Here is a 56200-nt window from a genome sequence, read left to right as displayed (position 1 = left end):
GCCGGATCCCGGCCCGCCGGCGCAGCCCCGCCGCGAGCAGCCCCAGCGGGGCCGCCGCACCGAACCACACCGTGTCGCAGTCGTACGCCCGGGCCAGCTTCGCGGCGCGGCGGGCGACCAGCGGCGTGGGCAGCAGCACCTTGGTGCGTTCCCGAACCACCTCGAAGGGTTGGTCGGCGTCGAACTTGGCGGCGCCCCGCCAGCTCGACGCGTATACCACCACCGAGCCCGGGGGCTGGCGCACGGCGAGGTTGTGCACGAAGGACTGGATGCCGCCGGGACGGGGCGGGAAGTCGTTGGTGATCAGCAAGGTCCGGCTCATCTGCCGATCTCCCTGGCGTAGGCGCGGGCGGCGGCCATCCGCTCCACGGTGGACGGGTGGGACGCCGACCACAGGTACTCCCAGCGGGGCGGGTCGGGGTCGGCCAGGTTGACCCCGGCCAGGCGACGCTGCATCGCCTCGAAGGTGACCGGGTCGTCGGTGAGTGCCAGCGCGTGCGCGTCGGCCCGGGCCTCCACCCGCCGCGACACCAGCGCCTGCACCGGGGTGGCCACCAGCCCGGCCACCGTGATCAGCGCGATCAGCAGCGGGAACGCCCGGGGCTGCGCGATCGAGTCGACCCCGGCCAGCCGCAGCAGCGGCGGCCAGGAGCCGAGCAGGTAGAGGGCCACCACCGCGGCGGCGGCGCCGAGCGCCCCGACCAGGGTGGCGGTCCAGACGTCCCGGTCCTTCGCGTGCCCCAACTCGTGGGCGACGACGCTGGTCACCTCCTCGGGGGTGGCCTCGCGCAGCAGGGTGTCGTAGACCACCACCCGCCGGGTGGGCCCCAGCCCCGAGACGTACGCGTTGACCGCCCGGGTCCGCCGGGACGCGTCGGCGACCAGCACGTCGCGGACCGGCACCCCGTCGCGGGCGGCCATGCTCATCAGCTCGGTCCGCAGCGGGCCGGGCTCCATCGGGGTGAACCGGTTGAACACCGGCTCCACCAGCACCGGCAGCACGAACGACAGCAGCACCACCAGCCCGGCGGCGCCGGCCGCGCCGAACGCCCACCACCAGCGGGGGGCGAGTTGGACGACGGCGTAGAAGCCGAGCAGGACCAGCGCGCCGATGACCGCGCTGACGGCGTACGACTTCACCAGGTCCACCGTCCAGCCACCCCAGCCGTGGGTGCTCAGCCCGTACCGGGTCAGCACGGTCTGCCGCCAGGCGGCGAAGGGCAGGGTGAGCAGGTCGGCGAGGAGCATCACGGCGAGGCCGCCGAGCACCGCCTGGGCGGCCCAGTGCCCGCCGAACGGCCGGCCGGCGAGCTCCACGAGGCGGCCACCGAGCGGGGTCACCCCGAGCGCCAGCGCCACCACCAGCCCGACGGCGAGCGCCGCCCACCCGGCCGGGCGCAGCGCGGCGTGGAACGCCCGACCCCGGGCCACCTGCTCGACCGGGAGCGCCCGCAGCGTGGCCAACTGGTCGGCTCGGGGCGCCGGCGGCCGGCTCCACGGGATCAGCAGCGCGCCGGCGACGACCAGCGCGACCGCCAGCCCGGCGAGCGTGAGCACCGCCCAACCGCGCGGGGTCACCGCGGCACCCTGCCGCAGGCGCCGATGCCGGGCACCGCGCGCAGGCGGGCCCGGCCGGTCGTCTTCGGGGCCACCACCCCCCGCGCGCCGCTGCTGCTGCGCTGTACCCGCTTCATGCCGCACCCTCTCGCCGTGGCCGCTCATCCTATTGCCCGCCCGGCCGCCGCCCGTAGGGCGTCGGCGCACCGGAGGGGCGGCGTGCCGAGGCCGGGCCGCGTCCGGCACCACGCCCGACGCCAGTAAGACGCCGCGCGACGCCAATCAGACTTGAAATGACGTCACGATGATGCCATCATGACGTCATGGATTTGACGTCGTATGTCGACAGCCTCCGCCGGGAACTGGCCGGCGTCGCCGAGCTCGGCGGCGAGGAGGTCCGCGCGTTGGCCGAGCGGCTCACCGGGTCGATGGAGTCCGCCTTCCGCCTGGCACTGCTGGAGGCGCTGTCCGCGGCGGCCGGCGAAATCACCCGGGATCTCGCCCCGGGGTCGGTCGAGCTGCGCCTACGCGGCCGGGAGGCCAACTTCGTGGTGGCGCCGCCGCCGGTCGAGCCGCCGCTCCAGGCCGGTCCCGTCGATTCCGGCGCCGACGCCTCGCCCGTCCCGGACGCCGAGGACGGCCCGGTGTCACGGATCAGCTTCCGGCTGCCCGACCAGCTCAAGAGCCGGATCGAGGAGGCCGCCAACCGGGAGGGGCTGTCGGTCAACTCCTGGCTGGTCCGGGCCGCCACGGCCGCGGTGCAGTCCGCTCCTCCGGGCCGACCGGCGGCGCGAGCCGCGCGCGGCGGCCAGCGCTACACCGGCTGGGTCCGCTGACCGCCGACACCCCGGCACCGCCCAGCACCGCCATTCCGACCGTCCCGAACCCGGAGGAACCCGCCATGCCCACCTTCGACACCCCGGAACCGATCCAGGTCGTCGTGGACGTCGCCGTCGGCGACATCCGCATCGCGGCCAGCGACCGTGAGACCACGGTCGTCGAGGTACGCCCGACCGACGGCAGCAGGGAGGCCGACATCCAGGCCGCACAGCAGACCCGCGTCGAGTACGCCGACGGCAGGCTGGTGGTCAAGGGGCCGCGACAGCAGGTGCTGGGCATGTTCGGCAAGGTCGGGTCGATCGACGTGACGGTCGACCTGCCGACCGACTCGCGGGTACAGGGCAACGCCTCGGTCGGCGCGTTCCGCTGCACCGGTCGCCTCGGCGAGTGCCGGCTGAAGACCTCTGCCGGCGACATCCATGTCGACCGCACCGGCCCGCTGGACCTGTCCACCGCCGCGGGCGCGGTGGAGGTGACCTCCGCCGCCGGTCGCGCCGAGGTGAGCACCGGCTCCGGCCGGGTCCGGCTGGGCGAGATCGACGGCGGCGCGGTGATCAAGAACTCCAACGGCGACAGCTGGATCGGCACGGTCGCCGGCGACCTGCGGGTGAAGGCGGCCAACGGCAACATCTCCGTCGATCGTGCCGGGGCCGGCGTCACCGCCGCCACCGCCAACGGCGACATCCGGATCGGGGAGGTCCGCCACGGGCCGGTGTCGGTGAAGACCGCGATGGGCGAGCTCGAGGTCGGCATCCACGGCGGCACCGCGGCCTTCCTGGACCTGCACACCTCTTTCGGCACCGTGCGCAACCAGATCGAGCCGTCCGACACCCCGCCCCAGGAGGAACGGACCGTCGAGGTCCGGGCCCGCACCTCGTACGGCGACATCGTCATCCGGCGCAGCTGACCCGCCCCGCCCCCGAGGAGACACGATGACCACTTCGGCCCCACCCGCGATCGCGGCCACCGGGCTCCGCAAGTCCTACGGCGACCACGTGGTGCTCGACGGCATCGACCTGGCCGTGGCGCCGGGCACGATCTTCGCGCTGCTCGGCCCGAACGGCGCCGGCAAGACCACCACCGTGCAGATCCTGTCCACGCTCATCCCGGCCGACGACGGCGAGGCCCGGGTCGCCGGGCACGACGTGACCCGGGAACCCGACGCGGTGCGGGCGGCGATCGGCGTGACCGGCCAGTTCGCCGCCGTCGACGGCCTGCTCACCGGCGCGGAGAACCTGCGCCTGATGGCCGACCTGCACCACCTCGAGCGTGCCGAGGGTCGGCGACGCACCCGCGAGCTGCTGACGCGCTTCGACCTCGTCGAGGCGGGCGACAAGGTTGCCGCCACCTACTCGGGCGGCATGCGTCGCCGGCTCGACCTGGCGATGGGGTTGATCGGCGCGCCGCGCGTGCTCTTCCTCGACGAGCCGACCACCGGCCTCGACCCGCGCAGCCGGCGCGAGGTGTGGCGGATCGTCCGCGACCTCGTCGCCGACGGGATGACCGTCTTCCTCACCACCCAGTACCTCGAGGAGGCGGACCAGCTCGCGGACCGGGTGGCCGTGCTCGACCACGGCCGGCTGATCGCCGAGGGCACCCCGGACGAACTCAAGCGCCTGGTCCCGGGCGGGCACATCGCTCTGCGGTTCACCGATCCGGCGAACCGCGCCGCGGCCGCGTCCCTGCTCGGCGGCCTCCCCGGCACCGACGAGCTCACCCTGCAGGTCCCCGGCGACGGCGGGGTCGCGTCGCTGCGGGCATTGCTCGACCGGCTCGACGACGCCTCGATCGGCGTCGAGTCGCTCGCCGTGCACACTCCCGACCTCGACGACGTCTTCCTGGCGCTCACGAACCAGCCCACCGAGGAGAAGGTCCTCTCATGACCACACTCTCGTACGCCGTCCGTGACTCGAGCACGATGCTGCGCCGCAACCTGCGGCACATGCAGCGCTACCCCTCGCTGACCCTGATGCTCGCCGGCATGCCCGTGCTGTTCCTGCTGCTCTTCGTCTACGTCTTCGGCGGAACCCTGGGCAACGGACTCGGCGGCCCCTCCGGCGGGCGGGCCGCCTACCTCACCTACGTCGTACCCGGCATCCTGCTGATGGGCGTGGCCGGTGCGGCCAACGGCACGGCGATATCGATCGCCACCGACATGACTGAGGGGATCATCGCCCGGTTCCGCACCATGGCGATCGCCCGCGCCTCGGTGCTGACCGGTCACGTGGTCGGCAGCCTGATCCAGACGATGCTCAGCCTGGTCGTGGTGGTCGGTGTCGCGCTGCTGGTCGGTTTCCGGTCCGATACCGGCCCGCTCGCCTGGCTCGCCGCCACCGGGGTGCTGGCCATGACGGCCTTCGCCCTCACCTGGCTGGCGGTGGCTCTCGGGCTGGTCAGCGAGAGCATCGAGACGGCCAGCAACCTACCGATGCCGCTGACGCTCCTGCCCTTCCTCGGCAGCGGTTTCGTGCCCACCGAGTCGATGCCGGCCGGGCTACGCCAGTTCGCCGAGTATCAGCCGTTCACCCCGATCATCGAGACCCTGCGCGGCCTGCTGACCGGCGGCCCGGTCGGGTCGCACGCCATGGCCGCCACCGCCTGGTGCGCCGCCATCGCGCTGGCCAGCTATCTCTGGGCGAAGCGGCTCTACGCCCGCCGGACCGTGCGCTGACCGGCCCCGTCTGGACCGTGGTGGTTCACGCCGCCCGGCCCCGCCTGATCCGGCGGGGCCGGGCGGCGGGCGTCGGTGCCAGCACCTCCACCGCGAAGCCGGCCCGGGCGAACACCTCGATCGCCCGGTGCTCGGCCGCGCCCAGCCGGGCCGCCGGCGACTCCACGTCGAGCAGCGCGGTCACCAGGCAGCCGGAACAGCCGGCGCCGCGGATCCCGCAGGTGTCACAGTCGATGAGCATCGTGCCTCCTGCCGGAGTCTGGCGGCGGGCGCGACCTCCTCGTCACCACCCGACCACCGTCGGTCAGGTCGGACACTAGTCACCGGGTACGACACAAACGGACAACCGGTGATCAACGGTCAGGAGCGGGACAGCCGGCGCAGCAGCGAGTCGGCACCCAGCGGGTACGCGCCGTGCCGGCGTACCCCGTCGGCGACCTCCCGGTCGGAGGAGACCACCACCACCGGCCGGCCGGCCGGCTCGGCGCGGACCAGCCGCCGGATCAGCTCGTCGGCGGTCTCCCCCTTGCGCGAGAAGAGCACCCGCACCCCGCGCGGCGCGGGCGGTAGCCCGTGGATCCGCTCCGCGCCGTCGAAGACCACGGTGACCTCGTCGCCGGTCTGCGCGGCGATCCCGCCCAGCCCGCTGATCAGCCGTTTGCGCTGCTGCTCCAGCGACATCTCACCGAAGCCGCGCTTGGTGACGTTGTAGCCGTCCACCACCAGGTGTGCCTTGGGCAGCGCGAGCAACTGGTCCAGCCGGGCCGGGTCGTCGGTGTCCCGGGCGCGGGCCGCCGCCCCGGCCGCGGTGGTGGCCGCCTGGTCGGCGAAGGCGTCGGCGACGAAATCCGCCGGCAGCTTCGCCACCGGGTCGAGGGCCAGCTCGCGGCGCAGCCCCACCGCCGCCTGGCCGATGGTCTCCAGCAGCAGCCACAGCTTCGCGTCGTCGACCGACCGAGCCTCCTTGGCGCTGGCCCGGGCCACCCCCGCGGCGGACTCCGCCTCAGCCAGCCGGGCCCGGACGCGGCGCAGCTCGGCGTCCGCGTCGGCCGCCGCCCGGGTGGCCCGGCCCCGCTCGGTGGCGAGTATCTCGGTGGCCTTGCGCTCCCGGGCCTGGGTCTCCCGCAGCAGGCGGGCCGACTGGCGGGCATCCTCGCGGAGCTGGCCCAGTTCCTCCCGGACCCGGGCGAGCTCGTCACGCAGCTTCTCCGCCTCGACCCGGGCCACCGCCCGGTCGTGCTCGGCACGGCTGGCCCGCTGCTCGGCCTCCCGGACCAGCTCGGCCACCACCGCGCTGTCCGCCTCGGCCCGCACCGCGGCACCGCTGGCCTCGATCAGCTCCCGCCAGCCCCGGGGCCTGGCCAGGTAGGCCAGCGCGGCCACCTCGACCGGGTCGGCGGCGGCCGGGGCGGTCCCCTCCACCACGGCCGAGCCGAGGTCACCGGCGTCGGCCAGCACCCGCGCGGTGACCCGCTGGCGGAACAGCGGGTCGGCGGTGAGCTGGGCGGCGATGGCCGGGGCGCCCAGCCGGGCGCGGCGGTTCGGGGCGAACTTGGCGACCCGGCGCAGCGGCACGGGCACCTCGTCGCCGGGCAGACCGGGCAGCACGGCGGCGGTGAGCGCCACGATCCGCTGCCGGACCGGCTCGGGCAGGCTGGGCTCCGGCTCGGGCGCGGCCCAGCGGATGTCGGTCTCCGCGCCGCCCATGTCCGGATCCACGGCCGCCGTGCCCTCACCAGCGTCGTGCGCGGCGGCCACCGGCTCCTCTGCGGGGAGGTGGTCGTCGTACGGCTCGGTGAGGGGCATGTGGCAAGTCTCCCACCGCAGACGGGCTCACCGCCCGGTGAGTGAGCCGATCTCTCATCCTAGTCCCGTGGTAACGAGCGGGACAGGTGGGACGGGAGTGTCGGACCCGCCCGCTAGCGTGCCGCCCGTGACGCGTGCGGAGTACGTCCAGGAGGCGCTGGCCGGCCTGGATCGGGCGGCGGGCACCGGGGTCGACCCCGCGCTGCCGCTCTACGCGACCACCTTCGTGGTGGTCGACCTGGAGACCACCGGCGGCGCGCCGGACGGCGGCGGGATCACCGAGATCGGCGCGGTGAAGGTGCGCGGCGGCGAGGAGTTGGGCGTGCTCGCCACCCTGGTCAACCCGGGCGAGCCGATCCCGCCGTTCATCACCGTGCTGACCGGCATCACCCAGGCCATGCTGATCCCCGCCCCGCCGATCGAGCAGGTGCTGCCGAGCTTCCTGGAGTTCATCGCCGACGCCGTGCTGGTGGCCCACAACGCCCCTTACGACGTGGGCTTCCTCAAGGCCGCCTGCGCCCGGCACGGCTACCGCTGGCCCAACCCCCGGGTGCTGGACACCGCGGCGCTGGCCCGCCGGGTGCTCACCCGCGACGAGGTGCCCAACCGGAAGCTGGGCACCCTGGCCGCCTACTTCCGCACCGCCACCCAGCCGACCCACCGGGCCCTGGACGACGCCAAGGCCACCGTCGACGTGCTGCACGGGTTGATCGGCCGACTCGGCGGGCACCGGGTGGACACCATCGGCGAGGCGATCGAGTTCGCCCGGGCGGTCACCCCCACCCAGCGCCGCAAGCGGCACCTCGCCGACGGGCTGCCCAGGGTGCCCGGGGTCTACATCTTCCGGGCCGCCGACGACCGGCCGCTCTACGTCGGCACCTCCGGCGACATCGCCACCCGGGTCCGCAGCTACTTCACCGCAAGCGAGAAACGGGCCCGGATCTCCGAGATGCTGGCCGCCGCCGAGCGGGTCGAGGCCGTCGAGTGCGCCCACTCGCTGGAGGCGGAGGTCCGCGAGCTGCGGCTGATCGCGGCGCACGCGCCGCCGTACAACCGCCGCTCCAAATACCCGGAACGCCAGGTCTGGCTGAAGCTGACCGACGAGGCCTACCCCCGGCTGTCGATCGTGCGCGACCTCACCCCCACCGACACCGCCTACCTCGGCCCGTTCCGCTCCAAACAGGCCGCCGAACTGGCCGCCGCCGGCTTCCACGACGCGGTGCCGCTGCGCCAGTGCACGCACCGGCTCTCCCGGCGCACCACCATGCCGGCCTGCGCGCTGGCCGAGCTGGGCCGCTGCCCGGCACCCTGCGAGCACCGGATCACGCCCGAGGAGTACGAGCACCGCGCCGCCACCCCGTTCCGTACCGCCACCACCAGCGACCCGCAGCCGGTGGTGGACGCCCTGCTCGCCCGGATCGAGCTGCTCTCCCGTGCCCAGCGGTACGAGGAGGCCGCCGTGATGCGCAGCCGGCTGGCCGCGGTGCTGCGCACGGCGGTCCGGATGCAGCGCCTGGTCGGGCTGACCGGCATCGCCGAGCTGGCCGCCGCCCGACCGGCCGCCCGGGGCGGCTGGGAGCTGGCCCTGGTTCGGCACGGCCGGCTGGCCGGCGCCGGCGTCTCCCCACCGGGTGTCCACCCGCGACCGACGCTGACCGCGATCCGGGCCACCGCCGAGACGGTGCTGCCCGGCCACGGCCCGGTCCCGGCGGCCTCCGCCGAGGAGACCGAACGCATCCTGTCCTGGTTGGAGCGGCCGGAGACCCGGCTGGTGGAGGCTTCCTCCGGCTGGGCGTCGCCGACCACCGGCGCGGGCCGGTTCCGTGCCCTGCTGACGAAGGCGGAGAACGGCGCGTCCCGCCAACTCTCAACCGAACGCTCATGACCAAGTGTCCGATCGGACTACGTCAACTCCCTTAGGCTGTTAGAAGAGTGCAGTCCTGCCCGTTTCGCGGGCCTGCTCCCGGTCGCCGGGCACGGCGACCCGGGGCCGGGGTGAGGAGGTGTCCCAGGTGGACGTCGACGCCGGACCCGGCGCCGCCCTGGGCGGCGCCCTTCCGACCCAGCCCGGCGAGCTGCCACTGGCCCGCCGGCTGCGCTCCCTGCTCGCCTGGCCCACCACCGACGGCGATCCGGTCAACGCGCTGGTCCGCGCCCATCGCGGCATTCATCCCAGCGCCGACGCCTCCGTGCTCCGGCGGGCATACACGATCGCTGAGAACATGCACCGGGGCCAGTTCCGCAAGAGCGGCGAGCCGTACATCACCCATCCCCTCGCCGTCGCGCAGATCTGCGCGAACCTCGGCATGGACACCACCACCCTGGTCGCGGCACTGCTGCACGACACCGTGGAGGACACCCGCTACACCCTCCAGGCGCTCCAGGAGGACTTCGGCCGCGAGGTGACCCACCTGGTCGACGGGGTGACCAAGTTCGACAAGGCGTTCTACGGCAAGGCCGCCGAGGCGGAGACCAACCGCAAGATGATCGTCGCGGCCGGCAAGGACGTCCGGGTGCTGATCATCAAGCTGGCCGACCGGCTGCACAACATGCGCACCCTCGGCGTACGCTCCGCCGCCTCCCGCGAGCGCATCGCCCGCAAGACGCAGGAGGTGCTCGTCCCGCTCTGCGACCGGCTGGGCATCCAGACCCTCAAACGCGAGCTGGACGACGTGGTGCTGCTGCACCTGCAACCCGAGGAGCACGCCCGGATCGCCCGGCACGTGCACGACCGGCCGGGCTGGGACGCGTACCTGGAAGACGTGGTGACGCGGACGAAGGTGGCGCTGCGCCGCGGCCGGGTCGACGCGCGGGTCTCCCCGCGCCCCCGGCACCTCTACTCGATCTGGAAGGACACGGTGGCCGGCGGCCACACCGCTCCGTTCGACCTGCCCCGCATCGCCATCGTGGTGGACGGCCCGGCCACCGACTGCTACGCCGCGCTCGGCGCCGTGCACGGGGTCTGGCGGCCGGTGCCGGGCCGCTTCAAGGACTTCATCGCCTCCCCGAAGAACAACCTCTACCGGTCGCTGCACACCAGCGTCTGCGGGCCACAGGACCGCACCGTGGAGGTGCTGATCCGCACCGAGGAGATGCACCGCTCCGCGGAGTACGGCGTCGCCACCCACTACCGCTTCCCGCGCGCCGCCGGGCGCGCCGCCGACCGGGCGGACGAGCTGGCCTGGCTGCGGCGGGTGCTCGACTGGGAGCAGGAAGCGGTGGACCCGGCGCAGTTCATGGAGTCGCTGCGCTGCGACCTGGCGGAAGCGCAGATCCAGGTGGTCGCCGACGGCCGCCAGGTCGTGCTGCCGGCCGGCGCAACCCCGGTCGACCTCGCGTACGAGCTGGGCACCGAACGGGGCGACCACTGCCTCGCCGCGCGGATCAACGGGCGGCTGGCCCCGCTCTCCTCCGAGCTGGAGGAGGGCGACGTGGTGGAGATCTTCACCGAGAGCGACGCGGAGAGCGGCTTCGAGGCGGCAGTCGCGCCGCGCGGCCCGCGCCGGGAGTGGTTGGGCTTCGTCAAGTCGCCGCACGCCCAGATGCAGATCAACCGCTGGTTCGCCGAGCACACCGAGCCGGGCATCTCGATCGCCGACAAGGTACGCCTCGGCCGGGCCAGCATCGGCCTGGCGCTGCGCCAGCACAACCGGGGTCTGGCCAGCGACCTGCCGCTGCTGCGTCTGTCCGAGGAGCTGGGCTACCCGGACCTGGAAACCCTACTGGTGGCGGTCTTCGACCGCGCCGTCGAGCCGGACACGGTGGTCCGGCAGCTGATCGATCTCGTCGACCACCGGCATTGACGTTCTCTCCGCCCTAACGGGCGGAGATTCCCTCCGCGCTGCGTGCAGAACGGCGCGCAGCGCCAGAGCGGATTCCTGCTTCACGGCGCGCTTCCCGCCGAGCGCGCAGCCCATCGTTGAACACCACCCGAGCGCACCCAAACGCCCGCGCCAACGCTTTCTGCTGGCTGGGCGTCGGATAGATCCGGTAGTGGTACCGAAGCTGCACAGTGGACAAGCTAGCTCTGGCCTACGACAAATCCAGGCCATGCCTGCGCCCCACCCGGATGCCTTGCAATCCAGCACGGACTGAAGCGAGTCTGCGCTGGCTGGGGCGATCAAAGCCGACAACGGATGCTGATCTTGCGCCAAGCGCCAGGTGGGTCTTAGTGGTCAGGCCACTCGGGATCGGCCGAGTCCGTGATCGGCTGGCTCTCCCTGCGCCTGACCGTCCTGGTGGGCACCGGCGGCATGCTGACGCCCCCGCAGGCCCTGGCCGGCCTCTCCCGCCTGGGCCTTCACCTCCCGCAGTGAAGGGCAGGGTGTGGCTCCGCATCTCGGGTAGGTGAAACGCCGCTCATCCGCCGGCCCTGCCGGGCCACTAGCCTGGAGGCATGATCCCCCGCGCGCGTGCCACCGGACGGGCCCTCGGCTACCAGATCTTCTACCGGCTTCCCGTCCCGCTGCGCCGTCGGCTGGTGCGCCTGGCCGTGCCGAAGTACGTCGTCGGCGCGGTCACCCTGGTCCGGGACACCGAGGCCGAGGGCGCGGGGCGCATCCTGCTGCTGCGCCAGCCGCCCGGCTACAGCTGGACCCTCCCGGCCGGCCTGCTGCAACGCGGCGAGGCGCCGGTGGTCGGCGCGGCCCGCGAGCTGTACGAGGAGTCCGGCGTCCGGCTCTCCCCCGACCGGCTCCGCCCGGCCGTGCCCAACGCCGTGGTACACGCCAAGGGCTGGGTGGACGTGGTCTTCGAGGCCGAGGTGCCGGCCTCGACCACCGAGCTGACGGTCGACGGCGCCGAGGTCTTCGAGGCGGCCTGGCACCCGGTGGACGACCTGCCCCGGCTGAGCCGGGCCACCGCCAACCTGCTCGCCCACTACGGCATCGGTCCGCGTGCCGGCGAGGTCCCGCCGGCGACGCCACCGGTCGCGTGACCGCCCCCGGGCCGCGTCCCGGCCCCGCCGGCCCGGTCGTCGAGAACGGTCCCGGCGGCACCACCGCCAGCACCGGCCCGGCCGCCGCGTACGGTCCCGGCGGCGGGCGCCCCAGCGGTCTGGGCGGGGCGGACGGCCATGCCGGGGTGGGCCGCGCGACCCGCGCCGGCTGGCGGGCGGACGTGGACGTCTGCGGGGTGGTGCTCGCCGCCGGTGAGGGCACCCGGCTGCGCCCGCTCACCGAGCGACTGCCCAAGGCGCTCTGCCCGGTCGGTAACGTGCCGCTGCTGGATCGGGCTCTGGACCGGCTGGCCGGCCTCGGCCTGGCCGGCGCGGAGCGCGTCGCGGTGAACGCCTGCTACCGGGGCGACCAGGTGGTCGCGCACGTCGGTGGGCGGGCCCACCTGTCGGTCGAGCCGGGCGATCCGCTCGGCACCGCGGGCGGGTTGGGCAACCTGCGGAACTGGATCGCCGGCCGGGGCGTGCTGGTCGGCAACGCCGACGCGTACCTGGCCGATCCGGATGCCCCGCCGGGGCCGGACATCGCGGCGCTGCTGGACGGCTGGGACGGGCGGAGCGTACGCCTGCTCGGCCAGCCGGCCGGCGACCCGGCGGCCCCCGGCACCTTCAGCGGCCACCGGTTCGTCGGGTTCTCGCTGCTGCCCTGGCGGCTGGTCCGGGACCTGCCGGCGGCCTTCGGCGACCTGGTCCGGGCGGTGTGGCGCCCGGCGGAGGCGGCCGGCGGGTTGGCGGTGGTGCCCTACCGGGGCACCTTCTACGACACCGGCACGCCGGCCGACTACCTGGCGGCCAACCTGCACGCGGCCGGCGACGGCAGCCTGATCCACCCGTCCGCCACGGTGACCGGCCGGGTACGTCGGGCGGTGGTCGGCCCGGGGGCGACCATCCGGGGCGAGGTCACCCGGGCCGTGGTCTGGCCCGGCGCGACGGTACGCGACGACGAGCGGCTCACCGACGCGATCCGCGTCGGGGCCGATCTGACCGTCCCGGTCGGCCGGTTCCCCGAGCCCGGGACGGGCTGACCCGGCGAGCCCTTACCATGGGCCACGACGTCGACGAACGGAGAAATGTCCCGTGATCACCGCGATCGTGCTGATCGACTGCGCCACCGACTCCATCCCCGAGGTGGCCGAGACCCTGGCCAACCTGCCGGGCGTCAGCGAGGTCTACTCCGTCGCCGGTCACGTCGACCTGATCGCCATGGTCCGGGTCCGTGAGTTCGAGCAGATCGCCCAGGTCATCGCCGGCAGCATCTCCAAGGTGCCCGGCGTGATCAACACCGAGTCGCACATCGCGTTCCGGGCGTACTCCCAGCACGACCTGGAGGAGGCGTTCGCGATCGGGCTGGCCAACGCCGACTGACCCGGTACGCGTGGTGGCCGGCCCACCCCTGCGGGGGTGGACCGGCCACCTACGGTCGTACAGGTCAGCTCTGGCTCGGCGCCGGGGTCTCCTCCGTGGTGCCCGGAGCCGGCGTCTCGGTCGTGCCCGGAGCCGGCGACTCGGTGCCGCCCGGAGCCGGCGACTCGGTGCCGCCCGGAGCCGGGGACTCGGTGCCGCCCGGAGCCGGCGTCGAGGTACCGCCCGGGCTGGGCGTGCCGCTGGCGCTGGCCGACGGGACGGGAACGCCCAGGGTCTGGGCCAGGGACGTCAGCGCGTCGAGGTGTGCCTGGAGCACCGGCAGCGCGTCCTGGGCCAGCGTGATCACCGACTGCTCGGAGCCCTGCGAGATCTCCGTCTGGGTGGCCTGGATGGCCTGGACGTGGCCGTTCAGCTCGGCGGTCACCCACGCCTTGTCGAACGCCGCCCCGCTGAGGCTGTTCAGCTGGTTGATGACGTTCTGCTGATCCGTCGTGGGCTGGGACGGCAACTGGACGTTGAGCTGCGAGGCGGTGGACTTCACCGAATCGTCCAGCTGGGTGTGGTCCGTCACGAACTGCTTGCCCAGCTCCTTGACCTGCGCGTTCTGGCCCTTCTGCTGGGCCAGGTTGCCCATGGTGATCTCGGCCAGGTTCACCTGGTGCAGCGCCTGCAGGTACTGGGTGTCCTGCGTTGACGGTTGTGCCGCGGCCTGCGCCGCCGCGGCGGGCGCCACCCCGACCACCACCATGGCGGCCAGGAGCCCGAGGCGTTTGATACCCAACATGTTTCCCCCCCTTTTCGTTGGACCGCACGGATACCCGGCTGGCCGGGGTTATTCCTGCGATTCCACGCGTCCGGGTCAGGGAGTGGCGGGACAGCGGAGCGGATCCACCGGGCACGCGGTGGGCGGGACGGGACGGAGGGCCCGGAAACGCCGTGGCGCCCGCCGGAAATCCGGCGGGCGCCACGATCAGTCGTGCTCGGGGGGTCAGCGACGGCTCTCGCCGCTGCCGATCTCCTCCCGCTCCGGTCGAGGCTCGACCGGCGGGTGCCCCGGCGAGACCGGCGCCTCGGCCGGCTTCTCGATCGGGTAGAAGAAGCCCCGGATGGCCGGGCCGAGTGCGCCGAGCCGGTTCATCTTCTTCGGGACGACCCAGCCGACGTACTCCAGCCCGTCGTGGCCCTCGGCCGCGCTGAGCGGCTGGTGGACCTCGACGAACCGACCGTCCGGCAGCCGCTTGATGATGCCGGTCTCCACGCCGTGGGCCAGCACCTCCCGGTCGTGCTGCTGCAGGCCCAGGCAGATCCGGTAGGTGAGGTAGTAGGCCAGCGGCGGGAGGATCAACAGGCCGACCCGGCCCCCCCAGGTCATCGCGTTCAAGCTGATGTGGAACTTGTCGGCGATGACGTCGTTGGCCCCGGAGAGGGTCAGCACGATGTAGAAGGACACCGCCATGGCGCCCACCGCGGTCCGGGCCGGGACGTCCCGGGGCCGCTGGAGCAGGTTGTGGTGGCGGTAGTCCTTGTTGCGGCGGGCCTCCAGGAACGGGTACATCGTCGACAGGCCCACCAGGATGCCGGGCAGCACGACCGTCGGCCAGAACAGCGGCGGAATGACGTACCCGTCGCCGATCGGGATGGGGATCTCCCAGCCCGGCATGAGGCGGGTCGAACCGTCGAGGAACATGACGTACCAGTCAGGCTGGCTGGCCGCGGAGACCACCCAGGCCTCGTACGGGCCGAAATACCAGATCGGGTTGATCTGGAACAGGCCACCCATCAGCGCGATCACGCCGAAGACGACCGCGAAGAAGCCGCCCTGCTTGAGCGCGTAGCGCGGGAACATCCGCTCGCCGACCACGTTCTCGTTGGTCCGGCCGGGGCCGGGCCACTGGGTGTGCTTCTGCTTGAAGACCAGGCCCAGGTGGGCGCTGATCAGCGCCACCAGCAGACCCGGGACGATCAGCACGTGGGCGATGAAGAACCGGCTGATGATGATGGTGCCCGGGAACTCCCCGCCGAAGATCGACGAGCTGACCCACGAGCCGATCACCGGGATCGACAGGATGATGCCGGAGGCGATCCGCAGACCGGTGCCGGAGAGGCCGTCGTCCGGCAGCGAGTAGCCGGTGAAGCCGGCCAGGAAGCCCACCCAGAACAGCAGCGAGCCGATGATCCAGTTCGTCTCCCGCGGCTTGCGGAACGCGCCGGTGAAGAAGACCCGCAGCATGTGCACCACGATGGCCGCCATGAACAGCAGGGCCGCCCAGTGGTGCATCTGCCGCATGATCAGACCACCCCGGACGTCGAACGACAGGTCCAGGCTGGAGGAGTACGCGGCCGACATCGTGGTGCCCCGCAGCGGCGCGTAGCTGCCGTTGTAGACCACCTCGTTCATCGACGGCTCGAAGAAGAAGGTCAGGAAGACACCGGTCATGATCAGCACGATGAACGAGAAGAGCGCGATCTCGCCCAGCAGGAAGGACCAGTGGTCGGGGAAGACCTTGTTCAGCAGCTTCCGCAGCGGAGTGGCCGCCTGGAAGCGGTCGTCCAGCGCGCCGGCCGTCTTGCCCGGCATCGCCGCTACGTCAAACTTTCGGCGCTTCATGGCCGCTCCCAGAAGTCGGGACCGATGGTCTCGGTGTAGTCGGACTTCGCCACGAAGAAGCCCTCCGCGTCCACCTCGATCGGCAGCTGCGGCAGCCGCCGGTTGGCCGGGCCGAAGACCGGCTCGGCGTTGTCGGTGATGAGGAACTGCGACTGGTGGCAGGGGCAGAGCAGCCGGTTGGTCTGCTGCTCGAAGAGGCTGGCCGGGCAGCCGGCGTGCGTGCAGATCTTGGAGAACGCCGCGAAGTTGCCCCACATGTAGTCGCCGTGCCCGATCCGCGCGTTGGCGGTGCGCGACTTCTGCGCATCCTCCTCACGCAGGTGGATCAGCAGGGTCGGCGAGTCCGCGTACTTGTTGCTCACGCCGCCGTCGACGCCCGGGAAGACGGTGAGCTGACCACCCACGCTGACGTCCGCGGGGCGGATGGGCCGGCCGTCCTCGCGGATCAGCCGGATCTTCTTGCCGCCCTCGCCCGGCTTGAACCCGGTGGTGAACATCTGGTTGTTCTTGTGCGGGTTCTCGATCAGTCCACCGATGAGCGGTGCCGCGACCACCGCGCCGACCGGGACGAGACCGGCGAGCAGCGACATACCGAGCAGCGGCCGGCGCCGGACGCCCATCTCGTCGGCCAGGTAGAGCATGGTCGCGCCGGTGATCGTGCGATCCTCCGGGGAGCTCGGCTGGTCGTGCCGGTCCTGGATCGAGACCTCCTTCGGCAGCAGCTTCTTGCCCCAGGTGAGGATGCCGAAGCCGATGGCGAGGAGCGCGATGCCGAGGGTCACGCCGAGCAGCGGGGTGTAGAACTTGTCGCCGCCGTGGCCCGGCTCCCACTGCCACGGCCACCAGATGTAGACGACCAGGAACGCGGTGGCGGCCGCGCCGGTCAGCAGGAAGAGCGCGGCGACCGTACGGGTCAGCCGGCGCTCCGCCTTGCTGCCCGGGACCACCTGCGGCTCGTAGTGGACGATTTCGATGTCGTCCCGCCGCGCGCCCTCCTGGACGATGTCGAACCGGGAGAGCCGGGGGTCGTTCACGTCGAGCGGCTCCCGGCCCTGCGGGGCCTGGTGCTCGGTGTGGGTGCTCATGCCGTCACCTCGCTACGGGCGGCGCCGGGGGTCGACGCCGCAGCACTGAAACGATTGATCCGCTCGGTCACGACTTGCCCGCAATCCACAGGCTCGCGAAGACCAGCGCGACGATGCCGACCAGGAAGGCCGCCAGGCCCTCGGTCGACGGGCCGTACCGGCCCAGGTTGAAACCGCCCTGGTCCTGGTTGGCCTTCAGGGTCTCCTGGATGTAGGCGATGATGTCCGCCTTCTCCTGCGGAGAGATCTGGTTGTCCCCGAACACCGGCATGTTCTGCGGGCCGCTCAGCATCGCGGCGTAGATCTGCCGGTCGCTCGACGGGTGCAGGCTCGGCGCGTACTTGCCGGAGGAGAGGGCGCCGCCGCCACCGGTGAAGGCGTGGCACTGCGAGCAGTTGATCCGGAACAGCTCGCCACCGGTGGCCAGGTCGGCGTTCTGGTGCAGGTTGTTGCCCGCGGGGACCTGGGGGCCGCCGCCGAGCTCCTGGATGTACTGGCCGAGCTGGCGCACCTGCTCGTCGGTGAACTGCGGCTTCTTCCGCGGGGCCTGGGCCTCCTGCCGGGCCATCGGCATCCGACCGCTGCTGACCTGGAACTCCACCGAGGCCGACCCGACGCCGACCAGGCTCGGGCCGCGTCCCTCGACGCCCTGGGCGTTGCGGCCGTGGCAGCTCACACAACTCACGTCGAACAGCGCCTTGCCCTCGTTGGCGGCGGCGCTCAGGGGCGGGGTGTCCTGCGCCTGCACGCCGGGGGCGAAGACGGTGTAGGCGCCGCCGGCCAGCATCAGCGCGGCGGCCAGCCGGACCGCGGCACCCAGCCGGCGGCGGCCCCTGCTGCGCGCTACGGGCCGCCCACGCAACCGCGCGAGCAGACCGCGTCGGCGGTCGTTGTCAGAAGTCATGACCTGTGTCCTTAACCGGTTGGACCTTGTCTCAGGGGACGGAGCAGCGGCGCGGTTCGTGACGCGCCAAGATCACTGGAGCCAGTAGATCATGGCGTAGAGCCCGATCCACACGACGTCGACGAAGTGCCAGTAGTACGACACGACGATCGCCGACGTGGCCTGCGCCGGGGTGAACCGGCCCATGGTGGTGCGGATCATGAAGATGATGAAGGCGATGAGACCGCCGGTCACGTGCAGACCGTGGAAGCCGGTGGTCAGGTAGAACATCGACCCGTAACCGTCTGCGTTGATCTTGACGCCCTCGTGCACCAGGTTGCGGTACTCGTTCGCCTGGCCGAGCACGAAGATCAGACCCATCACGAAGGTGATCGTGAACCACCGACGGAGCGAGTGGACGTCACCCTTCTCGGCCGCGAAGACACCGAGCTGGCAGGTCACCGAGGACAACACCAGGATCACCGTGAAGGTGGTCGCATAGGGGATGTTGAGGATCTCGGTGTGCTTCTCCCACTGCTCCGGCGCCGCCGCGCGGATCGAGAAGTACATCGCGAACAACGCCGCGAAGAACATGAGTTCACTGGAGAGCCACACGATCGTCCCGACGCTGACCATGTTGGGACGGGTCAGCGAGTGGATCCGGCTCTTATCAATGGCTGGGGCCGCAGTCACGCGGTCATTATTGCCCTTGACCGGGACCGACGATCAGCGGGGTGGCAAACCTGTGCCGGTAGTGGCCCGATCGGGGTCGTCCGCTTCGCCTGACCTACCCTGAAAAGCGTGCTGCACGTCGATCCGATCTTCGCCGCCACCTCGGGCGCTCCGTCACGAATCGTTCCGTCGATTCTGGCGGCGGGGGGCGAGGCCGTCCCGCCGCCCTTCACCGTCGCCCGGATCATCACCGAGACCCGGCTGAACAGCTGGCTCACCCTCGGGCTGCTCCTCGCGGCCGGTCTCTACCTGTACGGCGTGTACCGGCTGCGGCTGCGCGGCGACCGCTGGCCGGTGGTCCGGACGGTCTGCTTCCTCGTCCCCGGCCTGGGCGGCATCGCGGCGGTCACGGTCAGCGGGCTGGGCGCGTACGACACCGCGCTGGTGTCGGTGCACATGGTGCAGCACATGCTGCTGTCCATGGTCGCGCCGATCTTCCTGGCGCTGGGCGCCCCGGTGACGCTCGCCCTGCGTACCCTCCCCGTGCGGCCCCGCAAGCGACTGCTGGCGATCGTGCACAGCCGGGTCGCCCGGATCTACAGCTTCCCCCTGGTGGCGTTCGCCATCTTCGTGGTGAACCCGTTCGCGCTCTACTTCACCGACCTCTACGAGTTCACCCTGCGGCACGAGTGGGCGCACGAGCTGGTCCACGCCCACTTCATCGCGACCGGCTGCGTCTTCTTCTGGCCGCTGCTCGGCCTGGACCCGCTGCCCGGGCGCTGGCCGTACCCGGCCCGGGCGCTGCTGATGCTGCTCTCCGTGCCGTTCCACACCGTGCTCGGCCTCACGATCATGCAGAGCACCACCCTGCTCGGCGGCGACTGGTATCCGTCGCTGCACCTGAGCTGGTCGGACCCGTGGAACGACCAGGTGGTCGCCGGTGGCGTGCTCTGGGCCGGCGGCGAGTTCGTCAGCGTCACCATGCTGGCCGTGCTGGTCGTCCAGTGGATCAAGCAGTCCGAGCGCGAGGCGCGCCGGCTGGACCGCGAACTGGACCGCCAGGAGGCCCGCGAGCGCGCCGCGGAGGCCGCCGACGCAGCCCCTGCAGGCGTACGCGAGGGCGGGCCGTCCGGCCCGATGTGACGCCCGCTACGATCAGCGGGCAGCTACGAGGTGGGAGCTAGTCAGCGATGAGCGATCGTCTTTGCACCGTCCTGCTCTACAGCGACGACCCGAAGGTCCGCGACCGGATGCGACTCGCCGTCGGCACCCGGCCCGCGCCCGGGCTCGAGCTCGAGTTCGTCGAGGCCTCCGACTACGCCGAGTGCGTCCGGCTGGTCGACGACTACGAGATCGACCTGCTCCTGCTCGACGGCGAGGCGACCCCGGGCGGCGGCATCGGCATCGCCCGCCAGATCAAGGACGACCGGGACGACGCGCCGCCGACCTGCGTGGTGCTCGCCCGCGCCGCCGACCGCTGGCTGGCCGCGTACGCCGAGGTCGACGCCACCCTGACCCACCCGCTGGACCCGGTGACCACCGGCACCACCGTCGCCGAGATGCTGCGGCGCACGCACGCCGCGGCCTGAGCCGACCACTCGGCGGCACGGCAGCGTGGCCGTGGCGCCGGCGCTTCGGCCATGATTCGGCCGCCACACCCCGCTCTCCACGCCCCGCTCGGGAGGCCCCATGGGCGAACGGACCTGGCCGCTGCTGCTCAACGCGCTGCTGCGCGGCGAGGAACTCTCCACCGCCGACACCGCTTGGGCGATGGACGAGATCATGACCGGCTCGGCCAGCTCCGCGCAGGTGGCCGGCTTCGTGGTGGCGCTGCGCGCCAAGGGTGAGACCCCCGCCGAGCTGGCCGGCCTGGTCGAGGCGATGCTCGGCCGGTCGGTCGCGGTGGAGCTGCCCGAGGAGATCCGGGCCACCGCCCTGGACGTGGTCGGCACCGGCGGCGACCTCGCCCACACGGTGAACATCTCCACGATGACCGCGCTCGTGGTGGCCGGGGCCGGTGTCCGGGTGGTCAAGCACGGCAACCGCGCCGCCTCGTCCTCGTGCGGCACCGCCGACCTGCTGGAATACCTGGGCGTACCGCTGGACCTGGCCCCCGAGCAGGTGGCCCGGTGCGTGACCGAGGCCGGCATCGGCTTCTGCTTCGCGGGCCGCTTCCACCCCGGGATGCGCCACGCCGGCCCGGTGCGCCGGGAGATCGGCGTGCCGACCGCGTTCAACTTCCTCGGCCCGCTCACCAACCCGGCCCGTCCCCGGGCCGGCGCGGTCGGCTGCTTCGACCTGCGGATGGCGCCGGTGATGGCGGCCGTCTTCGCGGCCCGGGGCGACTCGGTGGTGGTGATGCGCGGCGAGGACGGGCTGGACGAGTTCACCACCGCCGCGCCGACCCGCGTCTGGGTGGCCCAGCAGGGCACCGTCAGGGAGGCGCTGCTGGACGCGGCGGAGCTCGGGGTACCTCGGGCCACCCTGGCCGATCTGCGGGGCGGGGACGCGGCGTACAACGCCGGCGTGGCCCGGCGGCTGCTGGCCGGCGAGACCGGCCCGGTCCGGGACGCGGTGCTGGTGAACGCCGCGGTGGCGCTGGCCACCCAGGGCCCGCTCGACGGCGACCTGCCCGAGGCGCTGCGGGCCGGCCTGGCCCGGGCGGCCGAGTCGATCGACTCCGGGGCCGCCGCCGGCGTCCTGGACCGGTGGCTCGAGGTCAGCCGTTCCCTCTGACGAATCGGCGCGGGTGGCAGGCCGGGCAACGACGGGGGCGGGTACGCCGCACCGGGTCCGCGCCGGGTGTGTCAGACCGGCGTGCCAAACTACACGGGAGTAGTTTTCCGTTTTCCGCCGATGCCGGCACCGTTCCTCGGCCGGCACTGAGCCGAGAGGAGACGCCCGTGTCGGACCGTGAGCTCTACTGCGACATCTGCGAGGGCGTCGTGCTCTTCGAGGCTCCGCCCGGCGTCGACGGCCACGGCACCGACTGCCCGGACGAGTGGTCGGAGCTGGCCTGCACCGGATGCGGCGCGGCCCTGTTGATCGCCGCGTTCCCCGTCCGCGCCCCGCGCCGCGCCCGCCGCCGCGGCGCGCGCCCGGTCCACCGCCGCGCCGCCTGACGATCCCCCGACCGCCGGTCGCGGCGCCGACGGCGGAATGCCCGACCAGGACGAACGCGAAAGGCCCGCGTCCCCGAGGGGAGGCGGGCCTTTCGGCGTAGCCGTCAGCTCAGTGCTCGGCGGTCCGGCGGGTGCCGGAGTAGTACTCGAAGAGCAGGCCGCAGGCGGCGAAGATGACCGCCACCAGGCCCACGCCCAGCAGCCACAGCTGCCAGAAGACCAGCCCCAGACCGGCGATCGTCGCGGCCAGGGCCAGGCCGAACGGCCAGTAGCTGCCCGGGCTGAAGAAGCCGACCTCGCCCGCGCCGTCGGCGATCTCGCCGTCCGGCCGGTCCTCCGGGCGCAGGTCGATGCGCCGGGAGATGAACCAGAAGAAGCCGCCACACATCGAGCAGAGCAGGAACGACAGCAGCAGTGCCACGCTGCCGACCCACTCGATCCGACCGCTCTCGCCGTGCGTCCAGGCGGCGTAGAGGATGGTGACGCCGAAGAGGAACGCCCCGACGGTCAGGAAGATTCGCCACTCGGTCTTCATGCCGGATCCCTCAGCTTCCCGCGCCGGCCGACGCGTCGGACGGGTTGAAGTTGTTCTTGGTCCGCCGGGTGTCGAACGGCTGGGTGGTCGTGGCGTACGGGTTCTGGCCGATCGCCTCGAGCGCCTCCTGCGTCGACTTGCCGGCCTTCTTCGCCGCCAGGAACTGGTCGAACTCCTGCGGCGGAACGGCCCGCAGCTCGAAGTTCATGAAGGCGTGGTAGGTGCCGCACAGCTCGGCGCAGCGGCCGACCCACGCGCCCGTCTGGTCGATGCTGGTGACCTCGAAGACGTTCCGGACGTTGCCCGGGAAGACGTCCCGCTTGAACAGCAGCTCCGGCACCCAGAAGGAGTGGACGACGTCGCGGCTCTGCTCCTCGAACCGGATGGACTTGCCGGTCGGCAGGACCAGCACCGGGATGACCTCGCTGGTGCCGAGGACCGAGGCGACCGTGTTGGCGTCACGCCCCTGGCCGTCGCGGTAGTTGAACTGCCAGTTCCACTTGAAGCCGACGACCTCGACGACCAGGTCCGGGTTCTTCGAGAGCTTGTCCACACCGGTCTGCACGACCGCCGTGTAGTAGAAGAGGACGGAGACCACGAGGATCGGCGCGATGGTGTAGAGGAACTCCATCGGCAGGTTGTAGCGGGTCTGCACCGGCAGCGCGTTGCCGCGCTTCCGGTAGCGGATCACGCACCAGAAGATCAGGCCCCAGACGAACACGCCGACCGCGAGCGCCGCGATGCAGGACGCGATCCACAGGTCGTACATCCGGTGCGACTGCGGCGTGATGCCGCCCTGCGGCCACCCGAAGCCGTCGACCGCCTTGCCGACGTCGCAGCCGGTGAGCAGCACCAGCAGCGCGGCTCCGCCGAGACCGAGCCCGGCGAGTCGACCGACACCACGCCCCCGGCCTCCACCGGCTCCTGGGGAAGCGCTGTGCCGTACGGCCGACGACCGTACCTCCGAACTCCTTGCGACCACCTGGTCCTGCCTCCCTAGCGCGCCGCGGTGGTGGTTTTCCCCGACACCGACGGCAAAGGCGTCACCGACGGTCGCAGATTACTCGACCATGACGGGCCTGACCGTCTTGGGGTCACTGTCCGCACCCATCAGGGGGATCTTGCCCCTGTCGGCACGATAGCGTGGGCGTTCGTGAGCGAGCGAACCATCGGGCTCGGTAGCGCGTCCCCGGTCTACCTGGACGCGGCCACCGCCGCCCCGCTGCACCCGGTCGCGCGGCAGGCGCTGCTGGCCGCGCTCGACGACGGCTGGGCCGACCCGGGCAAGCTCTACACCCAGGCCCGCCGGGCCCGCCAGCTGCTCGACGCCGCCCGCGAGGCCACCGCGCAGACCCTCGGCGTCCGCGCCGACGAGCTGTCCTTCACCCCCAGCGGTACGACCGCCGTGCACGCCGCCGTGCTGGGCGGCCTGGCCGGGCGGCGTCGGGTCGGGGCGGCCCTGGTGCACTCGGCGATCGAGCACTCCGCGGTGCTGCACGCCGCCGAGCGGCACGTGGCCGTCGGCGGCGACGCGGTCTCCGTACCGGTGGACCGGCTCGGCCGGTTGGACCTGGACGCCTGGACGGCGGCGGTGGCCGCGCCGGGGGTGGCCCTGGCGGCCCTGATCGCGGCCAGCCACGAGGTGGGCACGGTGCAGCCGGTGCCGGCGGCGGCCGAGACGTGCGCCGAGGCGGGGGTGCCGCTGTACGTCGACGCGGCACAGCTGGTCGGCCGGGCGCCGGTGCCGGCCGGCTGGTCGGTGCTGAGCGCGAGCGCGCACAAGTGGGGCGGGCCGCCCGGCGTCGGGCTGCTGGTGGTCCGCAAGGGCACCCGCTGGGAGTCGCCGTTCCCCGCCGACGAGCGGGAGTCGGGGCGTACCCCCGGGGTGCTGAACCTGCCGGCGGTCGTGGCCGCGGCGGCGAGCCTGCGCGCGGCGGCGGCCGACGCGGCGGCCGAGACGACCCGGCTGGCGCCGCTGGTGGACCGGATCCGGGCCCGGGTAGCGGCCGAGGTGCCGGACGTGGAGGTGGTCGGCGACCCGGTGGACCGCCTACCCCACCTGGTCACCTTCTCCTGTCTGTACGTGGACGGCGAGGCGCTGCTGCACGCGTTGGACCGGCGGGGCTTCGCGGTCTCCTCCGGCTCCTCCTGCACCTCGTCGACGCTGCGGCCGTCGCACGTGCTGGAGGCGATGGGGGTCCTGTCGCACGGCAACGTCCGGGTGTCGCTGCACCGGGAGACCACCGAGGCGGACGTGGCACGTTTCCTCGCCGAACTGCCGGGGATCGTCGCCGACCTGCGTGCCGAGGCGGGGGTGACGGGGCTGTGAGCGGGCCGGACGAGATCCTCGACTACCGGGGCCAGCGTTGCCCGCTGCCGGTCATCAACCTGGCCCGCCGCCTGCCCGAGCTGCCGGTCGGCGCGGTGGTGCGGGTGCTCGCCGACGACCCGGCCGCCGCCGTCGACATCCCGGCCTGGTGCCGGATGCGCGGCCACGACTTCCTCGCCGCCCACCCCGAAGCCCCCGCCTACGACGTCCGCCGCACCCACTGACCCCCGTGGGGGCGCCGGGTCAGCGAAGGTAGGCGAGGATGCCGGGGAACGGGTCGACGCCGACGGCGGTGTCCACCACCAGGCGGGGGCCGATGATCGGCTCGTACTCGGCGCGGCGGAGCAGGGTCTGCTCCCAGGTGGGCAGGTGCGGGTCCGGCTCGGCGGGGAGCCGGGCCTCGACCCGGCGGCGTTGCTCGGCCTCGTCCCCGCAGTGCACCTCGATCATCCGCAGCGGCACGCCGGCGCGTTCGGCCAGGTCGTGCCAGAGACCCCGGGCGCTGGCCACCGGGTTCACCGCGTCCACCACCACGCTCAGCCCGAGCCCGAGCTGCACCTCGGCGAGCCCGGCGACCGCGCCGTACGCGGCCATCCCGGGCACGTCGCCGACCAGGCCGTACCGGCCGAGGGCCCGCTCCACCGGGTCGATCGGCAGGATCGGGGCACGCAGCGCGGCGCCGACCCGGACGGCGAGGGTGCTCTTACCCACGCCGGGCAGGCCGGCGAAGGCGACCAGCAGCGGGCCGTTCACGCCGGGGCCCATGGCGGCCGGGTCGACCGCGCCGTCCGGACCGGGTACGCCGGCGGTCACGGCAGCAGGTGCGGGCGGACGTCGTCGGCGGCCTGGTCGCCGTACGACTCGGCGAGCCGCTTGACGAACAGGTCCCGGCGGACCTGGTACTCCTGGGTGCCGACGGTCTCCAGCACCAGGGTGGCCAGCAGCGAGCCGACCTGGGCGGCACGCTCCAGGCCAAGGCCCCAGGACAGGGCGGCGAAGAAGCCGGCCCGGAAGCCGTCGCCGACGCCGGTGGGGTCGACCGCCTGGATCTCCCGGGCGATCGGCACGTGGATGGGGTCGAAGTCCCGGCCGGCGATCTCCACGCCGTCCTTGCCCAGCGTGGTCACCCGGACCTTGACCAGGTCCAGCAGCTGCGCGTCGGTGAGGCCCGCCTTGCTCAGCAGCAACGACTTCTCGTAGTCGTTCGTCATCAGGTAGTCGGCGCCGTCGATCAGGCCGAGGACGTCCTCGCCGTCCATCCTGGCCAGCTGCTGGGACGGGTCGGCGACGAACCGGAAGCCGCGCTCCCGGCACTCGGCCGAGTGGCGCACCATCGCCGCCGGGTCGTTGGCGCCGACCAGTACGAGGTCGAGGCCGCCCAGCCGCTGCGCCACGGGGGCCAGCTCGATGTTGCGGGCCTCGCTCATCGCGCCGGCGTAGAACGAGGCGATCTGGCACATGTCGGTGTCGGTGGTGCAGACGAAGCGCGCGGTGTGGGCCACCTCACTGACGTGCACCGAGTCGCAGTCCACGCCGTGCCGCTCCAGCCACGACCGGTAGTCGGCGAAGTCGGCGCCGACCGCGCCGAGCAGCACCGGGTGCAGGCCGAGCTGGGCCATGCCGAAGGCGATGTTCGCCGCCACCCCGCCCCGCCGCAGCACCAGGTCGTCCACGAGGAACGACAGCGACACCTTGTGCAGCTGGTCGGCGATGAGCTGCTCGGCGAATCGGCCGGGAAAGCTCATCAGGTGGTCGGTGGCGATCGAGCCGGTTACGGCGATCTTCATGTCAACCCTCGTGGTCGGGAGCACGGCGCCGGTCAGCCTACCGGGCCGCCAGGCCCGCCGGACGGGGGTCGGTCGCCAACCGGTTGCCCACCGCACATCCGGATGTCACCGCCCGGACACCCACCGGGAACGGCAGAACGGCGGGACCGTCCGGTGTAGGACGGTCCCGCCGTTCTCGGGTACGTCAGCCGTCGGCCCGATGCGGGCCGGACCGGCGTCGACTCAGCTGAACGAGTCGCCGCAGGCGCAGGAGTTGCCGGCGTTCGGGTTGTCGATGGTGAAGCCCTGGGCGTCGATCCGGTCGGCGAAGTCGATGGTCGCGCCGGCCAGGTAGGGCGCGCTCATCCGGTCGACGACGACCTCGACACCGCCGAAGTCGGTGACGACGTCACCGTCGAGCGACCGCTCGTCGAAGAAGAGCTGGTACCGCAGGCCGGAGCAGCCGCCCGGCTGCACGGCGACCCGGAGCCGCAGGTCGTCGCGGCCCTCCTGCTCGATCAGGGCCTTGACCTTCTGCGCCGCGACGTCGGTGAGGACGACGGTGCTGGGGGCCTTGGCCTCGGTCGACTCGGTCTGCGCTGGCGTGGTCACGTGGAAATCTCCCTGCGCGGTATGGGTCCGGACGCACTGGCCAACGTCGCGCGTCCGCCAGTGATTCCCGGTGTGGTCCAGATCCGATCGTACGCCGCTTCCCGCCGGGTCACCCCGTCGGCGTGAGGTACGCGCCCTTCGGTGCCGGCGGCACCCGGTCAGGACCGACCACCGCCGGGTCGGCCGTCGCCGGCAGGCCGGACGGCACGGGGCGCCGGGTGCGAAAGGGGACTCAGCGGGCGGTACCGCCCGAGGGCCGGCTCCACTGCCCGGCCAGGCGGGCACCGAGCGCGCGCAACCCCTCGGCGGGCCGGCCCAGCGCCACCTCCACGCCGCCGCGCTCCTCGCCGCCGAAGTGCTCCACCAGGCTGTACGCCTCGGTCACGCCGGCCGCGGCGGCCTCCCGCCGCCCGGTGCTCACCCTTCCCGCCAGCACCACGCAGGGCACGCCCCGGTCCCGGGCGGCCCCGGCCACCCCGGCCACGACCTTCCCGCGCAGCGACTGGTGGTCGAAGGAGCCCTCTCCCGTGATCACCAGATCGGCGGCGTCCAGCGCGGCGTCCAGCCCGATGGCGCGCGTGACCAGCCCGATGCCGGACTCGCACCGGCCGCCCAGGGCGAGGACCGCCGCGCCGAGCCCACCGGCCGCCCCGCCGCCGGGCAGCGAGCCGAGCCCTGGCGGGCAGCCCGGCAGCTCGCGTTCCAGCACCCCGGCCCAGCGCTCCAGCGCCGCGTCCAGCAGCAGCACGTCGGGCCGGCTGGCGCCCTTCTGCGGGCCGTACACGTTGCTGGCGCCGTGCAGCCCGAGCAGTGGGTTGTCGACATCGGTTGCGGCGACCAGGGCGGCGCCGCGGACCCGGGGAGCGCCGTCCAGCGCGGCCACCGCCGCGAGCGCCGCCCCGCCGTACGGCAGGGCCTGGCCGGCCTCGTCCAGCGGGGTGACGCCCAGCGAGGTGAGCATGCCGGCGCCCCCGTCGTTGGTGGCGGAGCCGCCGAGCCCGATCACGACGGTGCGCGCCCCCGCCTCGACCGCGGCGGCCACCAGCAGCCCCAGCCCGTACGAGGTGGTGGCCTTCGGGTCGCGCTCGGCGGCGGACAGCAGGTCCAGCCCGCACGCCTGAGCGCTCTCCAGGTAGGCGGCGCCGTCGTCGGTGAGCAGGATCTCACCGGCGGCGGGCCGGCCGAGCGGGTCGACGGTCGGCACCGGCAGCCGCCGCCCGCCGAGCGCCTCGGCGAGCACGGCGACGAAGCCGGGGCCGCCGTCGGCGAGCGGACGGAGCAGCAGTTCGTCGTCCGGGGCCACCGTCCGCCAGCCCTCGGCCACCGCGGCGGCGACCTCCTGGGCCGGCAGTGTGCCGGCGAACTTGTCCGGGCAGAGCAGCACGCGCATGCCGAGCAGTGTGGCAGGCCACAGCGGCGGCGGCTGCGGGCCGGCTCCGCTGTGGGACCATGGGAGGCGTGACTTCGACCTGGGTTGAACCCTCCAACACCGCGACTGCGCTGCTGCTCCTCGGCCGCGGCAGCGACCCCGCCACCGAGCGTGGCGTGGAGTGTCCAGGCGACCTTCCCGCGCCGAGCGACCCGGACCTGGTGGCCCGGGCGGCGGCGGCCAAGGCCGCGCTCGGCACGAAGGTCTTCGTGCTGGGCCACCACTACCAGCGCGACGAGGTGATCCAGTTCGCCGACGTGACCGGCGACTCGTTCAAGCTGGCCCGGGAGGCGGCGGCCCGTCCCGACGCGGAATACATCGTCTTCTGCGGCGTGCACTTCATGGCCGAGAGCGCGGACATCCTCACCTCGGCCGGCCAGAAGGTGATCCTGCCCGACCTGGCCGCCGGCTGCTCGATGGCCGACATGGCGGTGCTGTCGCAGGTCGAGACCGCGTGGGACGTGCTGACCGAGCTGGGCGTCGCGCAGGACACGGTCCCGGTCACGTACATGAACTCCTCGGCGGACATCAAGGGCTTCGTCGGCCGGCGCGGCGGTGTGGTCTGCACCTCGTCCAACGCAAAGCGGGCGCTGGACTGGGCGTACCAGCAGGGGTCGAAGGTGCTCTTCCTCCCCGACCAGCACCTGGGCCGCAACACCGCGGTCCTGGAGATGGGCTTCTCGCTGGACGACTGCGTCCTCTACGACCCGCACAAGCCGGGCGGCGGGCTCACCCCGGAGCAGCTCCGCGACGCGAAGATGATCCTGTGGCGCGGGCACTGCTCGGTGCACGGCCGGTTCACCCTGGACAGCGTCAACGACGTCCGGGAGCGCGTGCCGGGGGTCAACGTGCTGGTCCACCCGGAGTGCCGGCACGAGGTGGTCACCGCCGCCGACCTCGTCGGCTCCACCGAATACATCATCAAGACCATCGAGGCGGCCCCGGCCGGCTCGGCGTGGGCGATCGGCACCGAACTCAACCTGGTCCGCCGGCTGGCGCTGGCCCACCCGGACAAGCAGATCATGTTCCTGGACCGCGCGGTCTGCTACTGCTCGACGATGAACCGGATCGACCTGCCGCACCTGGTGTGGGCCCTGGAGGAGCTGGTCGCCGGCCGGGTGGTCAACCAGATCACCGTGGACCCGGACACCGCCCACCACGCCCGGGTCGCGCTGGACCAGATGCTCGCCCTCCCGGGCGCTTGATCACCCTCGGTCACGTCATCGGCACGGAAACGCACGAGACACCCCGGTTCGTGCCCTCGCTGGTGATGTGACCGATTCCATTTTCGTAACGGAGGGCTATGCTGCCGGGGCGACGACATACGTGGGCCGTTTGCCCGTGGCCGCATTCCGGGTAGCGATGCAGATCGTGGCCCACCATCACACGGCAGCACCAACGCGCTGGAGGTTGCGTTGACCAACGACGTCCTGGTCGTACACGGAGGCACTCCGCTGGAAGGGCGGATCCGCGTGCGCGGCGCGAAGAACCTCGTATCCAAGGCGATGGTCGCCGCCCTGCTGGGCGACACCCCCAGCCGGCTGTACGACGTGCCGCGGATTCGAGACGTCGAGGTGGTCCGCGGGCTGCTCGACCTGCACGGGGTCAGGGTGAGCGACGGCGAGGAGGACGGCGAGCTCATCCTCGACCCGTCGAACGTCGAGAGCGCCAGCACCGACCAGATCAACGTGCACGCGGGCTCCAGCCGGATTCCGATCCTGTTCTGCGGCCCGCTGCTGCACCGGCTCGGCCACGCCTTCATCCCGGACCTGGGTGGCTGCCACATCGGTCCGCGCCCGATCGACTTCCACCTGCAGGCGCTGCGGGAGTTCGGCGCGACCGTCGACAAGACCCCGGAGGGCCTGCACCTGTCGGCGCCGAACGGGCTGCACGGCACCAAGTTCGCCCTGCCGTACCCGAGCGTGGGCGCCACCGAGCAGGTGCTGCTGACCGCGGTGATGGCCGAGGGCGTCACCGAGCTGCGCAACGCGGCGGTCGAGCCCGAGATCATCGACCTGATCTGCGTCCTGCAGAAGATGGGCGCGATCATCAAGGTGCACACCGACCGGGTGATCGAGATCCAGGGTGTGAAGCGGCTCAGCGGCTACACCCACCGGCCGATCCCGGACCGGATCGAGGCGGCGAGCTGGGCGGCGGCGGCGTTGGCCACCCGCGGCCACGTCGAGGTGCTGGGCGCCCAGCAGGCCGACATGATGACCTTCCTGAACATCTTCCGCTCGGTCGGCGGCGAGTACGAGGTGACCGACCTCCGCCCGCCCCGGGCCGGCAAGCCGGGCCAGGAGGGCGGCATCCGCTTCTGGCACCCGGGCGGCGAGCTGAACGCGGTGGCGCTGGAGACCGACGTCCACCCCGGCTTCATGACCGACTGGCAGCAGCCGCTCGTGGTGGCGCTGACCCAGGCCCGCGGCCTGTCGATCGTCCACGAGACGGTCTACGAGCAGCGGCTGGGCTACACCGAGGCGCTGAACTCGATGGGCGCCAACATCCAGGTCTACCGGGACTGCCTGGGTGGCACCCCGTGCCGCTTCGGCCGGCGCAACTTCAAGCACTCCGCGGTGATCGCCGGCCCGAGCAAGCTGCACGCGGCCGACCTGGTCATCCCGGACCTGCGGGCCGGTTTCAGCCACCTGATCGCCGCCCTCGCGGCCGAGGGCACCTCCCGGGTGTACGGCGTCGACCTGATCAACCGCGGCTACGAGGACTTCGAGGCCAAGCTGGCGGACCTGGGCGCACACGTGGAGCGTCCGTAACATCACACTGCGTTTTCCGCGCCCGGTGCACCCGCGATGTGCACCGGGCGCGGCTGTTTGGCTACCCTTCACGAGTGCCGTCGCTGTTTCGTCGTAAGCCCGCCGACCTCGTCGAGGAGTCCGTCACCACGGTGACGACCGACGAGGCACCCGACCGTGCCCACCCTCGGGGATACACCCCGAGCAAGAAGGAGCTCGGCGTGGTGACGCCGAAGCGGCCCACCGCCGGCCGCCGCGCGGGCACGCCGAGCAAGCCGCTGACCAAGGAGGAGGCGCGCGAGCAGCGCCGGGTGGCGCGCGCCGAGTCGGCGGCCGAGTTCCGCCGCGAGGGCGGTCCGCGCGACCGGGGCCCCGAGCGGCTGCTGGCCCGGAACGTGGTCGACTCCCGGCGCACGGTGGGCACCTGGTTCTTCGGCGGCGCGCTGATCGTGCTGGTCGGATCCAACCAGGCCATGCCGCCGATCGTCCGGCTGATCTCCAACGTGCTGTGGGGGGCGCTGGCGCTCGGTGTGGTGATCGACTCGATCCTGATCTCCCACAAGATCAAGAAGCTGGTGCGCGAGCGCTTCCCCAAGAGCACCGAGAGGCTCGGTTCGCTCTACTTCTACGCGATCATGCGCTCGATCACGTTCCGCAGGATGCGGGCCCCGCAGCCACAGGTCAACATCGGCGACAAGATCTGACCGGGCGCGGCCCGGATCCGGCCCCTTCCCCCGACTCGGGGAAGGGGCCGTTTCATTCCACCCCGAGCAGGCGCAACAGCGCGGTGGTGCCGGCCGCCGCGACCACGACCAGGACGAACGGCGCCCGTCGCCAGGCGAGCAGTACCCCGACCAGCACTCCCGCGGGCCGGGCGTAGCCGGCGAAGCGGCCGGCCTCCGTCAGCGCCGCGGTCGCGGCGAGCGCGGCCAGCAGGGCGGCGGCGGCGACCGGCAACAGGTGCCGGGACCACTCCGGCAGTTCCAGCCGATCGCGCAGGAGCACCCCGGCGACCCGGAATCCGTACGTGCCGGCGGCCAGGGCGACGATCACGGCGATCAGCACGACGCCTCCCCGGTCCGCACCACGCGCCCGGCCTCCGGTACCCCGTCGGCACCGCCCGGCTCGGCCCCGCCTGCGTCGAGCGGATCGTCCGTCGGCGGGGTGACCTGCCCCGAACCCGGAACGGCCGCGACGGCGGGCATCCGGTCGGCGCCGGCCCGCCCGCGCCGGCGTACCGCCGGCACGACCACGGCGACGAGGGCGAGCAGGACCGGCAGCCCGGCGGGCAGGACCGCGGTGGCCAGCACCGCCAGCCCGGCGCCGGCCAGCGCCACTCGACGGGTCTGTCCGTCGCGCAGGCTCGGCAGCAGCAGCGCGGCCAGCCCGGCCGGGAAGGCGGCGTCGAGTCCCAGCACGGCCGGGTCGCCCACCGCGCCGCCGGCCAGCACCCCGAGCAGCGTGCCCGCGTTCCAGGCCAGGAAGAGCAGCGCCCCGGCGAGCCAGAACGCGTGTCGTCGTGTCGGCCCGCCCGGCCGGGCCAGGGCGAACGCGGTCGCCTCGTCGGTCATCAGGTGGCTGCCGAGCAGCCGCCGCCAGCGCCCCGGGCCGAGGCTGCCGCCGAGGGCCAGACCGAACGGCAGGTGCCGGGCGTTGAGCAGCAGGCCGGCGAGGACCGCCGCGAGCGGGCTGCCGGCGGCCACCAGGCCCACCGCCATGAACTGCGCGCCACCGGCGTAGACGAACACCGACATGGCGAGGGTGGCCCAGACGGGCAGGCCGGCGGCCACCGCCACCGCGCCGAACGAGGCGCCGACGGCGACCATCGCCGCGCCGATGGCGGCGACGTCGCGCAGCGCGGCCGCGTCGCCCGTTCGATGTACCGTACGCATGGTTCATTATCCTGAACGCAGCGGCACGCGTTCGTCAAACCGAACAAACCGACCTATGGAGCGAACAATGGCGGTCGACCCCGCTCCCCCGCTGGCCACCATCGCGGCCGCCCTGCGTCGCGAGCGCGACCGGGCGGGCATCTCGCTGACCGAGCTCGCCCGCCGGGCCGGCATCGCCAAGTCCACCCTGTCGCAGCTGGAGTCCGGTGTCGGCAACCCGAGCGTCGAGACGCTCTGGGCGCTGGGAGTCGCGCTGGGCGTGCCGTTCAGCCGGCTGGTCGAGCCGCCCACGGCCGCCGTCCGGGTCGTCCGGGCGGGCGAGGGCCCGCGAATCCGCTCCGAGCACGCCGACTTCAGCGCCACCCTGCTCGCCGCCGGCTCGCCGCACGCCCGTCGCGACGTGTACGTGATGGAGCTGGAGCCCGGGGCCGTCCGGGTGGCCGAGGCGCACACCCCGCGCAGCGTCGAGCACGTCGTGGTCGCGGCCGGGCGGATGCGGATCGGCCCGGAGTCCGACCTGGTCGAGCTGGGCCCGGGTGACTACGCCACGTTTCCCGGCGACACGCCGCACCGGTACGAGGCGCTGGTCCCCGGCACCTTCGCCGTGCTCGTGATGGAGCACCCGTAACGGCAGCGCACCAACCACGGTCATGACCGGCTCGTCCGCCACCACGTGGACGAGCCCGTGCCGCGCGGCCACGTCGAGTAACGACACCAGCCCCGGGGGGCCGCCACCCACTCCGCGAAGACCTTTCCGCGCGGGCCCTGCTTCGAGGCTTCCCGCTGGTTGCACGGCTGAGGCCGCGGCAGGCGCTGCGGAGGCATCCTCAACGCCATCACGGGGAGTAACATCAGGCTTCCGGCTGCGGCTATCACCCACAGTTGCCGACAGCACGCCAGGCGGGCAGCCGGGCGCGCCGATAAGCCGGAGACGTGCGGGCGATCAGCCGACCTCGGACGGGGCACGGTAGAGCCGGGCGACAACCTCCTCGATGTCCGGCTCGACGATCGAGATGTCCCGCAGGGTGGCCAGGCCGGCCAGCCCGGCCACCACCTCGGCGACGCTCGCCGACTCCAACACGAAGACCAGCCGGTGCCCGTCCGCCTCCACCCGCTGCAGCGGAGCGCCGGGCAGCGCCGGCGGCTCGGGCAGCACGGTGTCCAGCTCGGCGACGACCATCCGGCGGGAGCCGTAGCGGCTGTGCAGCGCGGCGATCGAGCCGTCGTGCACCACCCGGCCGTGGTCGATCACCACGAGGCGCCGGCAGAGCCGCTCGATGTCGGCCAGGTCGTGGGTGGTGAGCACCAGGGTGGTGTCGCCGGCCCGGCCCAGCTCGGCCAGGAAACCTCGGACCGCCTGCTTGCTCACCACGTCCAGCCCGATGGTCGGCTCGTCGAGGAAGAGCACCTCCGGCCCGTGCAGGAGCGCGGCGGTCAGCTCGCCGCGCATCCGCTGCCCGAGGGAGAGCTGCCGGACCGGGGTGTCCAGGAACTCGTCGAGGTCGAGCAGGCCGCGGCAGCGGGCCAGCCGGGCCGCGTGCTCGCCCGCCGGTACCCGGTAGACGTGCCGGAGCAGCTCGAACGAGTCGCGCAGCGGCAGGTCCCACCAGAGCTGCGAGCGCTGCCCGAAGACCACGCCGATGCGTAGCGCCAGCCGGGTCCGCTCGGCCACCGGTCGCAGCCCGCAGACCCGGGCCTCCCCCGCCGACGGCATCAGCACGCCGGTGAGCATCTTCAGGGTCGTCGACTTGCCGGCACCGTTCGGGCCGATGTAGCCGAGCATCTCGCCGCGTTCCACCCGCAGGTCGATCCCGTCGACTGCGGTGACCGTCCGCTTGTCCCGGCGCACCCGTCCGGCCTTCACCCGGACGGTGAACTCCTTGCGCAGCCCGCGCATCTCGATGACGCTCATGATCCCGTACTCCGGTAGTGGCGGATCCCGACGCGCCAGGCCAGGGTGGCGACCCCCGCGGCGACCAGCGCGACACCCGGCGCGGCCCAGCCGACCCAGGCGGGCAGACCGAGCGGGTCGGCCCGGCCGAGCAGCGCCAGCGCCGGGTGGTAACTGACAAAGGCGAACCCCATCCCGTACGCGAAGAGCGCGCGGAACCAGCCGTCGTAGACGGTGACCGGGTACGACGTGAAGTCGCGCCCACCGTAGGTGACGGAGTTGGCCAGCTCGCCCGAGTCGATCCAGTAGAACGACACGGTGGCGGTGGTGACGAAGATCGAGCCGAAGAAGACCACGGCGGCGAGCGGGGCCACCACGACCAGGGCGAGCCGGCCCGGCGTCCAGTCGATCCCGGCCGAGCTGACCGCGACGACCAGCACGGCCAGCCCGAAGACCGAGCGGGACACCTTGCGCAGCGGCAGGTCCATCAGCAGCAGCTGGGGCAGCGCGGCGAGCGGTCGGACCAGCACGGCGTCGAAGAGGCCGGTGCGGACGTACCGGGGCAGCCGCTCGATGTTGCCGACCAGCAGGTCCGCGGTGGCGAACGCGAAGGACGACAGGCCGACGATCACCAACGCCTCGCGCAGCGTGAAGCCGCCCAGCTCGCGGGTGACGCCGAACAGCACCAGCACGGTGACCAGGTCGAACACCGTCGCCCCGACGTTGCCGAGCAGGTCCACCACGAACGACGTGCGGTACGCGGCCTGCGACCGGGCCTGCGCGCCGAGCAGCGCCCGGTACGCGCCCAGCAGGCCCGGCTCAGCCACCCCGCACCACCAGCCGGCGTTCAACCACCCTGCACCACCAACCGGCGCTCGGCCCGGCGCTGCACCAGCCGGCAGAGGGCGAGCAGCGCAACGGCCCAACCGACCTGCACCCCGACCAGGCCGAGCTGCATCGGCGCCGGATCCCGCTCGACCAGCACGTCGAGCGGGATCTGGAGCAGGCTCGGGAACGGGGTGCCGTACCGCAGCACGGCCTCCAGCCAGCCGGGCAGGAAGCCCAGCGGGAAGTAGAGCCCGGCAAGCACGCCGGAGCAGAGCGTCCAGAGGATCAGCGGGCCCCGGACGTCCTGCAACCAGTACGCGGTGGCGTTGACCAGGTAACGGCAGCCGAAGCAGACCACCACGGCGAGCAGCACGGACAGCGCGAACAGCGGCAGGGTGACCGGGCGGCGGGGCAGGTAGACGTCGAAGAAGAGCAGGCCGACCAGCACCGGCGGCACCAGCCGGGACAGCAGGGCGAACCCGGCCCGGCCGAGATCGGTGGCGAGATAGCTGGTCACCGGGTGGACCGGGCGGAGCAGGTCGGCGGCGATCTCGCCGGTGCGGATCCGGTCGGCCAGCTCGGTCCAGCCCCAGATCAGAATCACCGCCAGCAGGCCCTGCCCGACCCAGACGAAGGTGGCGAGCTGGGCGCGGTCGTAGCCGGCGACCCGGCCCGCCGCGCCGGCCGCCGCGAGGAAGATGTAGTAGCGCAGGAAGCCGAAGACGCTGTTGGTGACCACGCCCGCCGCAGCGGCCTGCCGGTAGGTGGCGTATCGCCGAAAACCGGACGCTACTATCGCGCCGAATGTCCGAAACCATCGGGTAACGTTTGGGCCCGTGGGCGGTGCCACAGTGGCGGTGACCGAGCCCACGCCGCTACCCTCCTTCCGCAGCCATGACGTGCCGGGACCGGGCGACTCTACCGGCACGTCGGGCGCCTGGCGCGACAATTTCCAACGAGGTGACACCGCCGTGAGCGAGCGACGCGAGCCGGCCCCGAGGCCGCGCCGCGCGGGCGGCGACAGGGTCCCCCGATGAGCGGCTGGGACCGCTGGCGCGAGCTGGCCGAACCGTCCTGGGCCGCCGAGCCCACCCACGAGTGGCATCCGCAGTTTCCGGGGCAGCGCTACCCGGGCGACATCGGCATCGAGCACCTGGGCCCGCCCGCGCCGCGCGGCCGGGCCACCATCGTCGGCCGGGCCGAGGTGCAGCCCGTCAGCCCCGCACCGACCGCTGACGCGTACCCGATCAGCCCGGCCGGTCCGGACGAGCGGCGTGGCGCGTATCCGGGGTCGTCCGGGCCGGGCGAGCGGCCCGGGTACCCGGACGGGCGCCGCGGGGACGAGCCGCGCGCGGACGGGCGACGGTCCTGGGTGGACCGGCGTGCGGACGGCACCGGGCACGCTGACGCCGCGCCCCGGCGCGGTCCCGCGCCTGAGGCGGGCGACCGGTACGACCCGCGCGGCACCGAGCGGGCGCCGGAGCGCCCCGCCGGTCGGCCGGACGACCGGTACGACCAGCGCTGGGTACGCCCCGAGCCCGGACGGCGGGTGCCACCGCCGGATGCGGCAGCGCACCGACCCGTCTCCCCCGCGCCCGAGCCCGGTTGGCTCCCGGAGCCCGACGAGTTCCCGCACCGCCCCCAGGCACGGCCGGCGTGGGCGGAGCAGCGCCGGGGTACGCCCGACGGACCGCTCGACGCTGTCCCGCACGGTCCGTCGGGGCGACGCGAACCGGGCCCCGACGGCCCGCTCGACCGGCGCGCGCGGCCGTTCGACGGACCCGTGGACCAGCGCGGGCCTGCCGTCGGTGGCAACGTGGACCGGCGCGGACCGGGCTTCGACGGCGCGGTGGACCGACGCGAGCCCGGCTTCGAACGCCCCACCGACCGGCGCGAGCCCGGCTTCGAACGCCCCACCGACCGGCGTGGCCACGGCTTCGACGGCCGAGTCGACCGGCGCGAGCCCGATGTCGAACGGCCAACCGACCGGCGCGACCAGGGCCTCGACGGTCCGCCGCGCCGCGAGCCCGACCCGCGCCGGGAGGCTGCCGCGTGGGCCGAGACGTACCGGGACGTTCCGTCGGACGGCGCCCGCCGGCCCATGGATCCGTACCGTCCGCAGCCCGGCCGGCCCGGCGACCCGCGTCCCGCCTCCCCCGGTCCCGACGAGCGGTGGGACACCCGCCGCCCCCCGGCCGACCCCGTGCGACAGCGTGCCGAGGAGTGGCCGCCCGTCGAGCGGCGGCCCCGGACCGAGCCGGCCGCGTACCGGCCCGACGACCGCCCGGTCGTTCCCGATCGGCCCGGCCCGGGCGGACGGCCGACTCGCCCCACCGACGAGGCGGCTTCCCGGTACGACGGTCGGCGCCCCGAGCCGGTCGGCCCCCGGCCCGAGCCGGTCGGCCCCCGGCCCGAGGACCGGCACCGGCCGGAGGAGCGGCCGGCCTTCCGCCCCCGCCCCGAGGAGTGGCAGGGCCGCCCGGCCGAGCCCGGCCCGGTCCGCCCCGACGGTTGGCGCTCGCCGGCCGAGCCGACGGCCCGTACGCGGCCCGACGACGTGCGGGGGCGGCCGACGTCGCCCGCCCCGACACGGCGCGACGACCTGCACGACCGGCCGGCGCAGGCCGCTCCGACGCGGCCCGACGAGGTACGGGAGCAGCCCGTCACGCCTGACTCCGTGGGGCCCGACGGCGTTCGGCGTCCGCCGGTGGGGCAACCCGACCCGCGGCCGGCGGCGCCGACCTCCGGCGCGCCCGTCTCCGGTCTGCCCGCCTCAGGCGTGCCCACCTCAGGCGTGCCCATCTCAGGCCTGCCCGCTTCAGGAGTGCCGGTCTCGGGAGTGCCGGTCTCGGGAGCGGCCGCATACCCGGCCGAGCAGCGGGTGCTGCGCGACCGGTCCGAGCGGCCGGACAAGCCGATCTCCGCGCCGCCGATCTCCGCGCCGCCGGCCCAGCCGCCACCGGCCTGGCCCGTCTCCGGGCTGCCCGCGTCGGCTTCCACACCGCCCCGACCGCCGGCGCCGCAGTCGGCACCGATTTCCGCGCCGCCGGCCGTACCGGTGTCGGTGCCGCCCGCACCCCCGGCGCCCGCGCCCACCGAGCGGGATGTCTCCGCGCCGCCGACCGGCCCGAGTTCGGCCGCGTCGGCCGAGGCGTCCCGGCCACCGGAGGCCTCCCGCCCGGCCCCGCCGGACGCCGCGGCTTCCCAGGGATCGGTCGACGATGTGGTGGCCGCGCCGGCATCGGCCCCGTCCACGGTGGGGACGGGCGGCGACCGCAGCGTCCTGGAGGCTGCTCGGGCCGCCCGGTCGGACGCCGGCCCGGCCGCCGCGCCCTCCACCGGTCGCCCGGTGGAGGAACTGGACGCCTGGTTCCGGCCGAATCAGCCGGCGCCGGATCCCGACGACACCACGCGACCCGTCTCGGGACCGCCCGCCCAGGATGCCGCGCCCGCGGCCCAGGCGCCCCCGCCCCAGGTTGCCGTGCCGACCGCGCCGCCGGTGTCGGCACCACCGGCCCAGGTGTCCGCACCACCCGCGCCCGTGTCGGCACCACCGGCCCAGGTCTCCGCACCACCAGCCCAGGTCTCCGCGCCACCCGCACCCCTGTCGGCACCACCGGCCCAGGTCTCCGCCCAGCCGGTGTCGGCACCACCGGCCCCGGTGTCCGCACCACCGGCCCAGGTCTCCGCGCCGCCCGCACCGGCCGCCCCGACGGACGAGCCGACGGACAAGCCGACGGACGAGTCGGCGGAGGGCGAACGACGCGAGGTGCGCCCGGCGGACCCCGAGCAGGCGCTGGCCGCCATCCGGTGGCGGCTGCACTCGCAGGAACTGCGGGAGGAGGCCCCCGATCCGGAGGCGCTGCGTGAGGTCCGGGACGGGCTCACCACGAAGCTCGGCAGCGCGCCCGACAACCGCAACCGGGCCCGGCTGCTGAGTCTGCGGTCGGTGGCCTCCCGGATCCTCGGCGACCTGGACGACGCTCTCGCCGACGCGCGGCTGGCCCTGACGTACGCGGAGGCCACCGGCGAGTTGCGGCGGACCGCGCTGGCCCGCGCCCGGCTGGCCGAGGTGCTGCGCTGGCGGGGCGAGCACGCGGAGGCCGACCGGCTCTTCGCCGCGGCCAATTCGCCCGAGTTGCCCGACCGGCTGCGTGCGGTGCTGCACGAGCACGCCGGCCGGTCCTGCTACGACCAGGGCCGGCTGACCGAGGCGTGCCTGCACTTCGAGCGGGCCCTGGACCTGCGCCAGGGCGAGGACGCCGAGCTGAACGCGCGTACGGCGCTGGCGCTGGACGCGGTCGCCGAGCGGGCGGCGGCCGACGGTTTCGGCCCGAAGCCACGGACCCGGGAGACGGTCCTGGGCAACGAGCGGTACCCGGTGCCCACCCTCGACGAGGAGCAGGAGCTCTGGGGGTACGCGGACGCCGAGGGCAACCTGGTGGTCGGCCACCGGTACGCCGAGGTGCAGCCGTTCCACGAGGGCGTGGCCTGGGTACGGCGCCCGGAGGCGTCCCGCTGGGCGTTGATCGACACCGCCGGCGCGGCGCTGATCGAGGCCAACAACGGCTACCGCGGGGTGGGCTCGTTCTCCGACGGCCTGGCCTGGGTGTCGATGGACGGCCAGGGCAGATGGATGGCGGTCGACCCGACCAACATCGTGAAGATCCCCCCGGGGTTCGAGGACGCCCGACCGTTCCGAGAAGGCCTGGCGGCGGTCCGCCAGAACGGCGGCTGGGGCGCGGTCGACCGGACGGGGCGGGTCGTCGTGCCGACCCGGTTCCACGGCTTCGCCACCGCCCTGGCCGACGGCCGGCACGTGGACGGCTTCACCGAGGAGGGCCTGGCCGTGGTGGAGTTGGCCGGCCGCCGGGGCGTGGTGGATCGGACCGGTCGGGTGCTGGTCGACCCGGCGTACCCGGCTCTGGTCGTGCACCCGGTCGCCTTCCTGATCGGCGACGGGTCGGGCCGCTGGGGCGCGCTGGACCGGCGGGGCGAGCCGCTGATCGACCCGGTACACCCGAGCCACGCTGCGGTGGTGGCGGAGATCGACCAACTGCTCGCCGACACCAGCCCGGTGCTCTGACCCGCGAACGGCCGTGGCGCCGCCCGGGCGCGGAACGCCGTCGGCGCGGCCACCAGGTCGTCGCGCCGGACGGAGACCCATGATCGGGCAGGACTAGGGTCGAGTCATGGAATTCCGACACCTAGGCCGCTCGGGCCTGTTGGTCAGCGAGATCTCGTACGGCAACTGGATCACTCACGGTTCGCAGGTCGAGGAGGAGGCGGCGACCGCCTGCGTGCGGGCCGCCCTGGACACCGGCATCACCACCTTCGACACCGCCGACGTGTACGCCGGCACGAAGGCCGAGGAGGTGCTCGGCCGCGCGCTGAAGGGCGAGCGGCGCGAAGGGCTGGAGATCTTCACCAAGGTCTACTGGCCGACCGGCCCGGGTCGCAACGACCGCGGGCTGTCCCGCAAGCACATCATGGAGTCGATCAACGGCTCGCTCCGCCGCCTGCAGACCGACTACGTGGACCTCTACCAGGCCCACCGCTACGACTACCACACGCCGCTCGAGGAGACGATGGAGGCCTTCGCCGACGTCGTGCACTCCGGCAAGGCGCATTACATCGGCGTCTCGGAGTGGAAGGCGTCGCAGATCCGCGAGGCCCACCAGCTCGCCCGTGAGCTGCGCATCCCGCTGGTCTCGAGCCAGCCGCAGTACTCGATGCTGTGGCGGGTCATCGAGGCTGAGGTGATCCCCACCAGCGAGGAGCTGGGCCTGGGCCAGATCGTCTGGTCGCCGATGGCCCAGGGGGTGCTCTCCGGCAAGTACCTGCCGGGGCAGCCGCCGCCGGCCGGCTCCCGGGCCACCGACGAGAAGTCCGGCGCGGGCTTCATCGCCAGGTTCATGACCGACGAGGTGCTCACCCGGGTGCAGCGGCTCAAGCCGCTGGCCGAGCAGGCCGGGCTGACCATGCCGCAGCTCGCCATCGCCTGGGTGCTGCAGAACCCGAACGTCTCCTCGGCGATCATCGGGGCGTCCCGACCGGAGCAGGTGCACGACAACGTGAAGGCGGCGGGCGTGCGGCTCGACGCCGACCTGCTCAAGGCCATCGACGAGATCGTCGACCCGATCACCGAGCGCGACCCGGCCAAGACCGAGAGCCCGGCGCAGCGCCCGTGACGCTCTCCCCGGGCCGGCGCGGCCACCGCGCCGGCCCGGGCCCTTCTCCGGGTACGCGCACGACCGGTCACCCCGCCGCTGCGCGGCGGCTCCCGCCGCCCGGTCAGCCCTGCCAGAACCGGATCAGTTCGCGCCCGAGGACGTAGAGCTCGGGCGGCAGCCCGAGGAAATCGGCCACCTTGAAGACCGCACCGAAGAACCAGCCGTTGATCCGCGGGTTCCACAGCAGCGCGAAGAGCAGGATGAAACCGAACGGGGCGAACAGGTCGTACATCCGGCGGTACTGCGGGCTGAGCCACGGCTGGATCATGTTGCCGCCGTCCAGGCCGGGCACCGGCAGCAGGTTGAGCACGCTGGCGGTGAGCTGGAGGAACGCCAGCAGGCCCACGCCGGCCCAGAACGCCAGCGGGCCGCCCACCGCACCGGGGCCGACCAGCAGCGCCGCCACCAGCAGCAGGGTGAACAGCACGTTGGTGGCCGGGCCGGCCAGGCTGACCAGGGTGTGCCGCAGCCGGCCGGGGATGGCGTGCCGGTCGACCCAGACCGCGCCGCCGGGCAGGCCGATGCCGCCGAGCAGCACAACGACCACCGGCAGAATGATCGACAGCAGCGGGTTGGTGTATTTCAGCGGGTTGAGCGTCAGGTAGCCCCGGTGGGCGATGTCCCGGTCGCCGGACCGGTAGGCGACGACCGCGTGGGCGTACTCGTGCAGGCAGAGTGAGACCAGCCAGCCCGAGACCACGAACAGGAAGACGTCGAACCGGACGTTGCCGAACCCGTGCCAGATCAGCACGCCGCTGGTCGCGAAGAGCGCGACCAGCGCGAGGAAGATCGGGCTGGGCCGGAACGCCGCCCGCGGCACCCCGAGCACCAGCGGATCACCGGGGCGGTCGTAGCCCGTCATTGGACCGGCGGCAGCAGACTCATGCGGTACTCCACCCGGTCGTCCTCGACGAGCGCGACGGAGGTGACGCCGGACGCCGCGAGCTCCCGCCAGGTCTGGCCGATCCACGACTCGGCGTCCGCCTGGCTGCCGAACGACTCGGCCGGTCCGTCGACCGACTCGCCGTTCGTGCCCTCGTACCGCCAGCTCCACGCCATGCCGCGTCTCCCCTCGCCGCCGTCGTCCCCTGGGACGAACCCCCGCAAGCGTAGTCGGCCCGATCCGGATCGGTCCGGCCACCACGTTCCGGACGGGTCACCGGGTGGATCATGCGGGGAGCCGGCGGCCGGTACGGTGGCGCGGTGCTGACTCAAGGAGTGGTGCTCAGCGACCGCTATCGGCTGAGCGAACGCATCGCGACCGGCGGCATGGGGGCCGTCTGGAAGTGCACCGACACCCTGCTGGACCGCGAGGTCGCGGTGAAGGTGCTGCTGCCGTCGCTGGTCGACGACCCCGAGTTCACCACCCGCTTCCACGCCGAGGCCCGGATGATGGCCGCGCTGCGGCACCCGGGCATCGTGCAGGTGCACGACTTCGGCTCCGCCACGCTCGCCGACGGCAGCCAGGTCAGCTACCTGGTGATGGAGTACGTCGACGGCGATCCGCTGGTGACCTGGATCCGCCGCGCCGGCCGGCTCGACCCGGCGTCCACCATGTCGGTGGTGGCGCAGGCCGCGGACGCGCTGCACGCCGCCCACCTCGCCCGGATCGTGCACCGGGACGTCAAGCCCGGAAACCTGCTGGTCAAGCGGGACGGCACGGTGGTGCTGGTCGACTTCGGCATCGCCCGGGCCACCACCATGGCGGGGATCACCGCCGCGCACATGGTGCTCGGCACCGCCTCGTACATGTCGCCGGAGCAGGCCACCGGCCAGCCCGTCTCGCCCGCCACCGACGTCTACGCGCTCGGCGCGGTCGCCTACTTCTGCCTCGCCGGCCGCCCGCCCTTCGAGGGCGACAACCCGCTGCAGGTGGCGCTGCGACATGCCCAGGACGAGCCCGCGCCGCTGCCGCCGGGCACGCCCCCGGCGGTGGTCGAGCTGGTCCGCCGGGCGCTGGCGAAGAGCCCCGGCGACCGGTACCCGAGCGCCGTGGCCATGGCCGAGGCCGCCCAGGACGCCCGGGACGCGACCCTGGCCAGCGTCCCGGTCCCGCCCCGGCCGCCGTGGGCGGTGGCCGGTCCGGCCGTGCCCGGGCCCGCCGTCCTCCCCGCGCCCGACGCCGGCCCGCCCGCCGCGGCGCAGTCCGGCGGTACGGCGTCCGGCAGCCGTTCCCACGCCGGGTTCCCGGCCGGACCGCGCCCCGGCTCCGGGCCGGACCCGAGCAGCCTCGCACCGTCGTCGGCAGGCACACCCGACACCGGAGCGTCGACCGGCGTCCCCGGCCCCGCCGAGCCCGAACCCGGCACCGGTGCCGGGTTCGGTGGCGCGGGCGGGTTCGCTCAGCCGCCGTCCCGGCCGTACGCCGACGCCGGGCCGCGCGGCGGCTCCGGGCACCCGGGTCCGCCCCCCGCCGGCCCCGCCTGGTCGGTCGGCGCCGCGCACCCGGGCCAGCCCGGTCCGCGCCCCGGCGGGTACGCACCGGAGCCGGACCGGCAGGCCAGCTCGGGCGTGCCGCCGACGTTGGAGGAGCCGGCGGGACGTCCCGGCCGGGGGCGGCTGTTGGCGCTGGCCGGCGCTGCCGGCGTCGTCGTCATCGCGCTGGTGACCGCGGTGGCCGTGGCGGCGTTGTCCCCCGGCGACGACAAGGATGCGGGGCAGAGCCCGGCCGCGCTGACCGGGGAGTCCGTGCCCGCCGACCCGGGGCAGCCGGGACCGGAGGCCACGGCGGGCGCGGCGGAGCCGACCCCGAGCCGTACCGACCGGACCGGCCGGTCACCGTCGGCCACGCCGAGTCACCCGGCGGGCGGCGCGGCCACCCCGTCGGTCGGCGCGTCGGGCGGCGTGTCGGCACCCCCGAGCACCGGCGGCGGCACGGGCGCGCCGAAGCCGACGGGCACGACCAGTGCCCCGGAGAAGCCCAACCCGTACACGCCCGCGCAGGCGTGCGGCAGCGGCTACCAGGTGATCGACTCGGCCCCGCTGACCGCGAACGGGGTCCGCAAGGCGCGGGTCTACCTGCTCTACAACAACGCCAGCAAGGCCAACTGCGTGGTCACCATGAAGGACACCGACGTCGGCCGGGCCAGCAAGGTGACGGCGTACCTGGAGGTGCAGGGGAAAACCCGCCAGACGGACAGCGGGTCGTTCTCGTACTACGCCGGGCCGGTCCGGGCCACCGCCGGCGGCACCTGCGTGAAGTGGGGCGGGTCGGTCGCCGGGGCGAGCTACGGAAGCGGGTTCGAGCACTGCGGCTGAGCCCCGCCGGGGCCCGGCCCGGCCCGTCACGGGGCGCGCCCAGCGGACGCCGTACGGGCCGGCAGGCGGCGACCGGCCGGCCGGCTTTAAGGTACGGGCATGTCCGTTGACGGGTGGAACACCCTCCTGGTGCTCGGTGGTATCCGGTCCGGCAAGTCCGAGTTCGCGGAATCGCTGGTCACCGACGCGCCCACGGTCCGGTATGTGGCCACCGCCCCCGAGGGGGACCCGGCGGACACCGAGTGGGCGACCCGCCTCGCGGCGCACCGGGCCCGCCGGCCCGGAAGCTGGACCACCGAGGAGACCGCAGCCGATCCGGGCCGGCTGGCCGACGTGATCGCGACCGCCGGGCCGAACGAGACGCTGCTCGTCGACGACCTCGGCGGCTGGGTGACCGTGCTGCTCGACCCGGCCCACCAGCCCGCCGACGACACGGCCACCATCGCCGCGCTCGCGGCGGCGGTCCGGGCGAGCGCGGCCCGGCTGGTGCTGGTCAGCCCGGAGGTGGGGCTCACCCTGGTGCCGACCACGCCGCTGGGCCGGGCCTTCACCGACGCGCTGGGCTCGACCAACCAGGCGGTCGCCGATGCCTGCGACGCGGTCGTGCTGGTCGTGGCCGGCCAGCCCACCTGGCTGAAGCCGGCCGGCCCACCGCCGCACCCCGCCGAGCCGGCGCAGGCCGGCCCCGGCCAGGCGGGCGCCCCGGCGCAGGTGCCGGTCGGCGCCGCCCCGATCGGCGAAGCGGAGCAGGCGCTGCCCGACGTGCTGACCCCGGACATGGCGCCGCCCCTGCCGGCCCCCGAGCCGGTGCCGGCGCCCGGCTGGGCGGCCCCCACCATGGGGCTGCCGACGGTCGCCACCGGCCTGGTCATCCAGCCCGGCATGGAACTGCCGATGCCCGACGACTACGCCGGCCCGCAGGCGGTCGACCGACTCGTCACCCTGGACATCCCGGGCGCCGGTCTCGGCGTGCTGGACCGGGTGGTCAGCTTCGCCGCCGCGACCCAGGGCACCCCGACCCCGGTGCCGTGGAGTTCCGTGCGGGTGCTGCTGCTGCACGGCGACCACGCCGGCGGCGCGTCGGCCGGCGCGGCGCCCGGCGAGTCGGCCCGCCGCGCCCGGCAGGCCCGCGCCGGCAAGGGGGCGCTGGCCCGGTTGGCGGCCGAGAGCAGGGCCAGCCTCCAGGTGGTCGAGGCGCCCGCCTCCGCCGCCATCGAGGACGGGCCGGCGCTCACCGCCGACGAGGTCGAGTCGGCGCTGCGGTACGGCTGGCGGCTGGCCGAGCAGGCCGCCGACGCGGGCGTGCAGCTGCTGGTGCTGGCGGCGTGCGGGGCCGGCACCGAGGCCGCCGCCGCGGCGGTGCTGGCGGCCACGGCCGGCGCGGAACCCCCGGCGGTGCTGAGTCGGGTGTTGACCGAGCACAACGAGTTCGACGACGCGGCCTGGATGGTCCGCTGCGCGGCGGTCCGGGACGCCCTGCACCGCACCCGCCGCAACGCCCGCGACGCCAAGGACGTGCTGGCGGAGCTGGGCGGCGGCGACATCGCCGTGGCCACCGGCGTGCTGCTCGGGGCGACCGCCCGGCGGATACCCGTGCTGCTGGACGGGCCGGTCGGCGTGGCCGCCGGCATGGTCAGCCGCGACCTGGCCGGGCAGGCCCGACACTGGTGCCTGCTGCCGGACCACGGCGGGCAGCCGGCGGTCCGGCTCGCCGCCGACGTGCTCGGCCTCACCCCGCTGGTGGACCTGCGGCTCGACCTCGGCGAGGGGGCGACGGCGCTGGCCACCCTGCCGCTGCTGCGCTCGGTGCTGGCGCTGGCCGCCGGCCTGCCGGTGCACCCGTCGCTCGGCGGCGGCGAGGACGACGAGGAGTTCGTCGAGCCCGAGCCGGCCGGTCCCGGGCCGACCACGACGGAGCCGGAGTTCGCCGAGCCCGAGCCGCCCGGTCCCGGGCCCACCACGACGGAGCCGGAGTTCGCCGAGCCGGAGCCGGCCGGACCCGGGCCTGCCACGGTCGAGCCGGACGAGCCGGTAGCGGTGCCGGACTCCCCCGGCCGGCGTGCCGACTGAGTCGCGGCTCGCCGACGGGATCCGGCTGGCGGTCACCACCTTCACCACGCTGCCGGTACGCGCCGGCACGGTGGACCGGGCCGCGGCGGCCACCGCGATGGCGCTCGCCCCGGCGGTCGGGGCGCTGCTCGGCGCGCTGCTCGCGGCGGTGCTGCTGCTGGTCGCCGCCGTCGCGCCCCCGCTGGTCGCCGCCGTCGTCACCGTCGGACTCGGCGCGCTGCTCACCCGGGGTCTGCACCTGGACGGGCTGGCCGACACCGTGGACGCGCTGGGGTCGTACCGGCGCGGCGCGGCGGCACTGGAGATCATGAAGAAGCCGGACGTCGGCCCGTTCGGGGTGGTCGCGCTGGTGGTCGTACTCCTGCTCCAGGCCGCGGTGCTCGCGGAGCTGGCCGGGCGGTCGTGGCCGGCGGTGCTCGCCGCAGTGGCCGCCGCTACGGCGGCCGGGCGGCTCGGTGCCGGCCTGGCCTGCCGGCGCGGGGTGCCCGCCGCCCGGCCGAACGGGCTCGGCGCGCTGGTGGCCGGCACGGTCCCGCCGGTCGCGCTGGTCGCCGGCACGGCCGCCGTCGCGCTGCTGGCGGTGCCGGCGGTGCCGGGCCGCCCCGGGCAGGGTCCGCTCGCCGTCGTCGCCGCGCTCGCCGTCGGGGCGGTGCTCCTCCGGCACGTGGTACGCCGGTTCGGCGGGATCACCGGGGACGTGCTCGGGGGCACCGTGGAGATCGTCACCACGCTGACCTACCTGGGACTGGTGCTGTCCGGCTGATCGTCACCCGTCCGGACAGGTAGCGTTCATGTTCGACAGCACCGGTGCGGTCGAGGGGGACGGCATGCTCATCACGGACGACTTCCTGCCCGTACCGGTCCCGGAGTCGCTGGACGCGACCTACCTGGTGCCGATCGTGGGGCTGCCGAAGGTCAGCCCGAAGACCGCGGTGGAGGGCTTGGCCGGGCGGCTCGCCGAGCCGGTGCACGGGCTGGCGAAGCAGATGCTGGACAGCCCGCTGATGACGGTGGACACCCGGCAGGTCAGCGAGTTCCCCGAGCTGCCGCCGGACCTGCTGACCGCGTTCGGCGCCACCGAGGCCCAGCTGGCCCGACTGGCCGCCGCGACCCACCTGGTGGTGGTGCAGGCGGAGTACCGGCCCGGTTGGCCGCCGGCGCACGAGTGGGCGGCCCGGGCGGTGGCCGCGGCGATCGCCGAAACGGTCGGCGGGGACGTGGTGGATGTCTTCGGGCTCCAGTTCCTCGATCCGGCAGCCGCCCTGCGGTCGCTCCCCGACGAACAGGGCCGGGTCCGGTTGGTCGACTGGGTGCTGGTGCCATACTCGTCGGACGCCGACGGGCTCTGGTTCACCACCAAGGGGCTGCGCCGCTTCGGGTTGCTGGAACTCCAGACCCAGGGGGTGCCCGACCACCTCACCCGGGCCTGGGGCGCGGTGATGACCGGCGCCGCCCGGCGGCTGCTGCGGGACTGGACCGAGGGGCTGGCCGGCGAGGAGGTGCCGGCGTTCGTGCAGCTTCCGGTGCTGGCCACGGTGACCGGGCACGACATCGCGGTGGCGTACGGCAATCCGGAGCAGCACGGCGCGACGGCGCCCGTCCTGCTGCGGCTGGAGCTGGACCCGGCGACCGACCCGGACGCCGACTCGTTCCTCAGCCTCAACCCGCCGCCCGGGCATCCCGGGCCGGCCGGCCGCTACTTCGCCGCCGCCTGCGCCACCCTGTTCGACGGCATCCAGCCCGACGTCCGGTACGCCCGCCCCGGTGACGCGATGAGCAAGGCGATCGCCGTGGCCCGGGCCGGGCTGGGCGACATTCGCGCCCGCTTCCTCGCCAACCAGCTGCCCGTCGAGACGCAGCTCGTGGTCAAGTACGGCCTGCCTGGCGACGACGGTCCCGAGTTCGTGTGGGCCGGGGTGACCTCGTGGGAGAGCCCGGAGCGGATCGTCGGCGCCAGCGCCAGCGACGCCGCCACCGACCCCACGGTGCGCATCGGCGCCCCGGTCGTGGTGGAGGCGTCCGACGTCGTCGACTGGGCCCTGCTCGACGGCACCGGCGTGATCGAGGGCGGCTGGACCCAGGCGGTCCTGGACGCCGGCGAACGCCCGACCGCCGACTGACGCCCGCCGCGCTCCGCGGTTGGTCGAGAGGTTCGCGCCGCCGGCGGGCCGGATCCCGACGCAAACCTCTCGATCAACGACGACGGCGGATCAGCGGACGGAGGGCTGGACGAAGGGGGGTCGGGTGAGGCGCAGCTGGGCGCGGCGGCCGCGGATGTCGACGTCGAGGACCTCGCCGTCGGCGAGCTTGGGCTCGGTGTCGATCAGAGCCAGGGCGATGCCCTGCTTCTTCGTCGGGCTGAACGTGCCGCTGGTGACGGTGCCGATCCGGGTGTCGCCGGCGTACACCGCCATGCCGGGGCGCGGGATCGCCCGGTCGACCGCCTCGAGGCCGCGCAGCGTACGCCGGGGGCCGGCGGCCTTCTCGGCGAGCAGCACGTCCCGGCCCCAGAAGGCCGGCTTGTCCCAGCCCACCGCCCAGCCGGAGCGGCCCTGCACCGGGGTGATCTCCAGGGACAGGTCCTGCCCGTGCAGCGGGTATCCCATCTCGGTGCGCAGCGTGTCCCGCGCGGCCAGCCCGCAGGCGCGCAGCTCGTACGCCGCGGCTTCGGCGAACAGCGCGTCCCAGACGGCGACCGCGTGCTCGGCCGGGACGACCAGCTCGTAACCCATCTCGCCGGTGTAGCCGGTGCGGCACACGGTCAACTCCGCGCCGGCCAGCTTGCCGGCGGAGAAGCTCATGTAGTCGTGCTCGGTGGGCAGGCCCAGCGCGCCGAGCAGCTCCGCCGAGCGCGGCCCCTGCACCGCGAGGACCGCGTAGGACTCGTGCTCGTCGGTGACGACCACCCCGGTCGGCGCGGCGGCGCGCAGCCGGCGGACCACCTCGGCGGTGTTCGCCGCGTTCGGGATGAGGAAGACGTGGTCGTCGGCGTGCAGGTAGGCGATGATGTCGTCCACCACGCCGCCGGTGGCCTCGTCGCAGCAGAGCGTGTACTGCGCCTTGCCGGGACCGATCCGGCCGAGGTCGTTGGTGAGGCAGGCGTTGACGAAGGCCGCGGCACCCGGACCGGTGAGCCGGGCCTTGCCGAGGTGCGAGACGTCGAAGACGCCCACCCCGGTACGCACTGCCGTGTGCTCCTTGAGCACGCCGCCGCCGGCGTACTCCAGCGGCATCTCCCACCCCCCGAAGGGGGCGAACTTGGCGCCGAGCGCGGTGTGCCGCTCGTGCAACGGGGAATGGCGCAGCCGGATCGCGGCGGCGTCGGAGGTCACCTCGGTCATGGGTGGCAACTTACCGCCACCTGCACGGCTGGTTAGCATCGGCGGGACCCGTCGGAGCGTATCGGCGGGACAGCCACGCGTCCGGCGGGTAGGTTGCCGCCGGAGAGACCTTCATCGCCGGTCCGCGACGACGCGACCGGCCCGGCCCGCCCGGAGTAGCCTCAGTGACATCGCCCCGTACCACCCTCAGCCTGGTCGACACCGACCCCGCCGAACTCGCCGTCGACGCGATCGTGATCGGCGTGCACAGCCAGACCGGAGAGCAGGAGTCCGGCGCACCCGCCGGCAACCTGCTGCTGGCCAGCGGCGCGGAGAGCATCGCCGCCGCGTTCGACGGCAAGCTGACCGAGACCCTGGCCCTGCTCGGCGCGACCGGCGGCGCCGGCGAGGTGATCAAGCTGGCCACGCTGGGCACGGTCACCGCCCCGGTCGTCGCCGCTGTCGGGCTCGGCCCCGAGCCGACCGGTGCCGCCCCGGCCCCGGAGACCCTGCGCCGGGCCGCCGGTGCCGTGGTCCGTGCGCTGGCCGGCGCGCCCCGCGTCGCGCTCGCCCTGCCGCTGCCCGACGACGCGGACGCCCCGGCCGCGCTGCGCGCGGTCGCCGAGGGTGCGCTGCTCGGCGGCTACCGGTTCGCCGGCTACAAGACCAAGCCACAGCCGACCCGGCGCGAGCCGGTGGGCGAGGTCCTGGTCGCGGTGCCGGACGCCGCCGACGCGACCGCCCAGGCGGAGGTCGCCCGGGCCCAGGCGGTGGCCGGCGCGGTGCTGACCAGCCGGGACTGGGTCAACACCGCCCCGAACGAGCTGCGCCCGCCCGCGTTCGCCGAGGCCGTGGCCGCCGCCGCCCGCGAGGCCGGGCTCGGTGTCGAGGTGCTCGACGAGACGGCGCTGAAGTCCGGCGGGTACGGCGGCATCCTCGCCGTCGGGCAGGGCTCGGAGGCCCCGCCGCGGCTGGTGAAGCTGACCTACACCCCGGCCGGTGGCGGCAACGGCAAGCGGGTGGCGCTGGTCGGCAAGGGCATCACCTTCGACACCGGCGGCATCTCGATCAAGCCGGCCCAGGGCATGTGGGAGATGAAGTCCGACATGGCCGGCGCGGCGGCGGTCGGCGCGGCCATGCTGGCGATCGCGGCGCTCAAGCCGTCGGTGGCCGTCACCGGATACCTGCCGATGGCGGAGAACATGCCGTCGGGCACCAGCTACCGGCCGGGCGACGTGATCACCATGTACAGCGGCAAGAAGGTGGAGGTGCTCAACACCGACGCCGAGGGCCGGATGATCCTCGCCGACGGCATCGCCCGGGCCTGCGAGGACGGCGCCGACTACCTGTTCGAGACCTCGACCCTGACCGGCGGCCAGGTGATCTCGCTGGGCAAGAAGATCGCCGGCGTGATGGGTACCCCGGAACTGTGCGAGCGGGTGAAGGCCGCCGGTGAGGCGACCGGCGAGCCGGCCTGGCCGATGCCGCTGCCGGACGACGTCCGCAAGGGCATGGACTCCGACGTCGCGGACATCTCGCAGGTCAACGCGGGCATGGACCGGGCCGGCCACATGCTCCAGGGCGGCGTCTTCCTGCGCGAGTTCGTCACCGAGGACGTGGCCTGGGCGCACATCGACATCGCCGGCCCCGGCTACCACTCGGGCGAGCCGACCGGCTACTGGACCAAGGGCGGCACCGGCGTCCCGGTCCGTACCCTGATCCACCTGGTCGACGACATCGCCGCCAACGGCTGACGCCGGCCCGAGATCCACTCAGCTTCGGGGAAGTTGCTGCCTCCGCACACCGGGAGACAGCGACTTCCCCGACGCTGCTTCAGAAGAGCTCCGGGCGGCGCTTGCGGCGTTCGTTGTAGTCGCGCATGCGCTGGGGATAGCCCATGAGGCGGACGTCGTAGATCGGGATGGCGATCTTGTGCGCGAAGCGGCGCGCCTCCTCCGGGCTACCGACCCGCCGCCGGGTCCACTCGCCGTCGTCGGCGATCAGCATGACCGTGGTCTCGGTGACCGTCGTGCGGGGTTCCAGGTACGCCTCGACGCCGCGCCGGGTCTGGACAAAGTTCTCAAGGTGCTCCACATCGGCGCGGTCGGCGGCCCGGTCGCGGCTCACCGCGCCCGTGCGTTTGCGTCGTCGGAACAGCCCCACCGCGCCCAACTCCTCCCCGCCCATCATCGAAATCGGTGCCAAGCGTACGTGGAGGGGACGTGTCGTTGGGCACCTCACTACGCGCGCGGTCGGCGGTGGTGACAAGATGACCGAGATGGGGTGTGCCTGTTACTCCCCCTTAACCCCCGATGCAGTGACGCGAACTGGGAGTTGGAACGTGAGCGAGCCGAACGACGCAACCTTCGACATCGTCATCCTCGGAGGTGGCAGCGGCGGCTACGCGACCGCCCTGCGCGCCGTCCAGTTGGGCCTGACGGTCGCGCTGGTCGAGAAGGGCAAGCTCGGGGGCACCTGCCTGCACAACGGCTGCATCCCCACCAAGGCCCTGCTGCACGCCGCCGAGATCGCCGACCAGACCCGCGAGTCGGAGCAGTTCGGCATCAAGGCCGAGCTGGTCGGCATCGACATGGCCGGGGTCAACTCGTACAAGGACGGCGTGATCTCCCGGCTCTACAAGGGCCTCCAGGGGATGCTCAAGAGCAACAAGGCGATCACCATCGTCGAGGGCCACGGCAAGCTCGTCGCGCCGAACACCGTCGAGGTCGACGGCAAGCGCTACACCGGCCGCAACGTCGTCCTGGCCTCCGGCTCGTACGCCAAGAGCCTGCCCGGCCTGGAGATCGACGGCGAGCGGGTGATCACCAGCGACCACGCCCTGGTCCTCGACCGGGTGCCGTCGTCGGCGATCGTGCTCGGCGGCGGCGTGATCGGCGTCGAGTTCGCCAGCGTCTGGAAGTCCTTCGGCGTGGACGTGACCATCATCGAGGCACTGCCGCGCCTGGTCGCCGCCGAGGACGAGGAGTCGTCGAAGGCGCTGGAGCGGGCCTTCCGCAAGCGGAAGATCAACTTCAAGGTCGGCAAGCCGTTCGAGAAGGTCGAGAAGACCGAGAACGGCGTCAAGGTGACGATCGCCGGTGGCGAGGTCGTCGAGGCCGAGCTGCTGCTGGTCGCCGTCGGGCGCGGCCCGAGCACCGCCAACCTCGGGTACGAGGAGCAGGGCGTCAAGATGGACCGCGGCTACGTGCTGACCGACGAGCGGCTGCGCACCAGCGTGCCGAACGTCTACGCCGTCGGCGACATCGTGCCGGGTCTCCAGCTCGCCCACCGCGGCTTCCAGCAGGGAATCTTCGTCGCCGAGGAGATCGCCGGCCAGAACCCGGCCGTGATCGACGAGGCCGGCATCCCGCGGGTCACCTACTGCGACCCGGAGCTGGCGTCGGTCGGCCTGACCGAGGCCAAGGCCAAGGAGCAGTACGGCGCTGACAAGATCAAGACTTACAACTACAACCTGGGTGGCAACGGCAAGAGCCAGATCCTCAAGACCGCCGGCTTCGTGAAGCTGGTCCGGGTCGAGGACGGCCCGGTCGTCGGCGTGCACATGGTGGGCGCCCGGGTCGGCGAGCTGATCGGCGAGGCGCAGCTCATCTACAACTGGGAGGCGTACCCGGCCGAGGTGGCGCAGCTCGTGCACGCCCACCCGACGCAGAACGAGGCCCTGGGCGAGGCGCACCTGGCCCTCGCCGGCAAGCCGCTGCACGCGCACGCCTGACCACGACAACCGCGGCGTCCGGCGACGGGCGATGATCCCATCAGGGAAATGAAGGAGTCTGGAGAACATGCCGGTATCGGTCACCATGCCCCGGCTCGGCGAGAGCGTCACCGAGGGCACCGTCACGCGCTGGCTCAAGCAGGAGGGCGACACCGTCGAGGTCGACGAGCCGCTGCTTGAGGTGTCCACCGACAAGGTGGACACCGAGATCCCGTCGCCCGCGGCGGGCGTGCTGAGCCGGATCGTGGTCGGCGAGGACGAGACCGCCGAGGTCGGCAGTGAGCTGGCGGTCATCGCCGGCGAGGGCGAGCAGGCCGGCGCGGCCGCCGCCCCGCAGCCGGCGGAGCAGGCCGCGGAGGCCGCCGCCGCGCCGCAGGCCGAGGCGGAGCAGCCGGCCGTGCAGGAGCCGGCGGCCCCGGCCCCGGCTCCGGCGGGCGCGGGCACCCCGGTCAAGATGCCGGCCCTGGGCGAGAGCGTCACCGAGGGTACGGTGACCCGCTGGCTCAAGCAGGTCGGCGACAGCGTCGAGGTGGACGAGCCGCTGCTGGAGGTCTCCACCGACAAGGTCGACACCGAGATCCCCTCGCCGGTCGCCGGCACGCTGCTGGAGATCAAGGTCGCCGAGGACGAGACCGCCGAGGTCGGCGCGGACCTGGCGATCGTCGGCGCGGCCGGTGCCGCGCCGGCCCAGCCCGCACCCGCACCCGCACCCGCGCCCAAGGCCGAGGCGAAGCCGGAGCCGAAGCCCGAGGCCAAGCCGGCGCCCGCGGTCGAGCCGACCCCGGGTGTGTCGTACAACGAGCCGGCAGCCGAGGCGGAGACCGCCGCCCAGCCGGCGCAGGTCGAGCGGGCCGCGCAGCCGGCCGCGCCGGCTCCCGCGCCGCAGCGCCCGACCGCCCCGGTGCAGGGCGGCGGCGAGGAGGCCGCGGGCTACGTGACCCCACTGGTGCGCAAGCTGGCCGCCGAGCACGGCGTGGCCCTGTCCTCGGTCGCCGGCACCGGCGTCGGCGGGCGGATCCGCAAGCAGGACGTGCTGGAGGCGGCGGAGAAGGCCAAGGCCGCGAAGGCCGCGCCGGCCGCGCAGCCGGCCCCCGCCGCCCCGGCGGCGGCCCCGGCCAAGCCGGCCGCGAAGCCGCAGCCGAGCGCGAAGCGGGGCACCACCGAGAAGCTGCCCCGGATCCGGGCGGCAATCGCCAAGCGGATGCAGCAGTCGCTGCACGAGATGGCGCAGCTCACCACGGTGATCGAGGTGGACGTCACCAAGATCGCCAAGCTGCGGGCACAGGCGAAGGACTCCTTCCAGCAGCGGCACGGCGTGAAGCTGTCCTTCCTGCCGTTCTTCGCTCTCGCCGCCGTCGAGGCGCTCCAGACGTTCCCGATCGTCAACGCCAGCATGGACCTTGACGCCGGGACGATCACCTACCCCGACGCCGAGCACCTCGGCATCGCGGTGGACACCGAGCGGGGCCTTCTGGTGCCGGTCATCCACAACGCCGGCGACCTCAACCTGGGCGGCATCGCCAAGCGGGTCGCCGATCTGGCCGAGCGCACCCGGACCAACAAGATCAGCCCGGACGAGATCGCCGGAGCGACGTTCACGCTGACCAACACCGGCAGCCGGGGCGCGCTCTTCGACACCCCGATCGTGCCGTCGCCGCAGTCGGCGATGCTCGGCACGGGTGCCGTGGTGAAGCGCCCGGTCGTGGTCAACGACCCGGAGCTGGGCGAGGTCGTCGCGGTCCGCTCGATGGTCTACCTGGCCATGTCCTACGACCACCGGCTGATCGACGGCGCGGACGCGGCCCGCTTCCTCGTCGCGGTCAAGGAGCGCCTGGAGGCCGGCAACTTCGAGGCCGAGCTGGGGCTCTGATCCGGTAACACCCTGACGAAGGGGGCGCGCGGCGAACGCCGTGCGCCCCCTTCGTCGTACCGGAGGAACGAGCGCGGTCACCGCCCGGGCGGGCCGAATCCAGCCCGGAAGCGCCCGGCCA

The 56200-nt window shown here is 73.7% G+C and carries 53 protein-coding genes (1 of these 53 cut by a window edge); 28 read left to right on the top strand and 25 right to left on the bottom strand.

Going from position 1 to position 56200, the window contains the following annotated elements; translation table 11 throughout:
* Positions 1-322 carry the start of a glycosyltransferase family 4 protein gene (locus tag ACNAVT_RS11125; RefSeq protein ID WP_416295293.1) on the bottom strand. 803 nt of this gene lie to the left of the window's left edge, so only the first 322 of its 1125 coding nucleotides appear in the window; the start codon lies at positions 320-322; the stop codon falls past the left edge of the window.
* Entirely contained in the window at positions 319-1578 is a 1260-nt protein-coding gene (locus tag ACNAVT_RS11120; RefSeq protein WP_416295291.1) for a M48 family metallopeptidase, read from the bottom strand. Before ACNAVT_RS11120 ends, ACNAVT_RS11125 begins: the two co-directional genes overlap by 4 nt.
* A gap of 302 nt (positions 1579-1880) precedes the next feature.
* Here ACNAVT_RS11120 and ACNAVT_RS11115 point away from each other — a divergent pair, with 302 nt between their 5' ends.
* From ACNAVT_RS11115 to ACNAVT_RS11100, 4 genes are all read left to right on the top strand, one after another.
* Entirely contained in the window at positions 1881-2393 is a 513-nt protein-coding gene (locus tag ACNAVT_RS11115) for a ribbon-helix-helix protein, CopG family (RefSeq protein ID WP_416295289.1), read from the top strand.
* A 65-nt stretch (positions 2394-2458) separates the two neighbouring features.
* Positions 2459-3304, top strand: coding sequence for a DUF4097 family beta strand repeat-containing protein (locus ACNAVT_RS11110; protein WP_416295288.1), 846 nt, complete (start codon positions 2459-2461; stop codon positions 3302-3304).
* Positions 3305-3329: 25 nt separating this feature from the next.
* On the top strand, positions 3330-4280 hold the full coding sequence (locus ACNAVT_RS11105) for an ATP-binding cassette domain-containing protein (protein WP_416295286.1): 951 nt from the start codon (positions 3330-3332) through the stop codon (positions 4278-4280).
* Positions 4277-5068 (top strand): ABC transporter permease, encoded by a 792-nt coding sequence (locus ACNAVT_RS11100; RefSeq protein WP_416295285.1) that lies wholly within the window; start codon positions 4277-4279, stop codon positions 5066-5068. The genes ACNAVT_RS11105 and ACNAVT_RS11100 overlap by 4 nt, the downstream gene beginning before the upstream one ends.
* Before the next feature lie 25 nt (positions 5069-5093).
* Here the strand turns inward: ACNAVT_RS11100 and ACNAVT_RS11095 are convergent, their stop codons facing one another.
* Both ACNAVT_RS11095 and ACNAVT_RS11090 read right to left on the bottom strand, forming a co-directional pair.
* Positions 5094-5309 (bottom strand): hypothetical protein, encoded by a 216-nt coding sequence (locus ACNAVT_RS11095; protein WP_416295283.1) that lies wholly within the window; start codon positions 5307-5309, stop codon positions 5094-5096.
* 119 nt (positions 5310-5428) lie between these two features.
* Positions 5429-6874, bottom strand: coding sequence for an NYN domain-containing protein (locus tag ACNAVT_RS11090; protein ID WP_416295281.1), 1446 nt, complete (start codon positions 6872-6874; stop codon positions 5429-5431).
* A gap of 127 nt (positions 6875-7001) precedes the next feature.
* Between ACNAVT_RS11090 and ACNAVT_RS11085 the strand changes: the two genes are divergently transcribed.
* Together ACNAVT_RS11085 and ACNAVT_RS11080 are read left to right on the top strand one after the other, a co-directional pair.
* Complete coding sequence (locus ACNAVT_RS11085; RefSeq protein ID WP_416295279.1) at positions 7002-8759, top strand: DEDD exonuclease domain-containing protein; 1758 nt, start codon at positions 7002-7004, stop codon at positions 8757-8759.
* A gap of 127 nt (positions 8760-8886) precedes the next feature.
* Positions 8887-10677: a RelA/SpoT family protein gene (locus tag ACNAVT_RS11080; RefSeq protein WP_416295625.1), complete on the top strand. Its 1791-nt coding sequence runs from the start codon at positions 8887-8889 to the stop codon at positions 10675-10677.
* A gap of 13 nt (positions 10678-10690) precedes the next feature.
* Here ACNAVT_RS11080 and ACNAVT_RS11075 read toward each other — a convergent pair whose 3' ends face one another.
* Positions 10691-10885: a helix-turn-helix domain-containing protein gene (locus ACNAVT_RS11075; protein WP_416295277.1), complete on the bottom strand. Its 195-nt coding sequence runs from the start codon at positions 10883-10885 to the stop codon at positions 10691-10693.
* Between the two features lie 385 nt (positions 10886-11270).
* Between ACNAVT_RS11075 and ACNAVT_RS11070 the strand changes: the two genes are divergently transcribed.
* The 3 genes from ACNAVT_RS11070 (at position 11271) to ACNAVT_RS11060 (ending at position 13193) form a co-directional block, all read left to right on the top strand.
* Positions 11271-11810, top strand: coding sequence for an NUDIX hydrolase (locus ACNAVT_RS11070; protein ID WP_416295275.1), 540 nt, complete (start codon positions 11271-11273; stop codon positions 11808-11810).
* A 182-nt stretch (positions 11811-11992) separates the two neighbouring features.
* Positions 11993-12853, top strand: coding sequence for an NTP transferase domain-containing protein (locus tag ACNAVT_RS11065; RefSeq protein WP_416295623.1), 861 nt, complete (start codon positions 11993-11995; stop codon positions 12851-12853).
* 52 nt (positions 12854-12905) lie between these two features.
* On the top strand, positions 12906-13193 hold the full coding sequence (locus ACNAVT_RS11060) for an Lrp/AsnC family transcriptional regulator (RefSeq protein WP_091122500.1): 288 nt from the start codon (positions 12906-12908) through the stop codon (positions 13191-13193).
* A 64-nt stretch (positions 13194-13257) separates the two neighbouring features.
* Here ACNAVT_RS11060 and ACNAVT_RS11055 read toward each other — a convergent pair whose 3' ends face one another.
* The 5 genes from ACNAVT_RS11055 to ACNAVT_RS11035 all read right to left on the bottom strand — a co-directional run bounded on the left by ACNAVT_RS11055 (position 13258) and on the right by ACNAVT_RS11035 (position 18462).
* The gene (locus tag ACNAVT_RS11055) at positions 13258-13977 is read right to left on the bottom strand and encodes a DUF4142 domain-containing protein (RefSeq protein ID WP_416295273.1); all 720 of its coding nucleotides are present in this window, start codon (positions 13975-13977) and stop codon (positions 13258-13260) included.
* A 204-nt stretch (positions 13978-14181) separates the two neighbouring features.
* Positions 14182-15801: a cytochrome b N-terminal domain-containing protein gene (locus ACNAVT_RS11050; RefSeq protein WP_416295271.1), complete on the bottom strand. Its 1620-nt coding sequence runs from the start codon at positions 15799-15801 to the stop codon at positions 14182-14184.
* Positions 15798-16886 carry a ubiquinol-cytochrome c reductase iron-sulfur subunit gene (locus tag ACNAVT_RS11045; RefSeq protein WP_416295270.1) on the bottom strand — a complete coding sequence of 363 codons (1089 nt, stop codon included), beginning with the start codon at positions 16884-16886 and terminating at the stop codon, positions 15798-15800. Before ACNAVT_RS11045 ends, ACNAVT_RS11050 begins: the two co-directional genes overlap by 4 nt.
* A 67-nt stretch (positions 16887-16953) precedes the next feature.
* Positions 16954-17790 (bottom strand): c-type cytochrome, encoded by an 837-nt coding sequence (locus ACNAVT_RS11040; protein WP_416295268.1) that lies wholly within the window; start codon positions 17788-17790, stop codon positions 16954-16956.
* Positions 17791-17862: 72 nt separating this feature from the next.
* On the bottom strand, positions 17863-18462 hold the full coding sequence (locus ACNAVT_RS11035) for a cytochrome c oxidase subunit 3 (protein ID WP_416295266.1): 600 nt from the start codon (positions 18460-18462) through the stop codon (positions 17863-17865).
* Between the two features lie 108 nt (positions 18463-18570).
* Here ACNAVT_RS11035 and ACNAVT_RS11030 point away from each other — a divergent pair, with 108 nt between their 5' ends.
* The 4 genes from ACNAVT_RS11030 (at position 18571) to ACNAVT_RS11015 (ending at position 21563) form a co-directional block, all read left to right on the top strand.
* Positions 18571-19584, top strand: coding sequence for a cytochrome c oxidase assembly protein (locus ACNAVT_RS11030; RefSeq protein ID WP_416295265.1), 1014 nt, complete (start codon positions 18571-18573; stop codon positions 19582-19584).
* 47 nt (positions 19585-19631) lie between these two features.
* Positions 19632-20030, top strand: a complete 399-nt coding sequence (locus tag ACNAVT_RS11025; protein WP_416295264.1) for a hypothetical protein — start codon at positions 19632-19634, stop codon at positions 20028-20030.
* Between the two features lie 100 nt (positions 20031-20130).
* Positions 20131-21177: an anthranilate phosphoribosyltransferase gene (gene trpD / locus ACNAVT_RS11020; protein WP_416295263.1), complete on the top strand. Its 1047-nt coding sequence runs from the start codon at positions 20131-20133 to the stop codon at positions 21175-21177.
* Positions 21178-21344: 167 nt separating this feature from the next.
* On the top strand, positions 21345-21563 hold the full coding sequence (locus ACNAVT_RS11015; RefSeq protein ID WP_416295261.1) for a hypothetical protein: 219 nt from the start codon (positions 21345-21347) through the stop codon (positions 21561-21563).
* A 109-nt stretch (positions 21564-21672) separates the two neighbouring features.
* On the opposite strand, the gene ACNAVT_RS11010 is transcribed toward ACNAVT_RS11015, so the two are convergent.
* Both ACNAVT_RS11010 and coxB read right to left on the bottom strand, forming a co-directional pair.
* Positions 21673-22098, bottom strand: coding sequence for a cytochrome c oxidase subunit 4 (locus ACNAVT_RS11010; protein ID WP_416295259.1), 426 nt, complete (start codon positions 22096-22098; stop codon positions 21673-21675).
* Between the two features lie 10 nt (positions 22099-22108).
* Positions 22109-23080, bottom strand: a complete 972-nt coding sequence (gene coxB, locus ACNAVT_RS11005; protein WP_416295257.1) for a cytochrome c oxidase subunit II — start codon at positions 23078-23080, stop codon at positions 22109-22111.
* A 171-nt stretch (positions 23081-23251) separates the two neighbouring features.
* Between coxB and ACNAVT_RS11000 the strand changes: the two genes are divergently transcribed.
* Together ACNAVT_RS11000 and ACNAVT_RS10995 are read left to right on the top strand one after the other, a co-directional pair.
* On the top strand, positions 23252-24427 hold the full coding sequence (locus ACNAVT_RS11000; protein WP_416295256.1) for a cysteine desulfurase family protein: 1176 nt from the start codon (positions 23252-23254) through the stop codon (positions 24425-24427).
* Complete coding sequence (locus ACNAVT_RS10995) at positions 24424-24651, top strand: sulfurtransferase TusA family protein (RefSeq protein WP_416295255.1); 228 nt, start codon at positions 24424-24426, stop codon at positions 24649-24651. The genes ACNAVT_RS11000 and ACNAVT_RS10995 overlap by 4 nt, the downstream gene beginning before the upstream one ends.
* A gap of 19 nt (positions 24652-24670) precedes the next feature.
* Here the strand turns inward: ACNAVT_RS10995 and ACNAVT_RS10990 are convergent, their stop codons facing one another.
* The 4 genes from ACNAVT_RS10990 to ACNAVT_RS10975 all read right to left on the bottom strand — a co-directional run bounded on the left by ACNAVT_RS10990 (position 24671) and on the right by ACNAVT_RS10975 (position 28195).
* Positions 24671-25240 carry an AAA family ATPase gene (locus ACNAVT_RS10990; protein ID WP_416295254.1) on the bottom strand — a complete coding sequence of 190 codons (570 nt, stop codon included), beginning with the start codon at positions 25238-25240 and terminating at the stop codon, positions 24671-24673.
* Positions 25237-26214 carry a carbohydrate kinase family protein gene (locus tag ACNAVT_RS10985; protein WP_416295252.1) on the bottom strand — a complete coding sequence of 326 codons (978 nt, stop codon included), beginning with the start codon at positions 26212-26214 and terminating at the stop codon, positions 25237-25239. Before ACNAVT_RS10985 ends, ACNAVT_RS10990 begins: the two co-directional genes overlap by 4 nt.
* Before the next feature lie 222 nt (positions 26215-26436).
* A complete protein-coding gene (gene erpA, locus ACNAVT_RS10980; RefSeq protein WP_091320045.1) occupies positions 26437-26805 on the bottom strand; it encodes an iron-sulfur cluster insertion protein ErpA in 369 nt (122 codons plus the stop codon).
* A gap of 232 nt (positions 26806-27037) precedes the next feature.
* Complete coding sequence (locus ACNAVT_RS10975) at positions 27038-28195, bottom strand: glycerate kinase (RefSeq protein WP_416295251.1); 1158 nt, start codon at positions 28193-28195, stop codon at positions 27038-27040.
* Between the two features lie 68 nt (positions 28196-28263).
* Between ACNAVT_RS10975 and nadA the strand changes: the two genes are divergently transcribed.
* From nadA to ACNAVT_RS10960, 3 genes are all read left to right on the top strand, one after another.
* The gene (nadA, locus tag ACNAVT_RS10970) at positions 28264-29439 is read left to right on the top strand and encodes a quinolinate synthase NadA (RefSeq protein ID WP_416295249.1); all 1176 of its coding nucleotides are present in this window, start codon (positions 28264-28266) and stop codon (positions 29437-29439) included.
* 210 nt (positions 29440-29649) lie between these two features.
* On the top strand, positions 29650-31005 hold the full coding sequence (murA, locus tag ACNAVT_RS10965) for a UDP-N-acetylglucosamine 1-carboxyvinyltransferase (RefSeq protein ID WP_416295247.1): 1356 nt from the start codon (positions 29650-29652) through the stop codon (positions 31003-31005).
* A gap of 74 nt (positions 31006-31079) precedes the next feature.
* On the top strand, positions 31080-31688 hold the full coding sequence (locus ACNAVT_RS10960; RefSeq protein WP_416295246.1) for a DUF3043 domain-containing protein: 609 nt from the start codon (positions 31080-31082) through the stop codon (positions 31686-31688).
* A gap of 52 nt (positions 31689-31740) precedes the next feature.
* Here ACNAVT_RS10960 and ACNAVT_RS10955 read toward each other — a convergent pair whose 3' ends face one another.
* Entirely contained in the window at positions 31741-32049 is a 309-nt protein-coding gene (locus tag ACNAVT_RS10955) for an AzlD domain-containing protein (RefSeq protein ID WP_416295245.1), read from the bottom strand.
* Positions 32043-32876: an AzlC family ABC transporter permease gene (locus tag ACNAVT_RS10950; protein ID WP_416295243.1), complete on the bottom strand. Its 834-nt coding sequence runs from the start codon at positions 32874-32876 to the stop codon at positions 32043-32045. The genes ACNAVT_RS10955 and ACNAVT_RS10950 overlap by 7 nt, the downstream gene beginning before the upstream one ends.
* 67 nt (positions 32877-32943) lie before the next feature.
* Here ACNAVT_RS10950 and ACNAVT_RS10945 point away from each other — a divergent pair, with 67 nt between their 5' ends.
* A complete protein-coding gene (locus ACNAVT_RS10945) occupies positions 32944-33504 on the top strand; it encodes a helix-turn-helix domain-containing protein (RefSeq protein ID WP_416295242.1) in 561 nt (186 codons plus the stop codon).
* 315 nt (positions 33505-33819) lie between these two features.
* On the opposite strand, the gene ACNAVT_RS10940 is transcribed toward ACNAVT_RS10945, so the two are convergent.
* Genes ACNAVT_RS10940 through ACNAVT_RS10930 form a run of 3 tightly spaced genes read right to left on the bottom strand, consistent with a single transcriptional unit; the run spans position 33820 to position 36466 of the window.
* On the bottom strand, positions 33820-34788 hold the full coding sequence (locus ACNAVT_RS10940) for an ABC transporter ATP-binding protein (RefSeq protein ID WP_416295241.1): 969 nt from the start codon (positions 34786-34788) through the stop codon (positions 33820-33822).
* Positions 34785-35594: an ABC transporter permease gene (locus tag ACNAVT_RS10935; protein ID WP_416295239.1), complete on the bottom strand. Its 810-nt coding sequence runs from the start codon at positions 35592-35594 to the stop codon at positions 34785-34787. Before ACNAVT_RS10935 ends, ACNAVT_RS10940 begins: the two co-directional genes overlap by 4 nt.
* A 20-nt stretch (positions 35595-35614) precedes the next feature.
* The gene (locus ACNAVT_RS10930; protein WP_416295238.1) at positions 35615-36466 is read right to left on the bottom strand and encodes an ABC transporter permease; all 852 of its coding nucleotides are present in this window, start codon (positions 36464-36466) and stop codon (positions 35615-35617) included.
* A 2478-nt stretch (positions 36467-38944) separates the two neighbouring features.
* Here ACNAVT_RS10930 and ACNAVT_RS10925 point away from each other — a divergent pair.
* Positions 38945-40681: a WG repeat-containing protein gene (locus ACNAVT_RS10925; protein ID WP_416295621.1), complete on the top strand. Its 1737-nt coding sequence runs from the start codon at positions 38945-38947 to the stop codon at positions 40679-40681.
* 106 nt (positions 40682-40787) lie between these two features.
* Positions 40788-41786, top strand: coding sequence for an aldo/keto reductase family protein (locus tag ACNAVT_RS10920; protein ID WP_416295236.1), 999 nt, complete (start codon positions 40788-40790; stop codon positions 41784-41786).
* 103 nt (positions 41787-41889) lie between these two features.
* Here the strand turns inward: ACNAVT_RS10920 and ACNAVT_RS10915 are convergent, their stop codons facing one another.
* A complete protein-coding gene (locus ACNAVT_RS10915; protein ID WP_416295234.1) occupies positions 41890-42690 on the bottom strand; it encodes a site-2 protease family protein in 801 nt (266 codons plus the stop codon).
* Positions 42687-42887 (bottom strand): hypothetical protein, encoded by a 201-nt coding sequence (locus tag ACNAVT_RS10910; RefSeq protein WP_416295233.1) that lies wholly within the window; start codon positions 42885-42887, stop codon positions 42687-42689. The genes ACNAVT_RS10915 and ACNAVT_RS10910 overlap by 4 nt, the downstream gene beginning before the upstream one ends.
* 144 nt (positions 42888-43031) lie before the next feature.
* On the opposite strand from ACNAVT_RS10910, the gene ACNAVT_RS10905 reads away from it, so the two are divergent.
* The 4 genes from ACNAVT_RS10905 (at position 43032) to ACNAVT_RS10890 (ending at position 49276) form a co-directional block, all read left to right on the top strand.
* Complete coding sequence (locus tag ACNAVT_RS10905; protein ID WP_416295232.1) at positions 43032-45086, top strand: protein kinase domain-containing protein; 2055 nt, start codon at positions 43032-43034, stop codon at positions 45084-45086.
* 99 nt (positions 45087-45185) lie between these two features.
* The gene (locus tag ACNAVT_RS10900; RefSeq protein WP_416295230.1) at positions 45186-47156 is read left to right on the top strand and encodes a bifunctional adenosylcobinamide kinase/adenosylcobinamide-phosphate guanylyltransferase; all 1971 of its coding nucleotides are present in this window, start codon (positions 45186-45188) and stop codon (positions 47154-47156) included.
* Positions 47146-47919, top strand: coding sequence for an adenosylcobinamide-GDP ribazoletransferase (cobS, locus tag ACNAVT_RS10895; RefSeq protein ID WP_416295228.1), 774 nt, complete (start codon positions 47146-47148; stop codon positions 47917-47919). Before ACNAVT_RS10900 ends, cobS begins: the two co-directional genes overlap by 11 nt.
* Positions 47920-47983: 64 nt before the next feature.
* Positions 47984-49276, top strand: coding sequence for a DUF2314 domain-containing protein (locus ACNAVT_RS10890; protein WP_416295619.1), 1293 nt, complete (start codon positions 47984-47986; stop codon positions 49274-49276).
* A 90-nt stretch (positions 49277-49366) separates the two neighbouring features.
* On the opposite strand, the gene gcvT is transcribed toward ACNAVT_RS10890, so the two are convergent.
* Positions 49367-50497 carry a glycine cleavage system aminomethyltransferase GcvT gene (gene gcvT, locus ACNAVT_RS10885; protein WP_416295226.1) on the bottom strand — a complete coding sequence of 377 codons (1131 nt, stop codon included), beginning with the start codon at positions 50495-50497 and terminating at the stop codon, positions 49367-49369.
* Positions 50498-50661: 164 nt separating this feature from the next.
* Here gcvT and ACNAVT_RS10880 point away from each other — a divergent pair, with 164 nt between their 5' ends.
* Positions 50662-52230 carry a leucyl aminopeptidase gene (locus ACNAVT_RS10880; protein WP_416295224.1) on the top strand — a complete coding sequence of 523 codons (1569 nt, stop codon included), beginning with the start codon at positions 50662-50664 and terminating at the stop codon, positions 52228-52230.
* A gap of 79 nt (positions 52231-52309) precedes the next feature.
* On the opposite strand, the gene ACNAVT_RS10875 is transcribed toward ACNAVT_RS10880, so the two are convergent.
* Positions 52310-52639, bottom strand: coding sequence for a hypothetical protein (locus ACNAVT_RS10875; RefSeq protein ID WP_416295617.1), 330 nt, complete (start codon positions 52637-52639; stop codon positions 52310-52312).
* A gap of 178 nt (positions 52640-52817) precedes the next feature.
* Here ACNAVT_RS10875 and lpdA point away from each other — a divergent pair, with 178 nt between their 5' ends.
* Positions 52818-54209: a dihydrolipoyl dehydrogenase gene (gene lpdA / locus ACNAVT_RS10870; protein WP_416295222.1), complete on the top strand. Its 1392-nt coding sequence runs from the start codon at positions 52818-52820 to the stop codon at positions 54207-54209.
* A gap of 67 nt (positions 54210-54276) precedes the next feature.
* Positions 54277-56079, top strand: coding sequence for a 2-oxoglutarate dehydrogenase, E2 component, dihydrolipoamide succinyltransferase (gene sucB / locus ACNAVT_RS10865; protein WP_416295220.1), 1803 nt, complete (start codon positions 54277-54279; stop codon positions 56077-56079).
* Positions 56080-56200: the final 121 nt, after the last annotated feature.

This window comes from Micromonospora sp. SL4-19 (assembly GCF_047921475.1).
In the GTDB taxonomy this organism is placed as follows: Bacteria; Actinomycetota; Actinomycetes; order Mycobacteriales; family Micromonosporaceae; genus Micromonospora.
Note: the sequence above shows the minus strand (reverse complement) of the source record. Positions and strands in the feature narration are given on the sequence as shown.

Excerpts from the sequence above, each read along its gene's own strand:
- ACNAVT_RS10910 (WP_416295233.1), bottom strand. The coding sequence starts at position 42,887 with ATGGCGTGGAGCTGGCGGTACGAGGGCACGAACGGCGAGTCGGTCGAC.
- ACNAVT_RS11045 (WP_416295270.1), bottom strand. The coding sequence starts at position 16,886 with ATGAGCACCCACACCGAGCACCAGGCCCCGCAGGGCCGGGAGCCGCTC.
- ACNAVT_RS11040 (WP_416295268.1), bottom strand. The coding sequence starts at position 17,790 with ATGACTTCTGACAACGACCGCCGACGCGGTCTGCTCGCGCGGTTGCGT.
- ACNAVT_RS10940 (WP_416295241.1), bottom strand. The coding sequence starts at position 34,788 with ATGAGCGTCATCGAGATGCGCGGGCTGCGCAAGGAGTTCACCGTCCGG.
- ACNAVT_RS11010 (WP_416295259.1), bottom strand. The coding sequence starts at position 22,098 with ATGAAGACCGAGTGGCGAATCTTCCTGACCGTCGGGGCGTTCCTCTTC.
- ACNAVT_RS10890 (WP_416295619.1), top strand. The coding sequence starts at position 47,984 with ATGCTCATCACGGACGACTTCCTGCCCGTACCGGTCCCGGAGTCGCTG.
- trpD (WP_416295263.1), top strand. The coding sequence starts at position 20,131 with ATGGGCGAACGGACCTGGCCGCTGCTGCTCAACGCGCTGCTGCGCGGC.
- ACNAVT_RS10975 (WP_416295251.1), bottom strand. The coding sequence starts at position 28,195 with ATGCGCGTGCTGCTCTGCCCGGACAAGTTCGCCGGCACACTGCCGGCC.
- ACNAVT_RS11050 (WP_416295271.1), bottom strand. The coding sequence starts at position 15,801 with ATGAAGCGCCGAAAGTTTGACGTAGCGGCGATGCCGGGCAAGACGGCC.
- ACNAVT_RS11110 (WP_416295288.1), top strand. The coding sequence starts at position 2,459 with ATGCCCACCTTCGACACCCCGGAACCGATCCAGGTCGTCGTGGACGTC.
- sucB (WP_416295220.1), top strand. The coding sequence starts at position 54,277 with ATGCCGGTATCGGTCACCATGCCCCGGCTCGGCGAGAGCGTCACCGAG.
- ACNAVT_RS10920 (WP_416295236.1), top strand. The coding sequence starts at position 40,788 with ATGGAATTCCGACACCTAGGCCGCTCGGGCCTGTTGGTCAGCGAGATC.
- ACNAVT_RS11090 (WP_416295281.1), bottom strand. The coding sequence starts at position 6,874 with ATGCCCCTCACCGAGCCGTACGACGACCACCTCCCCGCAGAGGAGCCG.
- ACNAVT_RS11115 (WP_416295289.1), top strand. The coding sequence starts at position 1,881 with ATGGATTTGACGTCGTATGTCGACAGCCTCCGCCGGGAACTGGCCGGC.
- ACNAVT_RS10900 (WP_416295230.1), top strand. The coding sequence starts at position 45,186 with ATGTCCGTTGACGGGTGGAACACCCTCCTGGTGCTCGGTGGTATCCGG.
- ACNAVT_RS11070 (WP_416295275.1), top strand. The coding sequence starts at position 11,271 with ATGATCCCCCGCGCGCGTGCCACCGGACGGGCCCTCGGCTACCAGATC.
- gcvT (WP_416295226.1), bottom strand. The coding sequence starts at position 50,497 with ATGACCGAGGTGACCTCCGACGCCGCCGCGATCCGGCTGCGCCATTCC.
- ACNAVT_RS10945 (WP_416295242.1), top strand. The coding sequence starts at position 32,944 with ATGGCGGTCGACCCCGCTCCCCCGCTGGCCACCATCGCGGCCGCCCTG.
- ACNAVT_RS11105 (WP_416295286.1), top strand. The coding sequence starts at position 3,330 with ATGACCACTTCGGCCCCACCCGCGATCGCGGCCACCGGGCTCCGCAAG.
- ACNAVT_RS10985 (WP_416295252.1), bottom strand. The coding sequence starts at position 26,214 with ATGAAGATCGCCGTAACCGGCTCGATCGCCACCGACCACCTGATGAGC.
- ACNAVT_RS11055 (WP_416295273.1), bottom strand. The coding sequence starts at position 13,977 with ATGTTGGGTATCAAACGCCTCGGGCTCCTGGCCGCCATGGTGGTGGTC.
- ACNAVT_RS11100 (WP_416295285.1), top strand. The coding sequence starts at position 4,277 with ATGACCACACTCTCGTACGCCGTCCGTGACTCGAGCACGATGCTGCGC.
- ACNAVT_RS10915 (WP_416295234.1), bottom strand. The coding sequence starts at position 42,690 with ATGACGGGCTACGACCGCCCCGGTGATCCGCTGGTGCTCGGGGTGCCG.
- ACNAVT_RS11025 (WP_416295264.1), top strand. The coding sequence starts at position 19,632 with ATGAGCGATCGTCTTTGCACCGTCCTGCTCTACAGCGACGACCCGAAG.
- ACNAVT_RS11095 (WP_416295283.1), bottom strand. The coding sequence starts at position 5,309 with ATGCTCATCGACTGTGACACCTGCGGGATCCGCGGCGCCGGCTGTTCC.
- ACNAVT_RS10950 (WP_416295243.1), bottom strand. The coding sequence starts at position 32,876 with ATGCGTACGGTACATCGAACGGGCGACGCGGCCGCGCTGCGCGACGTC.